At 43.4% G+C, this 57671-nt stretch carries 47 protein-coding genes, 1 pseudogene and 3 riboswitches (1 of these 51 running past the window's edge); of the genes and pseudogenes, 10 read left to right on the top strand and 38 right to left on the bottom strand.

The genetic code is table 11. The annotated features are described in order from the left end of the window. From BM210_RS29470 to BM210_RS29420, 11 genes are all read right to left on the bottom strand, one after another. Positions 1 to 104 carry the 5' portion of a carbohydrate ABC transporter permease gene (locus tag BM210_RS29470; protein ID WP_091176083.1) on the bottom strand. It extends 769 nt beyond the left edge of the window, so the window shows 104 of its 873 coding nt (coding positions 1-104); its start codon is at positions 102 to 104; its stop codon lies beyond the left edge, outside the window. Then, positions 101 to 1414 (bottom strand): ABC transporter substrate-binding protein, encoded by a 1314-nt coding sequence (locus BM210_RS29465; RefSeq protein WP_091176081.1) that lies wholly within the window; start codon positions 1412 to 1414, stop codon positions 101 to 103. Before BM210_RS29465 ends, BM210_RS29470 begins: the two co-directional genes overlap by 4 nt. Before the next feature lie 129 nt (positions 1415 to 1543). Next, positions 1544 to 3169, bottom strand: a complete 1626-nt coding sequence (locus tag BM210_RS29460; protein ID WP_091176079.1) for a response regulator transcription factor — start codon at positions 3167 to 3169, stop codon at positions 1544 to 1546. A 4-nt stretch (positions 3170 to 3173) separates the two neighbouring features. Continuing rightward, positions 3174 to 4829, bottom strand: coding sequence for a sensor histidine kinase (locus BM210_RS29455; protein WP_091176078.1), 1656 nt, complete (start codon positions 4827 to 4829; stop codon positions 3174 to 3176). Between the two features lie 168 nt (positions 4830 to 4997). Next, positions 4998 to 7331 (bottom strand): helix-turn-helix domain-containing protein, encoded by a 2334-nt coding sequence (locus BM210_RS29450; protein ID WP_091176076.1) that lies wholly within the window; start codon positions 7329 to 7331, stop codon positions 4998 to 5000. An 80-nt stretch (positions 7332 to 7411) separates the two neighbouring features. Then, the gene (locus BM210_RS29445; RefSeq protein WP_091176075.1) at positions 7412 to 8941 is read right to left on the bottom strand and encodes an extracellular solute-binding protein; all 1530 of its coding nucleotides are present in this window, start codon (positions 8939 to 8941) and stop codon (positions 7412 to 7414) included. A 63-nt stretch (positions 8942 to 9004) separates the two neighbouring features. After that, positions 9005 to 11116: a beta-galactosidase gene (locus tag BM210_RS29440; protein ID WP_091176073.1), complete on the bottom strand. Its 2112-nt coding sequence runs from the start codon at positions 11114 to 11116 to the stop codon at positions 9005 to 9007. A 51-nt stretch (positions 11117 to 11167) separates the two neighbouring features. Further along, complete coding sequence (locus tag BM210_RS29435) at positions 11168 to 12046, bottom strand: carbohydrate ABC transporter permease (RefSeq protein ID WP_091176072.1); 879 nt, start codon at positions 12044 to 12046, stop codon at positions 11168 to 11170. Between the two features lie 29 nt (positions 12047 to 12075). Continuing rightward, positions 12076 to 13035, bottom strand: a complete 960-nt coding sequence (locus tag BM210_RS29430; RefSeq protein ID WP_091176070.1) for an ABC transporter permease — start codon at positions 13033 to 13035, stop codon at positions 12076 to 12078. A 59-nt stretch (positions 13036 to 13094) separates the two neighbouring features. Continuing rightward, positions 13095 to 13538: a Rieske (2Fe-2S) protein gene (locus BM210_RS29425; protein WP_091176069.1), complete on the bottom strand. Its 444-nt coding sequence runs from the start codon at positions 13536 to 13538 to the stop codon at positions 13095 to 13097. A gap of 13 nt (positions 13539 to 13551) precedes the next feature. After that, entirely contained in the window at positions 13552 to 14619 is a 1068-nt protein-coding gene (locus BM210_RS29420) for an amidohydrolase family protein (protein ID WP_091176067.1), read from the bottom strand. Positions 14620 to 15330: 711 nt separating this feature from the next. Between BM210_RS29420 and BM210_RS29415 the strand changes: the two genes are divergently transcribed. Further along, on the top strand, positions 15331 to 15975 hold the full coding sequence (locus BM210_RS29415; protein WP_091176066.1) for a hypothetical protein: 645 nt from the start codon (positions 15331 to 15333) through the stop codon (positions 15973 to 15975). A 661-nt stretch (positions 15976 to 16636) separates the two neighbouring features. Here the strand turns inward: BM210_RS29415 and melA are convergent. The 15 genes from melA to BM210_RS29340 all read right to left on the bottom strand — a co-directional run bounded on the left by melA (position 16637) and on the right by BM210_RS29340 (position 37805). Continuing rightward, on the bottom strand, positions 16637 to 17959 hold the full coding sequence (gene melA, locus BM210_RS29410; protein WP_091176064.1) for an alpha-galactosidase: 1323 nt from the start codon (positions 17957 to 17959) through the stop codon (positions 16637 to 16639). A 55-nt stretch (positions 17960 to 18014) separates the two neighbouring features. Beyond that, positions 18015 to 18797: an SDR family NAD(P)-dependent oxidoreductase gene (locus BM210_RS29405; protein ID WP_177238071.1), complete on the bottom strand. Its 783-nt coding sequence runs from the start codon at positions 18795 to 18797 to the stop codon at positions 18015 to 18017. Continuing rightward, positions 18790 to 19593: an SDR family NAD(P)-dependent oxidoreductase gene (locus tag BM210_RS29400; RefSeq protein ID WP_091176061.1), complete on the bottom strand. Its 804-nt coding sequence runs from the start codon at positions 19591 to 19593 to the stop codon at positions 18790 to 18792. The genes BM210_RS29405 and BM210_RS29400 overlap by 8 nt, the downstream gene beginning before the upstream one ends. A gap of 17 nt (positions 19594 to 19610) precedes the next feature. Further along, the gene (locus BM210_RS29395; RefSeq protein WP_218184987.1) at positions 19611 to 20642 is read right to left on the bottom strand and encodes a sugar phosphate isomerase/epimerase family protein; all 1032 of its coding nucleotides are present in this window, start codon (positions 20640 to 20642) and stop codon (positions 19611 to 19613) included. Further along, positions 20627 to 21394, bottom strand: coding sequence for an SDR family NAD(P)-dependent oxidoreductase (locus tag BM210_RS29390; protein WP_091176059.1), 768 nt, complete (start codon positions 21392 to 21394; stop codon positions 20627 to 20629). Before BM210_RS29390 ends, BM210_RS29395 begins: the two co-directional genes overlap by 16 nt. Before the next feature lie 46 nt (positions 21395 to 21440). Then, positions 21441 to 22943, bottom strand: coding sequence for a response regulator (locus BM210_RS29385; protein ID WP_256224139.1), 1503 nt, complete (start codon positions 22941 to 22943; stop codon positions 21441 to 21443). Positions 22944 to 22945: 2 nt separating this feature from the next. Further along, a complete protein-coding gene (locus BM210_RS29380; RefSeq protein ID WP_091176055.1) occupies positions 22946 to 24679 on the bottom strand; it encodes a cache domain-containing sensor histidine kinase in 1734 nt (577 codons plus the stop codon). Between the two features lie 62 nt (positions 24680 to 24741). Continuing rightward, positions 24742 to 25557 carry a carbohydrate ABC transporter permease gene (locus BM210_RS29375; RefSeq protein WP_091176053.1) on the bottom strand — a complete coding sequence of 272 codons (816 nt, stop codon included), beginning with the start codon at positions 25555 to 25557 and terminating at the stop codon, positions 24742 to 24744. Continuing rightward, on the bottom strand, positions 25554 to 26477 hold the full coding sequence (locus BM210_RS29370; RefSeq protein WP_091176108.1) for a carbohydrate ABC transporter permease: 924 nt from the start codon (positions 26475 to 26477) through the stop codon (positions 25554 to 25556). Before BM210_RS29370 ends, BM210_RS29375 begins: the two co-directional genes overlap by 4 nt. 82 nt (positions 26478 to 26559) lie before the next feature. After that, complete coding sequence (locus BM210_RS29365) at positions 26560 to 27882, bottom strand: ABC transporter substrate-binding protein (protein WP_091176052.1); 1323 nt, start codon at positions 27880 to 27882, stop codon at positions 26560 to 26562. Positions 27883 to 28308: 426 nt separating this feature from the next. Beyond that, a complete protein-coding gene (locus tag BM210_RS29360) occupies positions 28309 to 29037 on the bottom strand; it encodes an ECF transporter S component (protein ID WP_091176050.1) in 729 nt (242 codons plus the stop codon). Continuing rightward, positions 29019 to 30698, bottom strand: a complete 1680-nt coding sequence (locus tag BM210_RS29355; protein WP_091176048.1) for an ABC transporter ATP-binding protein — start codon at positions 30696 to 30698, stop codon at positions 29019 to 29021. Before BM210_RS29355 ends, BM210_RS29360 begins: the two co-directional genes overlap by 19 nt. Beyond that, a complete protein-coding gene (locus BM210_RS29350) occupies positions 30671 to 31561 on the bottom strand; it encodes an energy-coupling factor transporter transmembrane component T (RefSeq protein ID WP_091176046.1) in 891 nt (296 codons plus the stop codon). The genes BM210_RS29355 and BM210_RS29350 overlap by 28 nt, the downstream gene beginning before the upstream one ends. Continuing rightward, positions 31561 to 32532: a DUF4430 domain-containing protein gene (locus BM210_RS29345; RefSeq protein WP_091176045.1), complete on the bottom strand. Its 972-nt coding sequence runs from the start codon at positions 32530 to 32532 to the stop codon at positions 31561 to 31563. The genes BM210_RS29350 and BM210_RS29345 overlap by 1 nt, the downstream gene beginning before the upstream one ends. A 101-nt stretch (positions 32533 to 32633) precedes the next feature. Next, positions 32634 to 37805: an S-layer homology domain-containing protein gene (locus BM210_RS29340; protein WP_256224133.1), complete on the bottom strand. Its 5172-nt coding sequence runs from the start codon at positions 37803 to 37805 to the stop codon at positions 32634 to 32636. Positions 37806 to 38111: 306 nt separating this feature from the next. Then, a riboswitch (cobalamin riboswitch) is annotated at positions 38112 to 38312 on the bottom strand. Positions 38313 to 38567: 255 nt separating this feature from the next. Next, a riboswitch (cobalamin riboswitch) is annotated at positions 38568 to 38771 on the top strand. A gap of 139 nt (positions 38772 to 38910) precedes the next feature. On the opposite strand from BM210_RS29340, the gene BM210_RS35080 reads away from it, so the two are divergent. Beyond that, positions 38911 to 39087 (top strand): hypothetical protein, encoded by a 177-nt coding sequence (locus BM210_RS35080; protein WP_177238070.1) that lies wholly within the window; start codon positions 38911 to 38913, stop codon positions 39085 to 39087. A gap of 156 nt (positions 39088 to 39243) precedes the next feature. Here BM210_RS35080 and BM210_RS29335 read toward each other — a convergent pair whose 3' ends face one another. The 5 genes and pseudogenes from BM210_RS29335 to BM210_RS35895 form a co-directional block, all read right to left on the bottom strand. Continuing rightward, positions 39244 to 39747, bottom strand: a complete 504-nt coding sequence (locus BM210_RS29335) for an NUDIX domain-containing protein (RefSeq protein ID WP_177238069.1) — start codon at positions 39745 to 39747, stop codon at positions 39244 to 39246. Beyond that, the gene (gene pabB, locus BM210_RS29330; protein WP_091176041.1) at positions 39737 to 40867 is read right to left on the bottom strand and encodes an aminodeoxychorismate synthase component I; all 1131 of its coding nucleotides are present in this window, start codon (positions 40865 to 40867) and stop codon (positions 39737 to 39739) included. The genes BM210_RS29335 and pabB overlap by 11 nt, the downstream gene beginning before the upstream one ends. A gap of 40 nt (positions 40868 to 40907) precedes the next feature. Continuing rightward, the gene (locus BM210_RS29325) at positions 40908 to 42248 is read right to left on the bottom strand and encodes a bifunctional folylpolyglutamate synthase/dihydrofolate synthase (RefSeq protein WP_091176039.1); all 1341 of its coding nucleotides are present in this window, start codon (positions 42246 to 42248) and stop codon (positions 40908 to 40910) included. Between the two features lie 47 nt (positions 42249 to 42295). Further along, positions 42296 to 42375: riboswitch (ZMP/ZTP riboswitch) on the bottom strand. Positions 42376 to 42393: 18 nt separating this feature from the next. Continuing rightward, on the bottom strand, positions 42394 to 43641 hold the full coding sequence (glyA, locus tag BM210_RS29320; protein WP_091176038.1) for a serine hydroxymethyltransferase: 1248 nt from the start codon (positions 43639 to 43641) through the stop codon (positions 42394 to 42396). Positions 43642 to 43830: 189 nt separating this feature from the next. Next, positions 43831 to 44167 (bottom strand): annotated as a pseudogene (locus BM210_RS35895) (hypothetical protein); the annotation flags it as partial. Positions 44168 to 44383: 216 nt separating this feature from the next. Between BM210_RS35895 and BM210_RS29310 the strand changes: the two are divergent. Both BM210_RS29310 and BM210_RS29305 read left to right on the top strand, forming a co-directional pair. Beyond that, the gene (locus BM210_RS29310) at positions 44384 to 44920 is read left to right on the top strand and encodes an MFS transporter (RefSeq protein ID WP_143101120.1); all 537 of its coding nucleotides are present in this window, start codon (positions 44384 to 44386) and stop codon (positions 44918 to 44920) included. Next, positions 44917 to 45132 carry a hypothetical protein gene (locus BM210_RS29305; RefSeq protein WP_091176034.1) on the top strand — a complete coding sequence of 72 codons (216 nt, stop codon included), beginning with the start codon at positions 44917 to 44919 and terminating at the stop codon, positions 45130 to 45132. Before BM210_RS29310 ends, BM210_RS29305 begins: the two co-directional genes overlap by 4 nt. 335 nt (positions 45133 to 45467) lie before the next feature. On the opposite strand, the gene BM210_RS29300 is transcribed toward BM210_RS29305, so the two are convergent. Beyond that, the gene (locus tag BM210_RS29300; RefSeq protein ID WP_091176032.1) at positions 45468 to 46358 is read right to left on the bottom strand and encodes an AraC family transcriptional regulator; all 891 of its coding nucleotides are present in this window, start codon (positions 46356 to 46358) and stop codon (positions 45468 to 45470) included. Positions 46359 to 46509: 151 nt separating this feature from the next. On the opposite strand from BM210_RS29300, the gene BM210_RS29295 reads away from it, so the two are divergent. Continuing rightward, on the top strand, positions 46510 to 47394 hold the full coding sequence (locus BM210_RS29295; RefSeq protein ID WP_091176030.1) for a DMT family transporter: 885 nt from the start codon (positions 46510 to 46512) through the stop codon (positions 47392 to 47394). Between the two features lie 287 nt (positions 47395 to 47681). On the opposite strand, the gene BM210_RS29290 is transcribed toward BM210_RS29295, so the two are convergent. After that, entirely contained in the window at positions 47682 to 48074 is a 393-nt protein-coding gene (locus tag BM210_RS29290) for a hypothetical protein (RefSeq protein ID WP_143101119.1), read from the bottom strand. Between the two features lie 425 nt (positions 48075 to 48499). Next, the gene (locus BM210_RS29285; RefSeq protein ID WP_091176026.1) at positions 48500 to 48841 is read right to left on the bottom strand and encodes a cupin domain-containing protein; all 342 of its coding nucleotides are present in this window, start codon (positions 48839 to 48841) and stop codon (positions 48500 to 48502) included. A 474-nt stretch (positions 48842 to 49315) separates the two neighbouring features. Here BM210_RS29285 and BM210_RS29280 point away from each other — a divergent pair, with 474 nt between their 5' ends. Next, entirely contained in the window at positions 49316 to 50104 is a 789-nt protein-coding gene (locus BM210_RS29280) for a class I SAM-dependent methyltransferase (RefSeq protein ID WP_177238068.1), read from the top strand. Between the two features lie 161 nt (positions 50105 to 50265). Here BM210_RS29280 and BM210_RS29275 read toward each other — a convergent pair whose 3' ends face one another. Then, complete coding sequence (locus BM210_RS29275) at positions 50266 to 50685, bottom strand: HIT family protein (RefSeq protein WP_256224131.1); 420 nt, start codon at positions 50683 to 50685, stop codon at positions 50266 to 50268. A 376-nt stretch (positions 50686 to 51061) separates the two neighbouring features. On the opposite strand from BM210_RS29275, the gene BM210_RS29270 reads away from it, so the two are divergent. The 3 genes from BM210_RS29270 (at position 51062) to BM210_RS29260 (ending at position 54977) form a co-directional block, all read left to right on the top strand. Continuing rightward, a complete protein-coding gene (locus BM210_RS29270) occupies positions 51062 to 52420 on the top strand; it encodes a cytochrome ubiquinol oxidase subunit I (protein ID WP_091176023.1) in 1359 nt (452 codons plus the stop codon). Beyond that, on the top strand, positions 52413 to 53438 hold the full coding sequence (locus BM210_RS29265; RefSeq protein WP_091176021.1) for a cytochrome d ubiquinol oxidase subunit II: 1026 nt from the start codon (positions 52413 to 52415) through the stop codon (positions 53436 to 53438). Before BM210_RS29270 ends, BM210_RS29265 begins: the two co-directional genes overlap by 8 nt. Positions 53439 to 53867: 429 nt before the next feature. Then, positions 53868 to 54977 carry a PRK06851 family protein gene (locus tag BM210_RS29260; protein ID WP_091176020.1) on the top strand — a complete coding sequence of 370 codons (1110 nt, stop codon included), beginning with the start codon at positions 53868 to 53870 and terminating at the stop codon, positions 54975 to 54977. A 329-nt stretch (positions 54978 to 55306) separates the two neighbouring features. Here BM210_RS29260 and BM210_RS35890 read toward each other — a convergent pair whose 3' ends face one another. Both BM210_RS35890 and BM210_RS29255 read right to left on the bottom strand, forming a co-directional pair. Further along, positions 55307 to 55504 carry a hypothetical protein gene (locus tag BM210_RS35890; RefSeq protein ID WP_256224137.1) on the bottom strand — a complete coding sequence of 66 codons (198 nt, stop codon included), beginning with the start codon at positions 55502 to 55504 and terminating at the stop codon, positions 55307 to 55309. 476 nt (positions 55505 to 55980) lie between these two features. Further along, the gene (locus BM210_RS29255) at positions 55981 to 56532 is read right to left on the bottom strand and encodes a hypothetical protein (RefSeq protein WP_091176019.1); all 552 of its coding nucleotides are present in this window, start codon (positions 56530 to 56532) and stop codon (positions 55981 to 55983) included. Between the two features lie 341 nt (positions 56533 to 56873). Here BM210_RS29255 and BM210_RS29250 point away from each other — a divergent pair, with 341 nt between their 5' ends. Continuing rightward, entirely contained in the window at positions 56874 to 57368 is a 495-nt protein-coding gene (locus BM210_RS29250; protein WP_371263565.1) for a GNAT family N-acetyltransferase, read from the top strand. Between the two features lie 29 nt (positions 57369 to 57397). On the opposite strand, the gene BM210_RS29245 is transcribed toward BM210_RS29250, so the two are convergent. After that, positions 57398 to 57671 (bottom strand): transposase (locus tag BM210_RS29245; RefSeq protein WP_143101109.1); only part of this gene is annotated, 274 nt, incomplete at its 5' end.

Raw genomic sequence — 57671 nt, 5'->3', positions numbered from 1 at the left:
CTGTAGTAAAACGCCCCGATAAGCGGGGCGATGACCAGAACAAGGTAAAGGATAATCGCCGGCAGCGACAACGAAGTATATTGGAGATTTTCCCGCAGCTTCATTCTTTACCAAAATTTTCGACAAAGGATGGATTGGCCTTCATTAGCCGTTGATGCTGCTCTTCCCATTGATTGATCACGCTGTCAAGCGGTTCTCCCAAGAACCACTTTTGTGTAACTTCTTTCATAATATCTTTAATCCCGGGAATCCAGACAAGATCTGCATGGGGTGATTTTTTATTTCCATTTAGCCAAGGCAGCATCGTCTTTAAGGAATCGTCATAAACATCGGTAACCCCAACTACGGTTGAAAGCTGCTTCGCTTCCTTGGAATAAACATTACCCATCGCTGGCGTCAAGGCGAACTGGATAAATTTCTTGGCCTCTTCCGGGTATTTACTGCTGCTTGAAATATGAAGTCCGGTCGTAACTCCCACATTAAGAATACGGTCTTCTGTTTTATCCTGCAAAGCGGATGGTACCATCGTAAGCTTCGTATCCGGTCCATAACGGCGAATCGTTGGCAGAAGGCTGTTTAAATTCATCAGCATCGCCCCGTCACCTTTAATAAGGCGTTTAACAGCTTCGTCGGCATCGACACCCAACGCATCAGGAGATACATATTCCTTCAGCATGCCATAACGTTCAAACATCGTGCGGATCACAGGGCTATTGAAGTGCAACTCGCCCTTAAGCATTTTTTTGTAATAATCAGGATCATTAGGCACTACAACCGTTGCCAAATACTGAAAGTCAAATTGCGACACATGGCCAACATCTTTTCCAGCGACGATCATCGGATATTTGATGCCTTTTTCCCGCAGCACTTTATTTACGTTCAAAAACTCACCAAAATTTTCCGGAGCCTTAAGCCCGTATTTATCAAAAATTTCCTGGTTCATATAAATCCCAGTAGCTTGTGCATTCAATGGTGCCGCGTAAACCTTGCCCTTGTAAGTGACCAGCTTCAGGTCATCCTTCTTAATATTCGCCAAAAGCGGCGTGTCTGTAATATCCAACAACAGCCCCGCATTCGCAAACTCCGCAGTTCTTGCTCCTACCTGAAACGTATACAGATCGGGAGCGTCCCCGGAGGAATATTTAGCTTTTAAAGCCGTAATGAAGGTATCGGTGCCAGGAACCGCATTCACTTCAAACTTGACTGTCGGATTCGTCTTTTGAAACTCTTCGATGATCTTGTTGAACGCCGGGACATCATCGGCCGAGTTTAGCATTAATTTCAATGTTGCATTAGCTGCAGTTGCAGGGCTGCTTGTCTTGCCTGGCTCTGCGCTGCTGCCAGTCGTTGATGGTGAAGAGCAAGCGGTTACCATCAGCAGCATGCAAAGTAAAATCGGAACTAACTTTCTCATGAGATCGTCTCCTCTTTGTATTAGGATTGCGAAAGCGCTATCATCCTGTAAGTACCTCTAAATCTTAATAGGAAACGTCTTTGCTGGGTACCTCATTATTAATCAGTGTTCTAACACCATATTAATTTATTACTGCTTATCCCGATATTCGGATGGAGTAAGGCCGTATTCTTTGCGAAACAGCTTATTAAAGTAGCTGAAATTGTCGTAGCCGACCATCAAAGCTACGTCGGAAATCCGATATTGCCGGTCCATTAGCAAAACCAGCGATTTTCGCAAACGGATACCATGCAAGTACTGGTGAACGGTCATCGTAAATTTACTTTTAAAGCGGTTGGCCAAATATTCCTTGCTAATATAAAACTGGTGCGCCAAACTGTTCAACGACAAAGGTTCCGCATAATGAACGTCGATATAAGCTTTAACGAGCCCGATTCGGTCACCTGACGCGTCCAGCTCCCCTTTATGCTGAATATTAATCTTTTCCACGATCAAATGAATAAAATAGCTGCGGATTGACTCCACATTAAATTTCATCTTAAGCCCAAAATTAAACGAATCAATAGGGCTATTATCCGATAAATCGCCTTCCGGGGAAATGTTGGCTATGGAGGAGTATGCCAGAAATAGAAAATGGCACGTCAGGGCACCTTGGTTCTCCCATCTCTCAAACAATTCTCCGACAATATTTTCAACCCGATTTTTCTGGGCGTGCTTAACTATATAGTTGATTTTGCGTGTCAGTTCACTTATTTGTGATATTAACAGCTCAGGAGTGGGCTTACTTTCTTTACATATTACAGTTTTATGATCGATGTTAAGATAATTCAAGTGAGTATGTACGATAACCTCTTCCAATTTGTGAATGCTGCTGGACACCCGATCTCCACGAACAGGCTCTACCTTGTTTAAAAAGAAGCAGTCCACCTTCAAAACTTTTTTAATCGATGAGACCAATTCCATCAATACCCGCTGACCCGCCTCCGGCGATACCAGAATCCAATAAACGAGATGCTGATAGGTGGAGGAAGAGCCTATCACATAAGAATACCCGTAGGAATCCAACATTTCTCCGAAAAATTTACAAACAATATAAGAGAACAGCTCTCTGTCCCCGTGGTACCGATCTGATACACTAGCATAATAATTTTGAACCACCACAATATGGACTTGCCAGAGGTTTTTTTCTGAAAAAGCGGGAAGCTCCAGCTTTTCCTCGGTTGTTAAAGCTTTGCCTTCATAAATCTTTTGTTTAATCAAATCCTGGCGGCGCAGCAGGCTCTCCTTTTTATTGCGAGTAAGTGTGCTCTCCATAGCCATCATCGTTTTCTGCAGATTCATCCGCTCGACAGTTTTCTTCATAGCGCACTCTACATCCTCCAAGTCGAAAGGCTTGAGTATATAATCGATCACATTAAAGCTGATAGCCTGCTTGGCATAGTTGAAATCATCAAAGCCGCTGACAATAATGATGTGCTTGTAGACTTGCTTTCTTTGCAGATGGGCGAGTACCTCCAAGCCATCCATAACTGGCATGACGATATCGAGAAAAATTAAATCAGGCTCCAGATCCTCCATGAGCTTCAGACCTTGGATACCGGTTTCGGCCTCGCCAATAATGTCTACCCCGTAGTCGGACAAGTTGAGAAGTGTATGCAGCGCTTTACGTACTTTGGGTTCGTCATCAATGATCAGCACTTTAATCAGCGGTCTGCTATTAGGTGCATAATCAGATATGTCCACAGGTTTATTCATCGCTTTAATCTACCCTCCAAATGACAGAAACCTCTGTCCCTTCACCAAATTGACTTTGCAATTGTATGCCTGTTGAATTCTTGAAAAAATGCTGTACTCTTTGCTGGACGTTGCTTAGCCCGATATGATTGTCATCTCTGGCATCGACATTCAGGCCAAGCTGCAGGGCTATAAGCCTTTCGGGTAAAATACCACAGCCCGTGTCGGTTATTATAATCATGATTTGACCATCTTCCTTTTTGCCAGTAATGGTTAAGGTTCCGCAGCCTTTTCTCGTAATCCCATGCAAAATCGCATTCTCAACGATAGGCTGCAGCGAAAGCTTCACACAAGACACATCCATTAAGGATTCATCGATTGCGATGTGAAAGCTCAGCTTTTCCTCAAACCGATATTTCTGAATTTGCAAATAATGACGGACATGCTCAATCTCCCGCGATAAAGGCACAAGGTCATGCTCGGATTCAATCGTATAGCGAAAAATCGATGACAATGATTTGATCATCGAACAAATCGAAGCAGCTCCGGCGTCCAGCGCCTCCGAATACATGGAGGTTAAGGTATTGTACAAAAAATGCGGATTGATTTGTGCTTGCAGCGCCTTTACCCGTGAATACGATTCCTGTAATTTGAGCTCATACTCATTCTGGATCATTGCCTCCAGCTTCGTCACCATCACATGGAATTGCCGCGACAAGAACCCGATTTCATCTGGTCTGTCATTGATAGGATCTGAGATATCGAGCTTAAAATTACCGTTCCCTACATTTTTCATGGTCTGTGCCAAGCTGACAATCGGGCGGTAAAATTGCTGGGCAAACAGCAACCACAGCACAATTCCGACAATTAGGACGCCGACTCCGAGATAGATCGTAAATTTAATCGAATTCCAAGCGGTCTGCTTCACGATGGATTGAGGAATATACTTCACCACAAACCAGCCGTACTTATTTTCTTCGCTCTTAATTACATAGACTAGGTCTTTCTGTAAATCTAGCTTTCGGGTTTCATAAATCACGTTCCCTTTGGAATCATTGACCTGAATGTAATCGTTTGCATAATCTTCGCCGAATAGATCTACAAAAAACTTCTTGTTAAGGCCTAAACCAAGAACCCCTACCTTCTTTTTTTGAATGACATCGGATATGGCTCTCCCGATGAATACTTCATTCACATCCTCTGAAGAAGAAGTATGGATAGTCATCGCACCGCCGCCCTGCTCAACCTCATTCAACCAAATTCTATCCTTGTAGGTGAAGCTGTTTAATAGACCTAAATTCAGGTAGTCCACTCTGTAAAGATACTGCTTGGCATCCAAATACAGATAAACGCTGCTGAAGCCTTTCATCGACAAGGTCAGTACCTTCAGTAGTGTTTCCATTCTCTGCTGTCTTTCCGGGGAAATCGTGTTATTATTCGTCAAATTGATTAAATAATCATACACATCAGACGTTTCATAAATACTCATAAGCTTGTTATCTAGCTCGTTAACCGAATATTGGATATTACGGTTTAGCTGGTTCATCAATTGCAGATGCGAGGTAATAATCTCTTCTCTGTATTGCTTTTGAATTTCATTATAAGTAAACAGCAGGCTGGCCAGAAGCGGAAATGCCATAAAAAGGACGGACATCAGCAAATATTTATGCTTTAGCTTCACTTGCTCATCTCCAAATACTCGAATTTAAAACTAGTCCTATTATCAGTAGACAGAAAACCTGCCCACATGAATGAATTTCATGGGCAGGTATTTTCTACTATGCCGATCAGGGCTCCAACTGCTTGGAACGGAACTTGAGGAGCCATAGTCCGTCACTTTATCATTTATTTAACGGTTGCTTGCTCGGAATTGACCGGGAGATTGCTTCATATAACGTTGAAAAATACGATTTAAATTGCGCTCGGAATAGCCGATTGAAAGGGCAATGTCAAACACATTTCTTTCGGTGTCCAGCAGCATCCGCTTCGCTTCCTCCATCTTACAGATCATGACATACTCGACAAATGACATTTCCATCTCCTTCTTAAACAGCCTGCTCACGTAAGAAGGGCTCATTCCTATAAGCTCCGAGCACAAGGTCAGCGAAATATCCGTTTGAATATGATCATGGATATATTGGCAGACTCGATTAATTTCCATTTTTGCGGAATCCCCTGGATGTTGATCAATGAGTCTTCTATATAAAGGAAAGCAGACGTCGACAAACCAATCATACATTTCCAACTGCGTTTGTCTTCCTTTCAGTTGATCAAACAAGTTGTTTTCCAAAATGTCGAGAATACTAACTCCGCACTGCTCGACCGATTCAATTATAGAGGAAAGCAGAACGTGGTAGGCTTGATAAATAAAATTGTATGTCTCGGAATCGCGAAGCGCGTCTGCAAAGCCTTTAAGCGCTCGCTGCGCTTCTTCAAAATCCCCCTTGGACAACGATGCCAAAATAGCCTTTTCTTCCGCACGGGGGTAATAGACGGCCGTTTTTTTTCTCGGGACTTCTAAATCTTCGATATAAAGGACCGGGTTTGTATCACGGTGCATGCGGTATTGCAGCGCTGTCAGCGCCTCCCTGTAAGAAACCGGAATATCCGCAGCATGGGAGTACACTTTTCCGATGCCTACAGACACTTTAAGTTTTAAATATTGCTGCAAAGCATCGCAAACGGTAGCTGCGTATTGCTTGGTTTCCTGTACAAATTGATCATAGTTGGTTTTACTGCAATCGTTTAATATGGCGATTCCCCGGCTCTGATTAAAATTCACGACATATCCATTCAAAGACTTGTATTCGTTCAATAGCTCATCCATCACGTTGGCTATGGCAAAGCTGACAATTGGCTTATCCTCGGGCATAAACCGTGTCTCCCGGTAATAATGCTCAACATCGACAACAATCACTATATAGCTGCCCGTCAAGGCAATGCCGAAACGGTGACAATCCTCATTGAGCGTAATGGGCAGCCCGTATTCGTTATCCAGCAGTTTATGAAAAAAACGTTCCCGCAGTCCGGGCTCCAAGCTGCTTAAATAGCCGGATAGCTGCTCCGACTCCTTGCTCAAAAAGTTAAGACACTCCCGAATATAATTGAGCTCATTATGGTCTCTGCTTGCAATCTGGCCCCTGCTCAGGCTTTTTCCGTATTTGAACAGATGCTCGATGGGATTGTAAACTCTTCGAGAATTTACATAACTGATCAATACACCGATTGCGAGCAGCATCAGCACCGTGAACATGGTAACCCAACGCACCCAGCTCATGCGGCTGTCTATTTCTTTTTTAGGAACGGTGGAAATATATGTCCGACCCATAGAGGACTTAACGAAGGTATACAAAGTTTGCTCTCCTGCAGGATTACCTGAGAAGAAGTTTCCCGATTTATCAACCGAGGCAAGAATGCTTTGTACTGCCTGATCATCGTCTATCTTCGTCCTCAAGAGCTCCTTCTTTTTCGAATGGAGCATAATCTTGTTTTGGGTATCCAGCACAATTACTCCTTGGCCCGGTATAAATGAGATGGAATCCAATAAATTGCTGCTAAGCTCATTTTCTTTTACTTGAAAAATGACAGCCCCGTTTATTTGGTCCAGCGAAATAATAGGCAGCTGCCTGATAAACGATACATAGCCGTTTTTACCTGACTCAGGCAAAATGACCCACTCCGATTGTTTGTTGGATGCGACAGCAGCATCAAGATCGGAGCGGAATTTATAATCCTGATACGAAATATGCCCGTATTCATTGGATAAAATCAATTCGGATCCGACACTGTACAGAATGATTTCGCTGACTGCTTCAGAGGCGTTTTTTTTGCGCAGCATGCTATCCAAAATTAGCTTTTGGTAAATGTATTGCTTTTTAAAATCAGGAGTGAAAAAAGTTTCTGTTACAATAGGTTCCATGGATAGGTTAAGCGATTCCTGTTCGACCCGCTCTAAGATGCGCTCCATCCGATCATTAACCAAAGTCAACGATACCTGGCTTTCATCTCTAATTTGCTTGTACATTTGGTTCATGGAGGTCTGGTAGTAAATAGTTCCTCCTATAATTACCGGAATGCATGCAGAAATACAGCCGAGCCAGATCATACGGTGCAGAAATACGCCATTATAATCGTGAGATGGAGAAAATACGGATTTCCACACACGCTGCCACACGTTAACCATGGAAGCCCCTCCAGTTCAAAGTTTCATCAACATAAACAGGTGAGGCCAGAGCCTCACCCTATGCCTAACATGTTCGATTATTACTTATTAAATTCCTTCTCTGCTTCGGCAAATTCTTGAAACGCTTTCTTCAATTCAGGCGTCTTGCGCAGCTTCTCTACGTAGGTCTTAAATTCATCCACAGAAATTTGACCTACTATGGCTTTAGTTTGCATCGTTTTAAATTCACTATCATATTTAGGCCACACGGATGTCCATGTCGCGGAAGTAAGCCAGCTGAACGGATTTTTCGCGCCAATTTTCTCGTAGACTTCAACCTCCTTTTTCTTGGCATCGTTATAAGCTTTAGGAGCGGACGGATTATTCACCTTCACCCACTTATCAAAGGATAACGCCAACGGCTGCAAGCTGGTCACATTGACCTCTTTGGTTCCCTGCTCAGTCAGCATCGGCTGTCCGTCAACCATCTTATAGTGAACATCCAGAATTCCCTGATAAGCAAACGCCATAACCTCAGGCGAAGCTGTTGTTTCAAAATATTTTAATAACTGTTTGACCTTCTCTTCCGGCACCTTTTTGGAAATATAGAATGCGGCATTAATCGGTACGCCTAATAATATGTTCGGACCTTTAGGTCCCTGCAACTGCAGACTGACGACTTCAGCACCCTTTTGCACTTTTTTAATTTCCTGCTCCATACTCCAGTCGCGCCATGTATTGCGTCCGTAAGATACAGCACGGCCTGTATTGTATAATTCCTCAGCCTGCGTCTTTTTCATAACCGAAAATTCCTGGGCCAATACGCCGTCCTTATACAGCTTGCTGAACCACTCGATCATGTCCACGTATTGAGGGGTGAGCGTGTGGTAGATTAAGCCCTTCTCCTCATCGTAAGTAGGGGTAAATCCGCCGAAAGCCGCTTCAAAGGGACCTGTCGCATCATCCACAATACCGCCGTGACCGATGAGCCCAAGTGTATCTTTTTTGCCGTTGCCGTCAGGATCACTTTCAATAATTTTCTTCATTACGGTGGCATATTCATCCAATGTTTTCGGGAGTGGTAGGCCCAATTTATCGGACCAATCCTTGCGGAATTTCAGACTCAAATCGATCTCGGAGCGCATGCGGGGGATACCCCATATTTTCCCGTCAATCCTCGCTAGCTTAAATACTCCTAAATCCGCATTTTTTTTAAGATTCGGATAATCCTTGAAATCGCCTAGCAGCGGCGTCAAATCCCAGAAAGCTCCCTGTTTGATAGCGGTTGCAAGCGTTGGACGGCTAATATTATTGCCGACAATGACCTCAGGGATATCACCGGAGGCGAGCACCAAATCAAATTTGGTATCGTAATCACCTGAAGGCGCCCATTGAATATCGAGCTTGGAATGGGTCATTTTTTGCAGCTCGGTCCAATATTGGTTTTTCATATCAGGTACTTCTTCATATAGCGGGGCCAGCATTTTGATGCTAATAGGCTCTTTGGACTCGCCCTTGGCGGGGTCTGCCGCCTTCGGCTCCCCTCCGCTGCATCCTGCCGCTGTGCTAGCCATCATTGACACAACAGCCCATAAAGCGATTGTTTTTTGTATGTTCCATTGTTTTTTCATTGGAGATCCTCCTCTTCTACGTTAAAATTTTTTTTAGTGCGCTGATGCGTCTCGTTCCTTCATCTATAGCTCTAAAATAATCACATCCTTGGCAGGCACCGTAATGTCGAGCCGACCGTCTGTCACACTGCCGCTATATTCCCCCCACAACACGTTCTTAACAGCTGCAGGACCAACTGCATCGGATAATTCAATAACCGAACTGACCGGTTCATGATACGGATTAATAATCCATGCATACTTGCCGGCGTCACCGCTTTGCAATCTTACCTGCAGGTGCGGGGAAGCTACCGTAACCTGCGGCTTTATTCCTGCCCATGCAAGCACATTCCGGAAAAAGCTGCGAGTACCCGGATCTTCGGTACGCTGATACGCTTCGGAAGGAAATGTACCGATTAGCAAAACTTTTCCATCCCCGTATGTATGCTCAATTACAGCCGCACTCCCGTCTGAGTAGGTTCCGCACACTTTGCCGGTAAGCGGCTTGTAGGATTGACGGAATAAGCCGCCACCAATTTCCCTGCCACCCCAATCAAACGTCAAAGTATGGGCAATATCCGGCATAAATTCGACTTCGTGCTGAATGGCGCCGAAAACTTGGTCTAGACCATAGTTAGGCTGGATGACTCCCACAGTTCCGCGGTCTCCAAAATAGGCTGGGCAGCCCTCCGAAATCAAGATTCCTCCGCGTTTTACCCAATCGGATAATTGCTCGGCTTGCTCAGCTTTCAGCATAATAGGGTACGGCAGGTATAAGGTTGAATATTCATCAATATGATCGATATGCACCCAATCCGCCTGGATATGGTTGTCAAAAAATCCACGGTAAGCTCCCTGCATACATTTGGTGTAAAACTTGCCTTCTCCTGCTTGCTGAATCAGATGATTAAATACCTGCGTTTCAGGAACGACTACAATGCCGATGTCGCCTTGAATCGGTTGGGCGCTCATCAGACCTGCTTGTTCCGGTTCATTGGTCCATCGGGCAATCGAGCTTGCCGTCTCTGAACGCGGATTCGGCAGCCCGTTCGTGTCATATAGGCCAAACGCACCGAACAGTGGACCGTCCAGCAGCGATCTCCAGCGCAAGTATAAAACACCGCGCGCTCCTCCGGCCAATGAGGTCATGTTCCATAGGCGGATATCTTCTGGCGTCGCTACCCGTCCGTCCTCCTTGGCACGGCCGATTACTTGAGGCTGCAGCCATAACGGTCCTCCCTGCATCTCGGCATGCCAGAAAGGCTTGCCTCTTGACGATGCCCTCAGCATATCAATGGCATGCGCCTGCTTCCACGGCTCGCTGCCTTTGCGTGCCGTTACCCAGGTCATGCCGTAGCTCTCGACCTTTGAGGCGGCGAGCCAATCGTCCGAGCCACCTGAGGCCATCGATTCGAAGCTCGCGGCAATCCCGTGAGCGGTGATCAGATTATCCTTGTCCAAGCTGCGGATCAAATCGATACGCCACTGCATGTGGCTATGGAAATTCTCTTTCTTGAACTGCAGCCAATCCATACATTCGGGAAATTGCGCGATTTGCTTCGGCGCCTGCACATCCTCCCAAGAAGCATAGGTAAACCGGTTCCATGCCTGATTCAGCTTCTTCAAGCTACCATACTTCAGCTCCAGCCACTCTCTGAATTTCGCTTGCGTCGCTGTAGAGTAACCGAGGCCGGGGCTGTAATTGCATTCGTTCCATACATCATACCCGTACATACCAGGGTGATCCTTATACCGGGTTACCAGCTCTCTTAAAAACCGTCCCGCATGCTCCTTAGCCTCTGCAAAGTCAAGACATAAGGCTCCTCCTGAGCCACCTGACGATCCACCAGTAGCGCTGCTGCCGTTCATCTCTCCGTATACCTTACTGCCGTCGGCATGTTCCTCCAGCAGATGGCTGTGAGTGCGGTACATCCATTGCGGAATGAACGTAATCATCTCAGCAATAATCGTCCGGAGCCCGTATTGAGCAGCCAGCTCCATATGCCGGTCATAATCCTCCCAGTCGTAGACGCCAGGAGCGGTTTCTATATTGCCCCACATGAACCAATGCCGGAATATGTTCATCCCGTCCTTGGCCGCTTGAGCGTAATCGCGTTCCCAGTCCTGTCTAGGGGGATTTGATTTGCGGAAATATACCGCTCCGTAAGCCACTTGCGGTTTGGATTGTCCTGCCATAATAGTATAACCTCCATTTTATCGGTTTCCTGTGTTTACAGGCTTTATTGCTTATCCCTTTACAGAGCCTAACAAAACCCCTTGCGCGAAATACTTTTGTAAAAACGGATAAACGATCAAAATCGGCGCCATCGACAGCATAATAGCCGCCATACGGATCGTTTCCTGCGGGACGATCCCCTGCTCGCTTGCTCCCGATGCCCCTACACCGTTGGAGTCGGAGTCAATGACAAGCGTTTTGACAAGAACCTGCAGCGTCCATTTTTTGGCATCGGACAAATAAATCAACGCGTTAAAATAAGTATTCCAATGGGCTACCGCGAAAAACATTGTAAAAGCGGCAATCGCAGGCATGGACAGCGGAATGACGATTCGGAGAAACACGCCCAAATCTGTACAGCCGTCGATTCGTGCCGAATCCTCCAGCTCCTTTGGCAGCGAATCCATAAAGCTTTTGACGACAATCAAGCTCCATGCGTTCGTCAAGCCCGGCCAAATGAGTGACCAATACGAATTCAACAATCCCAATTGCTTGACCAGCAAATAGCTGGGAACCAGACCTGCGCTGAATACAAGCGTAAACACAACAGCCCCCAGCATGACAGAACGTCCGGGAAGCCCCGTTTTGGTCAATCCGTAGGCCATGGTAAAGGTAAAGACCAAATTCAGGATCGTTCCTGCGACTGTAACGAATATCGTACTGTTCATAGCGTTAATAAAGCTGTTTGTAGATAAAATATACTTATAGGACGCCAGTGACCATTTTTCTGGAAATACATAGAACTGAAGTGGAATATATACCTTCGGATCGGTAAAAGACACGCTGAACACGTAGAAAAAGGGAAAGATGCAAATCAACGAAACCAACAGCAGCAGGAAATAATTCACGCAATCGCCAGACGTTAAACCTTTCCTTTGAACAAAACTCATTCTCTACCCTCCTCTCACTTATCCCTTGTTTAATAAATGCCTTCATGGCCCATTTTCTTAATGATAAAGTTGGAGCTCATCACCAGCACCAAACCAACCAGACCTTTAAACATGCCCACGGCTACCCCGACGCTGATTTGCCCGCGGACGATACCTTGATTAAACGCGTAGGTGTCAAAAACTTCGGCTACCGGTAAAACAAGTGAATTTTGCATAAGCAGCAGCTGCTCGAACCCGACATCTGCTATATGGCCCAGCCGTAATATGAGCAGAATGATAATGGTCGGCCGGATCGCTGGCAGCGTAATATGCCAGATCTGCCTCAACCGCGATGCACCGTCCACGACTGCAGCTTCATAACGTTGGGGATCGACGCCCGCCATGGCCGCGAGAAAAATGATCGTGCCCCAGCCCGCGTCCTTCCAAATGCCCTGCGCAGTAATTAATCCCCAGAAATAGTTTGGATTTGATAAGAAGGACACCGGCTTCATGCCGAACCCCATCATGATCTTATTGATGATGCCCACATCCGTCGAAAGCATAAAGAATGTCATGCTGGCTACTACTACCCAAGACAAAAAATGAGGCAAATAAATAATCGTCTGATTGATTCGTTTAAATGCTTCGTGCCGGATTTCATTCAGCATGAGTGCGAGCAAGATTGGCAGCGGAAAGGAAAACACCAGCCCAAAAATGTTGATTAGAAATGTATTGCGGGCCATGATATAAAAATATTCGCTGACAAACAACTCGCGGAAATGCTTAAAACCCACCCATTCACTGCCCCAAAACCCTTGAAACGGATTATAATCTTGAAATGATATGAGCAACCCCCACATGGGGCCAAATTTGAACAGGATAAAGTACAACATACCAGGCAGCGTCAGCAAATAAATGTATCGATATTTTATCAATTGCTGCCACAGTCCGAAGCCTCGGGGGGCACGGCTGTGAGCTATTGTTTTTTGATGAGGCAATGCTTCATGCATACCCGTCTCACTTCCTTACCGTCCTAATTGTTAGAGGTGTTTGATAGGAATCCTAGGTCTTACAAGTGAATAATGACCAAGTCGTCCTCCACAGTCACCGGATAGGTATCGATCATCGTTTCCTGTTCGGTCTGCATGCTAGCTGCAACCCTCCTAGGCTGCGACATAGCTTGATGCTCTACAATGACCTCATAGGTTTTCACCAAACATTTTTGAGGGTCGTATATGGACTTGCCATTTGTCAGATCGAACTCCCATCCATGCCAGGGGCAGGTTATGATTTCGCCTTCACGGCCATAGTTGTAATCTCCCGGCATGGTATGCATAGCCAACCCTGTTAATCGGCCTTGGCAGAGCGGAGCCCCTTGATGCGGACAGTTGTTGCGGATTGCATAATAAGTTCCTTTAACATTAAAGACACCGATTGAACGACTCTCCACTTGAACAATCTTTCTTGCGCCAGGGGGAATCTCACTCGTCGTACCCGCTATATGATTTGTCATTCGTTGTGCCTCCTCACAGCCCATAAAGCTCTCTGGCATTGTCTGTAAAAATTCGGTTGTAAAGTTCGACGGGTAGCTTAGGAAACGCCCTTGTCGGTGAGTCGAAGTCCCAATGCGGATAATCACTGGAAAACATCAGGATATTTTTGGCATCCATCATCTCCAATATTTGCAGCAAATACTGGTCATTATCCGGACGTTCGATTGGCTGCGATGTCACTCGAAGGTGGTCGCGCAAATATTCAGACGGCTTTTTGGTTAGCCATGGCACCTCGAATCGCAGTCCTTTGTATTCCGCATCCAAGCGCCATAAAAGTGTTGGTACCCAAGATACGCCACCTTCTACAAGCACAACCTTGAACTTGGGGAATTTCTCGAACACGCCTTCAGTAAGAAAGCTAACGAGATGCGCTTGAAAGCTTAATGACAAACAAGTATGCCATTCGATGTAGTGAGTTGGATAACCAGGTGACGGCTGTTCATTGATACCCATACCGTCCGTCCCAGGATGAATCGCAAAAGGAAACCCGTTGCGTTCGCACGCTTCATAGATGGGATAATATTGACGCTGTCCGAACGGCGCACGCGCCCCGGAATCCGTCATAACCTGCACGAAATGAGGGTGCCCGGCCCAACGGTCGATTTCTTTGGCAGCGGCCGCGGGATCTTGATGGGCAATGGTGATGGAACCCTTGAACACGCCGTCCTTGTTGTATTTCCCAAGCCATGTATCAGCCAGCCAGTCATTATAGGCCGCCGCTATAGCTGAAGCGTAATCGGGATCAGGCTGCATGTTACAGAAGGCCCGAGGCAGCAGGATTGCATGATCGATCCCATATTCATCAATGAGCTGCTTCCGTAAAAAGTCAGGATCTGTTCCTGTGCCTCCCCCTCCAGGCGGTTTTGCGTCCAAGCGTGATCCATGACCCGGGTTTTCGTAAAAGCCTCTGCCGCCCGGCTTGTAACGGTCTTTCCATGGCTGCGGCATATATTGTTTCAGCTCTTCTACATTTTTGGGATAAACATGAACATCACAATCGATAATCCCATGTTTTCGTTGCCCTTCATCAGTTTGGTTCATAGGTTGTTCCTCCCTTCAAATTGACTATCCGCTTGCAAACTTTAAGCTAGCATCATCTACAGCGGCATGCTATAGACACTTTTTGCACTTGGAAATAAGGCGAATTAAGACGGATCGATTAGAAAACGAAATAATTTGCACCTGTGACATAAAATGTCCTGATTAAATTATTAAGCCCGCAGATGCTATAAAGTGCACCCTTAAAAAGACATTGAAATAAACCCAAGACCTTTGGTAAGATTATCGAGCATTTAGGGATTGCAGACAGGCATCGATTAAAGGTGTAGCTCAGAATATACAAATAATTAGGGAGTTCGGCCTTCAGGATCAGCGTGGGCGCCGTGAAGAAACATCGATCAAGATCGTTATGTGGAAGATTAAAGCGGGAGAACATCCTGTAAAAAAGTATTAAAGAATCTGGATACAGGAGGTGCGAAGGGGAGATGCGAAGCGATTGCGAACGAGTCAGAGGGTACAATGTAACCGAATTGTGAAAGCAAGATCATGAAGTATTGATGATTCACAAAAGAGCAAGATACTTCAGTTGAATCCACCGTTCTAACTCTATCACCTCTATTAATTGTGCTAACGTTATTGCTCCAAAGTCCATGCGCTACCCAATAATTTCCATATGATATTAATAGATTAGTTCTTGGACATTTTAGTAAGTTTGAGACTAATCATAATATAAAATAAAAGGTGGAAATATTAATGAGCGACGATGATTGCAAGAAGAAATACAAAAAGTACAAAAAGAAATATGAGGATATCCTTAACAAACAGAAACAACAGCATCTTCAAGAACAAGCCCAAGAGCAAGTACAAGGTCTGATTGACACTGATACTATTTCCAATGTAGGTAATCCTATCATTAATATGAATGTGTCCGCTGGTGGAGCAAGAACTGCGACACCTTCAGCCTTTAGAGCTTTCAATTTCATCCAAAGCATACCTGTTACTACAGGCCCTGAAGTACAAGTATTATTCCCCGAAAAGGAATTTGATTTGAACAATGAATATGATCCAGCACTTGATGCATTTATTCCAAAATCTGACGGTATATACTCCATTATTGCAAGTATTTTCTTTGTTCCAAATGATTTTAATGTAGATCACTACCTAGGTATAAATATCATTGTGAACGATTTGGATACGCTCGGAGGTGATGATAATTTTCATGGTGGTGGATTCAATTTTGTAGGTAATGTGGTAAGTTGTTCAATTATTACTAAATTAAAAGCGGGAGATCGTATTACTGTTCGCGCTGGGGCTTCTGTTTCTGGAAATATCGAAGGCCCAAATATTTCTGAATTTTCCAGAAAAGATACCAGTTTTTCAGCAGCTAGATTGGCATAACTCGAAATAGTGGTTTCCCTGAGAGTTCATTTTATATCACAAAATTGGTCGGGGCGACTCGCAGTTGATGAAATTTTCCTACTGTTCACTTCACGTATAAGCGTGGACTTGCTGATCTCTGTCTTGGCGGACACTTACGTTACACGATTGACCTTATAACAGCCTTACAGCATGGTACACCTGCGTTTCTATGTAAGTCCTCGGCCTATCCTTTTTGAAACGAATCGAAGCAAAATAACCTCGTAATAATATCGCTTCCATTGAGACTGCTGCCTTTTCTGGAAAATTCAAAAGCACATCTTGTTAATCGTAAAGCATCCCAGCTCCTCCTCCCTTGGTTTTATTTTATACTCACATTTAAAAATTTTTCATGAAGTTCAATCCAATGAGAATGTTTGTTTTCATTAAACAGCGAGTTAGCTTAATCCTATCTTATCAATAAAATGAATGCCCCCACAACATTTTTTCTGTAATGGAGGCATCCGTTCTATGTCACGGTCTTGGCTTATTTACTTTTCTGCGAGGTCTATAAGTTTTAGTGGTACTAAGCTGAATAAAGCATCGTCAGACACATGTATTTGAGTAACAATTAGATGCTGCCTTTCCCCGATCTTTCCGAAAAATGCCGCTGGATATCGTTTAATCATTTGATGCCCAAGCATCAAGAAGAATGCTTAAATTGCGGAAGCCAATCCCTGTTAACGGCAAACATTTCGTCAACCATAGATTTAATCTCAGCCAAGCTAAGCACAGCAGACGTAAGCGGATCGAAACAAATGGCATGAAATATTTTACGTGGATCCCCGGTAAGAGCTCCTTCGACGGCCAACTCTTCGCATCTTGCGCTGATATTTACGAGCAAAGCCAACTGATCCGGCAGCGGGCCGATATGAATGGGACTGAATCCTTGTCTGGAAGCCAACACAGGCACCTCCACACATGCGCCTGACGGAACGTTGTCAATTAATCCTACGTTTCGAACGTTACCATTAAATTGAAATAAAGTGCCATCCCCAAAAACTGCATTAAAGATGTAGGACGCGTATTCATTACCCCGACTTAGATCGATCGGGCTATCGCGCCATTCGATCAACCTATTTTTCCAATCACTCCGCCTCTTCTCCACGTTCTTGATGGGAAGCGCATGTTCGCCCGGGTTCCAGCCTGTGCCATGGGTACAGTATTTCTCGATCAGATCGGGACGCTTGCGGAACCAGGCATTATACTCAGAATTGTGCCCGCTCGATTCAGTTACATAATAGTCCAAATGAAGAAACATTTCATTTCTGACCTGTTCCTCGTTATATATTTCCGGTTTATTAGAAATCGCTTCGCGAATTAAGGGTATGGCGTCTTTGCCATTCCACTTATATTCCAAATAGAAGGCCTGATGATTGATTCCAGCGCATTTATAAGTAATCTCCCCCATAGGGGCTCCGATCCATTTGGCCAGCATGGCGGCAGTCCCTTGTACGCTGTGGCATAAGCCAGTGACATTGACTTTCGTTTCACCTTGCATCGCCCTGCACAGCATAGCCATCGGATTGCTGTAGTTCAGAAATACGGCATCTGGACAATAGCGTTCGATATCCCGGCAAATATCCAGCATAACGGGAACTGTGCGCAGAAACCGGAAAATACCCGCTGGCCCCCGCGTATCGCCAATGTTAATGTCGACCCCATATTTTTTAGGAATCTCCATATCGGTCCTCCAGACAGGCAAATCGGCAACAAGAATCGTGCAGACAACACCGTTTGCATCGGTTAACGCCTGTGCTCTGTCCATTGTCGCTTCTACCTTGGCAGGGTAACTGCCTGCTGCAATAATGTTTTCCACTGCCTGCTTTGCATAGCCAAGACGTTCTTCATCAACGTCCATTAAAGTGATAGTACAATCCTCAAAAGCCGGGAACGTAAGCAGGTCCCGCACCAAATTTTTGGTGAACACAAGACTGCCCGCGCCTATAAAAGTAATTTTCGACATAAGAACAATCATCCTCCTTATACGATACGTATCCCTAAATCTGGATTATATAAGCTTATAAAGGCCGCCTTATGCTTAGTCCTCCATCTACCGCAAGCATCTGGCCTGTGATTTGATCAGCAAGATCGGAGGCTAGAAATACCGCGGTATTGGCTATATCCGTTCCGGTCTGCATTCTGCCGAGTGGAATCGATCGGATCGATGCCTGCATGTTCTCAATGCTTGTTCCAAGCGTTTCCCAACGAGCTGTCTCACCCTCCGATGCTACCCACCCTGGATGAATACAGTTTACCCGGATACGATGCTTGGATAGGGCATGAGCCAAGTTGCGAGTCAACGTGATCAAGCCCCCCTTGGAGACGGCATACGCCAGTGTATTATCTTCTCCTTTGGAGGAATGCAGCGATCCGATGTTAATAATAATTCCTTTTTCCCGTGCGATCATAAGTGGAGCGACAGCTTGACACATCAGATAAACACCCTTTAGGTTAATCCCTATCACAAGGTCCCACAAGGCTTCATCGGTACTTTGCAGGTCCCCTCTGGGGAAAATCCCCGCATTATTTACGAGCACATCGACACTGCCAAAATCTTCTTTAACAGACTGAATCATTCGCTTGATATCATCTGCTTTTGCAACATCGCATATATAATGCCTTACCTCATGCCCGTCTTTTCTCCATTGCTCTGCCATCGCTTCTCCTTGAATATCCACGTCAGCGATGGCAACCTTGGCGCCAAACGTCACAAATCTTGCTGCGATGGAGGCGCCTATGCCTTTGGAGCCGCCTGTAACGATTACCGTATTATTATATAATCCGGAGAATGGTTCATTCATTCGATATCGCCTCCGATTTTTCATAAGCGACTTGCGGCATTTGGATTGCCAGCTTGCCCCCGCTCACATCAATCATGGTTCCGGTTATGTAGTCCGCATAGTCAGAGGCTAGAAAACATATCAAATGTGCGACGTGATCCTTGGAGCCCCATCTTCTGAGAGTGAGCATATCCAATAATCGTTCCTGGTCTTCACCCGATCTTTCAGCGAAGTGATTCATATCTGTGGGAATCATGCCCGGAGCGTAGCAATTTACGGTAATATTCCATGGCCCCAGTTCGCCGGCCAACACTCTTGTGAACTGGCGTACCCCGGCTTTCGAAGCAGCATAGGCTGCACCGCCGTAACTCGGGATAATCGCTGCGAATGAAGCTGCGTTAATAATGCGTCCCGATTTTTGCTTTTTCATAACGGGACTTACTGCTTTGCACATCAAATAGGTTCCTTTCAAATTAATATCCATGTTGAGGTCCCACAGCTCTTCCTGCAAATCAACAACCGGTCCGCCTCCTGCAACGCCGGCATTATTAACCAATATATCCAAACGTCCATAGGTTTGAACTACCGATTCAACGACTTCCTGTATTCTTGTAAAGTCACGGACATCGCAAAGATATTGCGACCCTTGAAGTCCCAACTCATTAAACTCTTCTCTAATAGCTTCAATTGCAGCTCCATTAATATCCGTGATTACTGTAATTACGCCTTCTGAAGCCAACATGAGCGCAATTTCCCGACCGATGCCGCGACCGGCTCCTGTGACCAGAGCCACCTTACCTTTTAAATCAATGTGCATGAAAGCAACCCCTTTGATTAAAAGATTGTTATTACTTTAGCCTTATAATTTCGAATTAGTCCTTGCATATAGGCAATGCTGGCTAATAATTGATGATTTTCGTAAGCAATGATCAGATTCTCCGGTTCGTTCTTCTCATGCGGAGTTCGCCAATCCGCTGACGGTTTAGCATTCGCTTGAACAAACCGCAGCGTTGCTGCGAGCTGTGATGCAGGGCGTGTCGGATACTCGGGCCAGAAGTCGTCAGCCAACACCCGTGTATGGCGCGCTTCATGCGCTCCTACCTCGATAGATAGGGTCATATCTGGACAGCTTTGGGAGAACAGCTCCATCAGAGCGGGGAAATCTACCACCCCTTGACCTATGGGACATCTAACAAGACGATAACCCTCCTCAGACAGATATATCCAATAATCTTTCAAATGAACATGCTTCAGGTGGGGAAGTATTCTTTTCGCGAAATCAACGGGCTCCTCCGCTGTGGCAAGAGGATTTCCGGTGTCCAGTGTAATTCCGAAATGGGGAGAGTCGATTTGTTCGCACAGCCAGAGCAGTTCCTCCGATGCCACATCTTGATGGTTTTCCAGCGCCAGCGTGAGACCTCTTTGCTCGGCAGCAACCGTTGCTTTCGCTAAGCCTGACAGAACGTCCTGCATGAAGGATTGCCACCGCCCAACCATCGGTCGACGATCACCGCCATAACCTGCGCCTCCTACTACTGTACGAACGGTAGCTGCCCCCAGTCTTTCAGCCATATCCATAGCCATCTTCAGCTTATCGGGATCATAACCGCCAGACGCAACCGTGATGTAAAGCTGATGACTCGCTGCATATTGTGCAAGCGACGGAATATCTTCTCCTTCCAATACCGCCAGCGGCATCTCCACTCCTTCCAGGCCAGCTTCAACAGCATACGACATCAGTCGTTTAGCTGTTATTATTGGCTGTCCCGATTTAGGATGGATGCCCATCATATAGGTCGTACCGAATACAGAAAGCCCCACTTTCATCTGGATCATCCTTTCCTGAGATCTTATTTTGCTGTCCATCCTCCATCTATAAACATGGAGGCACCGGTCATAAAGCTGGAGGCGCCCGAAGCCATATAAATGACTGCTCCTGCTATTTCTTCGGGATTACCCCAACGGCCCAATGCGATGTTATCCAAGAAGAATTTGTTAACCTCCGTATTGTTCATGACAACAGCATTTAACTCCGTTGCCATCGGTCCGGGACAGAGGGCATTCACCGTTATGTTATAAGGAGCAAATTCCAGTGCAAGCACTTTAGTCAACTGCAGAAGCCCTCCTTTACTGGAGCAATAGGCGCTTCGCTCCGGGAGCGCAACACTTCCAAGCATAGAGGAAACGTTGATGACGCGCCCGTATCTCTGTTGTTTCATCTGTTTTGCTGCAGCTCTCGTACATAGGAACGGTGCCTTTAAATTCGTGTTTTGAACCTTATCCCACTCATCGTCCGCAAATTCCTCTATCGGTTTCCTAATATTAATTCCCGCGTTATTAATCAGTACATCGATACGTCCAAATTCATCGATTACCGATTGAACCATCGCATTGACTTGAACGGTATCCGTAACGTCCGCCATTAAGCCTAATGCCTTGTGTCCGCTGTATTCGGCGATTGCCTCTGCAGCTTCCAGCGCCTTGTTTCGATTACGGCTCGATACCGCTAATGTGGCGCCAGCCCCCGCGAGAGCTTTGGCCATCACCATTCCCAGCCCTTGCGCTCCTCCAGTGATCAGTGCTACTTGACCATCCAACTTGAATATATCCAAGCTCAAAGGATCACCCCTTCGTTCATTTTCATGGAATCCCTGTTAATTAAACTTAAGAATTGGACTGCAGCTGGTTTTTACGACAATCTGATGGGTAACTGCCAAATGCTTGTGTAAACACTTTAGTGAAATGCCTTGTGCTGTAATAACCGACCTGCTCCGCGACCTGCTTCACCTGAAGATTAGTGTTCATAAGCAGCTCTTTCGCCTTCATCATACGAATACGAGTCAAATATTTCACAAACATCATGCCGGTTTTCTTATGGAATAACGTGCTTAAATAATTTGCCGAGACGTTCAATTGCCCGGCAATTTGCCCGATACCAATATCGTCCATATAATGCTTTTCGATATATTGGATCACCTGTTTCACCAGATCAACCGAGGTTTCTTTTGAACACGTGCCCTGCAGCTTCTTTTCGCCATATTGCCTAAGCTCTCTAATCATTTCCACATCTGTTATTGCTTCCTGCAAAACGAGTCCCAGAGTACAACCCATAAATTTGCTTAATGAAGGTTGTTCTTTGTTCGCATTGAACCAATCCGACTTTTGCAGCAGAACTTCCAATTCATTAACTCCATTCTGATAGCTTAAATACATTCCGTCCTGGAGGTGATGTCCGATAGCGCATAACAATCGGGATGCTTCTACCTTATGAGGCGTTACAGCCTCTTTAATCAATTCCACATATTCAAGACTTTGACCGATACCACAAACAGATCGCAGATCTCCCCATTGCTGCAGCTGCTGGAGCCGTCTGTTCACCTCCTCAAACCCTTGGCATTCACCGGTTCGCAGTACGGATATCAGCATCTCCTCACTTCTGTAGCTATCATTTATAATTTGTTCCATTTCGCTGAAACAATCGTATATAGGCTGTTTCCCAGAGTGACCATTGCTCGTGTCCCAGGCGCCTACAGCAGCTAATTCCCCATTCGGCAGTGCCAACAAAGCCAAGTTCATACCATAAACAAGGTGCTTCTCCATACATGCATGAAGCTCCGTATAAAATTCTCGTTGGACATCAGCAACCCAACTGGCAGGCTGAGCAGTGTCTAAATAAAACGTCCAGCCTATAAACCTTCCTTGATAATATAAACTGTCCCGCGCTTCGTGTTTGAGTGAGGTGAGTCCATTGCATAAGGCAAATAAGCTGTTTTCAAATTGTTGATTCAGCAAGCAAATGTATTCTTTATTATCTTTATATACAAGCTGCAGTGTCTTTTCCAATTCGATAGGATCAACAGGCTTTAATAAATACTCAGAAACGCCCAGTTTCATTGCCTGCTGCGCATAAGCAAAGTCGGAATAGCCGCTTAATATTACCCATTTCGTCAGAGGGGAGATTATTTTGCCAAGTCGAATCGCATCTAACCCTTGCACCTTGGGCATGCGGATGTCTACGATAGCAATGTTGGGCTTATGCTCAGCAATTAATTCCAACAGTTCCTCACCGTTGGTCGCTTCACTGACAATTTGCCATGATGCCTCCATATCTTTTATCATACTGGATAAGCTGGCTCGTATTAGGCTTTCATCATCAGCAATGACCATCTTCACTTTCTGTTCACATCCTTCAATGGGAATTGAATTATAACGAGTGTACCCTGGCCTTTCGCAGCAGCTATGATGATCTTCGATCCTTCGTGAGCAACACGCAATCGCTCTCGAACGTTCGTTATTCCCACGCCTTCCTGCTCTGTCTCTGGATCGTAACCGACTCCATTGTCAGCTATTCGAATTTCCAACCATTCTCCGCTGACGTCCTGTAAGGTCACATTTGCCGCCTCTATCGTTAGCTGACAAACCTGTTCACTTGGTTCCACACCGTGTAAGATAGCGTTTTCAACGAATGGCTGCAGCAGCAATTTAGGAACTGGGATGTGGACTGTATCCGGGCCGTAATCAATTCTAACCTCCAACTTATCGGCAAATCGAATTTGCTGCAGCTCGCAATACTTGGTGACAAAATCCATTTCTTCTTTTAAAAGCACCCAATCATTATGATTCAACGTATAGCGCATCATCCCGCTTAATGACAAGATAGCTCTTTCCAGCAGAACACTTTGACCCGTACGATTCAATCCGATGAATCCATTTAAGGTGTTATATAAAAAATGCGGCTGTATTTGTGATTGCAGTGCCCGATATTCAGCATTCCGCTGCCCGAGCGCAGCACGAAATTCACGATCTATCAGCTCGCCAAGCTGAGATATCATAGTATTTAAGCTTTTACCCAACTGAGCGACCTCATCGTTGCCACGCACGGAATAAAAAGTATCCAGATTGCCGCGCTGAACCTTTTTCATCACTTTAATCATTTGCTTAAACGGCGTAAGCATCCAATGTGAAATAGTAAAATACAACAGCAGTGCAATGATCAGTCCGCAGGCCGCAAACAAAAAGCCTATCCAATAAATGGTTTGAAGCTGCTTTCTGATGACCGATTCGGGAAAAAGCACCGCTATCTTCCAGTTAGAACGGCTCACCGTTTCGATCACAACCGAATAGCTCTCGTTCGCGTCTGTTACGAAAGATGTATTGGTCGTCAATTGGCTCTGCAGATTGGCAGTTAAGGGTTGACTGGCGTAGATCAGTTTCCTTTTATCGTCGAGAATTACTGCAATGGATCCATTTTTAAGCCGTATCCCCCGCATCATTGTTTCCAATGCCGCTGTATCCGCATCAGCCATAATTACACCGAGCGGATGCTGCGAATCAGGATCCTTGATCAAACGGGCAACGGAGAATACCTCGGCACCCGCTCCTTCCAAATAATTTTGCACGTGAATACTGATGAATGCGACCTTACCATCTGCCTTTAGCGCCTGAATGTACCAATCTTGCTTCTCAAAGGGATACCCCTCAACGACCTTGTTCACATAACCGTTCGGAGACGTAATATAGATGGAGTTATCCATAGGAAGAAGGATTGTGCCCAGTATGTCTTTACGTGTATTTTTTAAAAACTTGGGCAAAGTGTTCGACAATGCTTGTTCTGCTTCATATTGCTCAAAAGGTGTTAAAAATTTCCGATTGGACGATTTCAACTTTAACGACATCATCACGTCATCATTCAGGTACGGCGTTATCGTCATACGATCTAAATCATCCAAATAGGTTTCAATACTATAAGTAAACGTGGTCAATGTATCTTCTATTTGAGTGGATTCTTGGCTGGTTAAAAGATTCTGGTAATAAGAGGGAATGGCGATGACTATGACGACGGCAGGAAAAACAATCGTTGTTAAAAATAGCAGGATCAGCTTAAACCGGATCGATTGCCGCATCTTGTCATAACCCTCCTCCCTAACACCACCTCATCCTTATTTTACCATTTAAATGAATTATTTCATCCTTTTATTGCTCCCGCGGAAAGTCCTGTTATAAAATAACGCTGAAGAAATAAATACACCAATACCATAGGCAGAGCGCCCATAAATGAGCCAGCAGCTACCCATCCGATTTTATTATTATCCTGCCCGAAGAAGCTTGAAAGAGCTACCGTAATGGTTCTTAATTCAGGCTTTTGCAGGAAAAACAAGGAAAACTGAAAATCATTCCACACCGATACGCCATGTAAAATAATCACTGTCGCCGTAATCGGCTTCAACAGCGGCAATAAGATCCGATAAAATAATTCAAACTGTCCAGCCCCATCAATCATACCCGCTTCATCCAATTCCCGCGGAATCGTGCTTATGAAGCCTGTGTATAAGAAAATCGTCATGGGTAAATGAAACGTTATATGGAGTAGGATGATCCCCCAATATTGGTTCATCCCGCCTAAATCAACCATAAATTTATAAAGCGGGACCAAGCTTGTGAGGGGAGGTACGATTAAGGCAGATATAAACAGCATATAGATGAACTTATTCCATTTGGTTTGCCGACGGGCCAAGGGATAGGCTGCAATCGAGCCTAGAATGACAATAAATGTGATAGAGACAACCGTAACGATAAGGTTATTTTGAAAAGCTGTTGCTAATTTTGCATTAAACCAGGCACTGATGAAATTGTCCAGATACAAATAGCCGGGAAATATCCATTTGGAACTAAAGTCATCCATCGCTTTGAACGAAGTCGTAATCAAGATATAGAAAGGCAAGATATGAAGCAAGCAGATTAGCATCGAAAAAAAGTTGAGCCACAACCTCTTGCTGCTCATGTGTTGACCTCCCTTCTTCTTAAGAAAATGAGTGAGGTCAGACTGACAATAGAGATCATGATAAACATGAGTATGCCGATAGCTGCCGCATAACCAGCATCCTCGCGGCCAAAGTAAAGCAAGTACATCAATGTGGACATGGAAGCGGAAGCATACCCGGGGCCGCTGTTGGTCAATGCCGCAATAACATCAAACAACTTTAATCCGCCAATTAAATTCAGAACCATACTGACAGTAAAGGCTGGTGCGAGCAAAGGCCAGGTCACATGCAAAAATCTCGACAATGCTCCAGCGCCGTCAATGGTCGCCGCTTCATAATAATCTTTGGGAATCGTCTGCAAGCCTGCCAAAAACAGCACCATTGCAATGCCAAGGTATTGATACGTATTCACAAAAGTAATAATCCATACGTTAATTTGCGGATCACCCAATAAATTTGCTGGCTTGTCTTGAAATAACAGTAAGATATCATTAATAGCGCCGCCTTGATACTGAAAGAAAAAGTACCAGATATAACCCATGATGAGCGAGCTTATAATGACCGGTAAGTAAATAACCGTTCTTACAAGCCCTCTTGATTGGATATTCATATTCAAATATAGGGCGTAAAGCAAGCCCATGATATTCTGAAATACGGAGCTTCCTACGCCATAAATCACTGTATTCTTAATAATTCTGGCAATATCGGGATCATTCCACATGCGACTATAATTTTGCAAACCAATCCACTTATATTCCTGATTGTAGCCATTCCAATTCGTGAATGAAATTTGAATGCCTTTAAAAAAAGGATAAACAATGAACATGGCAAACAAAATCAATGCCGGCAAATAAAGCAGATTAAGCATAGCGCCGCTGCGGACGAGTCGCTTGATAAACCTGCTTCGAGTTGACCGCGCTTGTGTGTCCGTTACGGACATCCTGCTAATCTCTGCCACAGTTCCACCCTCCTGTTGTTAGAGTAAGGGAACCGGAAGGATTGATGCCATTCCGGTTCAGTTATTATTTATTGCGCAGACGCTCGAATTCTTGCTTCATTTTTTCTGAGAATTGTGCTGGCGTTACACTTTCGGCGAGTAATGCGGTTCCGGTTTTACACATAACGTCCCACATGCCGTTTGGCAGGTAAACGCGGTCAAAATAAGGGAATACACGGGTATTGACATATTTATCGTAATACTCGGAAAACTCGTGTTGGGATTTAACGCCTTTCAGGCCCGCAGGCAGTTTGTTTACATTAGCAATCTTTGCCATATTGTCTGCCTTTGCATAGAAGGCGATTAGTTTCTTGGATTCGTTTAAGTGTTTACCATCCTTCCATGCTCCCATTGTATAACGTTCGCCGCCTGTAAAGGTTGGCTCATCACCAGACACCATAGAAGTTAACGGCATTAGACCAATTTTCACATTGGGATTAATCTTATGCACGTCGTCAGCGAAAGAAGGAGCACCTGTTAAGAAGGCAATTTTTCCTTGTGCAAAACGCTGAGGCACATCGCTTCTTTTGGCAGTGAGCACATCTACGTTGATATATCCTTTCGTTTTCATGTCAAGCAGCTTCTGCGCCAATGGCGTCCATTTGTTCCAATCAAACTTGCCATCGAGCAGCGCTTGCATATCGTTGACTTTGGGGCTGATAAGGAGTGCTGTGGCATATAGATCAAGGAATCCGCCAATCATACCATTGTCGATACCCGACATGAATAAGGGCGTTACTTCACCATTACTTTGCGTTTTAATTTTTTCAGATGCAGCCAGTAACTCTTCAAATGTTTTCGGAAGCTCAATGTTATATTTTTGAAGGAGGTCGACATTGTATGAGATCCCGTCCTTAGCTTCACTCATGACAAGAGCGTGGACTTTACCATCCTTATCGGTCACAACCGGCTTTATGGTATCGGTCTGCTGCGAAGCCCAGGGCTGGTCCTTCAGGTCAGCCAAATATTTGCCGTAGCGAATAATCGCCCAACCGTGCGTATCAAATACGTCCGGTAAATCATTTGCAGCCATTTTAACCTTAAGAATATTCTCATATTCAGTGCCCGGAAATTGGAATTCGACTTGTGTGTTGGGATTCTCTTTCATAAAGTCATTAGCGATCTCCTTCATGACATCTTGACTTGCTGTTGCGGTAATCGTGCTGTACACAGATAGCTTGATCTTCTCTCCGCCTCCGCTACTTGCCGTATTTCCAGCGGCATCCGGTTTCGCGGTTTTGCTGTCCGCAACCGTTTCTGTCGCACCGCTCGGACGTTGGGAGCAACCAAGTAACGCCACAGAAATTACCAAAAAGACGGCCACCATACTCAAAAAGGTTTTTCTCATTCTTCTTCTTCAATCCTCCCTTAATAAATTTTATTGTTTCTTGGTGTACAACCTAAATGTTACCACGAATGATAGCGTTTCCAAATGCATCAAATCTACGATGTAAGCGCTATATTCATTGGTTTAGGTCCCTGAAATGTCGAACTAAAGCGAGATGGTATAACCAACAATGAGTGGAGTCGAAAGAAAATCAGGGTATTAGGGCTTTTTTGGGGTAGCTGCGGTTACTCCGAAGATATGCTCAGCGCCTTAAGTTGTTGACAAATAAAAATAGCTGCCCCTGGGATCTTTGCGGGATCCTTCGGGACAGCCTTTGTTTAACCCATACTTACATCACGAACGTTAGATTGAATCACGCTGATTTGAGCTAACGTCTTTTTGCGAAAAGGTTTATTCTATTAATAATTCACATAGTAAAATATCGTGTTATGAATCCATAAGCCCATATTTAATTTTGATTCTCTCCAATTTCTCAATCATGGGACCCGAGACGATGAAAAGAAAGAACACGGTTGCAATCGAATGAACCATATCAAACCAGAAACCTGAAATATAGGTAGCAAGCAATCCTTCCCATGAGAAGTACGGGGTAACCATAAGAAGTGAGCCCAGATTAATGATGCCCCCGTAAATGATTAAAGTGGATATTCCACCAAAAACACATAACGAAAGCTTGGTTTTCTTAAGCAGACCTCTCTTAAACAAAATACCTGCCACAAAGCCAATAATTCCAAAACAGAACATTTGCCAAGGCGTCCACGGTCCTTGACCAAAGAAGAAATTAGACACGAATCCAGCCGTCGCTCCAACGAGAAAACCCGCTTCAGCACCAAAACATACCCCTGCAATAATAACAATCGCAACAACTGGTTTGAATTGCGGCAGCATGAAGAAAGCCCCTCGTCCTGCAACTGCAATAGCGGCTAATACGGCAATGACGATTAACTCCCTTGCTTGCGGCTTCCGTTTTTCAAAGACCATAGCAAATGGGATTATTGTATATAAAATGATCAGTAAGCTGATAAAATAATATTTGCGATCATCGAGTACGAAAATCCCCATGATCATCGTGGCCGGAATGACAATAAGTATAAGCAGGGCTGCTAGCAGCGTTCGCCGGCTCAAACGCTTGTTGGTTACATGCTTTTCTGGCATAGATCAATCACACCTTCTATCGTTACTGCCTCACTCCAAATGTGACGCGCCATACGATTCGCTGCTGTTGTATAGAAGCTGTTTCCTGAGAAAAATGTATGAGCTTCATTTGAAGTAATAATAGTTCCATCAAAAAACATTGCACACTCCTCTCCGTACTTAGCACAGAACTCAATATCATGCGAAACCATTACGATGGTAACCCCCTCAGCTTGAAGCTTTCTTAGGAAGTAACCAAGCTTTTCTTTAAAAAAACCATCCAGCCCTTTCGTTGGTTCGTCAAGCAGTAATATTTTGGGTTCAAGCAGGAGCACCTTGGCAAGCGCCGCCCTCTGCTGCTCACCTCCACTGAGGTCATAGGGATGCATAGTGAGTAAGGGTTCAAGCTCAGCGAATTGAACAACTGCCTCTACTTTACGCTTCTTCTCTTCTTTTGTTAACTGATTATCTGAGAGCATCTCGTACAAATCCAATTCCAAGGTTTTCTTGACGAATAACGTTGCTGGATTTTGAGGAAGAACTCCTAAGCGATTGACAAATAGATTCTTTGCATTCATTTTGTTAAGGTTATTGCCATGAATCAGCACTTTTCCCCGATAAGGCTTCAGGATACCGTTAATGAGTGACAAGGTTGTAGTTTTGCCTGTTCCGTTACCTCCCACAATGCAGTAAAATTGTCCCTCTCTAACTTCAAAGGATAGATCTTTGATCGTATCCGGCCCGTTATGGTCATGCCTAAACCAGACATCTTTAAACTGAATGGCTAAAGGACCCGGACTTACAAAGTCTCTTCTCTGAGTTTCTGCCATCCGTGCAACCGTTTTGTCTTCCAAATAGGCATTTAACCATTGCCGTCCTTCCTTAACAGTAACCGGGCAGGTCAGATGATTATGGACACCGGCACCCGCATAGATCTGCATCGGCGATGGCATAGAAGCAAACATCGGATGGTTCAGGGAGAGTAGTATTTCTCCTACCTTGGGTGGTGTATCATCTGCAATAACTCCCCCTTGATCCAGCACAATGAGCCGGTCAGAGATAGGCAAGACCTCTTCCAGCCGATGCTCAGTCATAATAACGGTTGTACCCAGTTCGCGATTAATCTTGCTCACTGTTGCTAGAAAATCGGTTGCAGCAATAGGATCCAACTGGGAGGTGGGCTCATCCAGAATTAACACTGAGGGATGCATGGCCATTATGGAAGCCAGATTCAATAGCTGCTTCTGTCCTCCGGAAAGCTCTGTCACACTCTTATGAAACCAAGTCTGAATACCGAAGAAGCTAGCCATCTCTGCTACTCGCAATCGAATGGTCGGTTGATCATAACCTAAGCTCTCAAGCCCGAAAGCCAGCTCATGCCATACCTTGTCCGTTACAATTTGATTATCTGGACTTTGGAGCACGAATCCAATCTCTGCTGCTTGGGTACGCGAGTCCACTTCTTCTAAAGATTTTCCGTTAAAATAAACAGCTCCGTCGCGCTTGCCATGCGGAGTGAGAACCGTCTTAAGCTGTCTAAGCAGAGTACTCTTGCCGCACCCTGATTTACCGCAGATGGTAACGAACTCACCACTACGAATTGTAAGATTAATAGCAGACAAAGCAGCGTGCTCTTTCATTGGAAACGCAAAGCTTAGATCCTTGATGTGATAAATCTCCATTTGATTTCCTCCACTATCTGAATGACCAAGGGCATCATGCACAAAAAGCCGTAAACGATATACACAGCCACGCTAAGTGGCGATTTCTCTGCAACATGAATCGAGGGAAAAAAGCGAATCGTGTTATACCCCTGCCATGCACCTACTCCCACAAATACAATGAACACCAGCATGATCAGGGAAACAACTTTATCCCGATTATCAAATCTGAAGGTAGAAAAGCTCGTACGTCCTGGCAATCCATACCCTCTCGACTTCATGGAGTCTGCTGTTTCGATCGCATTTTCCAATGCCCAGGTCGTCATGATCGAGAGGATTCGAATTCCGTTTCTAGACCTGTCTAAGATATTGCCTTGAGAAATATCCCTTCCAATACATTTCTGAGCATTGGAGATAACTTTGAGCTGGGCCAAATATCTCGGTACAAACCGAAGCACCATGGAGAGTATCAGCGACAGTGCAGGAAATATTTTTCCGAAAATATAAATAAACTTATCTGAGGTCATCACCGCATTATAGCAGGAAAACCACAAAATAACGGTTACGTACATACACGCGGCTGCTATTCCAAATAAAATTGATTCGAGGGTGATCGGATTTCCATTCTGTAAATAGAACAGAATCGTAACACCTGCATGATTAAAAATAGGGTTCATGACCGCCATAAGCACAAGTAGCGGAGTCATGTAAAGCAGATTGAATTTGGCAGCCTTCTTTCCTTTCAGCATTACGGAATACAGGGCGGAACTGATAAGCGCTATGGCTTGAAAAATCGGATGCATGAACACCATGCTGCATAGGAATACGGCAACGAAATAGACAAAATTAACAAGGGGGTGATAGGTAGAGAAGGAATCCCGCATTACCCTGCTCCTCCTGCCGCTTTGCCTCCGCCAACATCGCGCCCTAGATCACAAGTGTAGACCCAATCGATGACATCGCCTTCTTTCAGTATATAGCGACTGCTCCCATAATTAGGAAACCATCCATTCACCTTGTACATCCATCCGCTTAGCTCACCGCAGTCAAACTCATAGAGATTGTGGATACCCTCAATATAATTGCTATTATAAATGGGCGTCATAGTAAACTCCATATGAATTTTATTTTTCTGCATCTCTCTTAGCAGGACATTAAATACAGATTCCCCCTCGTAAAAGGTGACGGTTTGCGCCTTATAGATTACACCATCGGCTGGCAATACTTCAAGCTTATCCTTATTGAAAATGCTCATATTGTCCAAAATAGTTTTACTGGTGACGGATAATGTCGCTGTTAATGTTTTTTTCTTATTGATAGTTACATCCTGCCACTCGACAGGCTTTGGTTTCCCCTCTGGTACGGGGTCAGTTAAGTATTTATCCTTTTTCGGCTCTGAATCTTTCGAAGCTACAACTGGTTGTGTAGATGTATCCGGTTTAGATGGTTCAGCTGCTGGCTGATCATTTGTTTGCGGATTAATGGTTTTATCTGAAGCTCGGGATTCGGTATTTTCAGGTTTCTTATCAGTTTCAATCGAAGACGTGTCAGTCTTAGATAGGTTTTCTATAGGAGGCGTTACTGCTTCTTGTACTGGCTGTGTTCCCTGAGGAGCATCTGTTTGGTTGATAGTGTCCTTCTGATAAGGATCTTCTGTCGAAAGGGATATTGCCCCCTGTTTTTCTTCTTGCTGCCTATCTGGAATTGGTGTTGAAGTTACCATATGGATAGCTTGTGATTCTACGCTGCTTACTGCCGATTTGTTCGAACTCTTCGGGCTATTCCCGCCCCAAAAGAAAGCGAAGGTTAAGAGGCCGACAATTCCCAAAAAGACCAGCCATTTTTTCATCGACATTTCAATATTCACACCCTTATTGAATAAGCAAGGGCAAGCTTTTGCCCCTGCTTATCACTTCATATTTACCATTCTATTTGTTCTTCTATCCACTTAACCATCTATTTGACATCTGACATATCATACAAACGGGTTTGTCCTTTTAGAAATCTATTATAAGCAACTAGCGCATACATCGCCTGGTCTGTGGCCATTAGATCAACTTCACCTGGTTTGGCGCCACCATTGTCTACTCCGTCCGGTTTTATATGGTAGAAGCCTCCATTTTTAGCGGCAAAGCTAAGCAAAGCGTCAATAGCCGAGCTGCCATTCTTGATGAATCTTGAGTCCGTATCCGGATTAATCCCTAGGCCAGTCAGAGCGACAATAACCTGAGCAATGCTTTCGGAGTTCGTAGATTCCCAACTGGCATAACCTCCGTCTGTAGTCTGAGCTTTAGATAACCAGGCAAGTGCGCGATCTACTGCAACCTGTACGTTCTTGTTCGTTTTGTAATAAGGAGTGAGTCCTTGGATGGCCATTGCCGTAATATCCGGGTCCGAAACAGCCGCTTTCTCGCCTAATGCCCATCCTCCTCCTGTGATTTCTCTTTTCAAGATGAAGTCGATTAACAAATCTCTTGTTGTCTGTGTCTTAACGTTATTAACTGTTGGAATTTCAAACGATCTACTATCCAATGCGATAAGCGCAAAGATAGGACCATTAATACCTTGTTTAATTAACGTATCGTAATCGGCGAGCCATTCTCTTAAGTTATAGCCTGCAACTTGGTCAATGTTTCTACCGATTGAAGTTAGGCCCAATATAACCCTGTCATACTCCGTATACTTTACAGCGTGCAGCTTGCCCGATTTTTCTTTTAATATTTTTTCTACATTCGCATAATATTTGGCGTAATAAGCATCCGGAACTGGAATGCCGGAACGTGCTAGACCTAATATGGTCCAATCTCCACCAATCGAAGCTACCACCGGATCGGTTACGGTTTGCTGCATGAATGCTGCCGTCTGGTTAATTTGCTTCTCAATGGCAGCCTTCTTTACTAGATCCGGCTGATTCGTTTGCTGATGATCATCCTTTTTATACTGATAGGCTCTCATGGCAACAACGGCTGCCATTTCTCTGGTCACCGCATCATTTGGCTGGAATCTATTATCCCAACCTGACATGAGCTCATGTGCAACAATCGTCTGCACAGCTTCTTTGGCCCAAGACGAAACATCCTCTATATCTTCAATAGATGGAGTCTGCGCAATTGCTTTAATGCCAAGAGCATTGACAATGATGACCGCCATTTGCTCACGTGTGAGTTTGTCATCCGGATAAAATTGATCGTTGTATCCTGAAATGAACCCTTCTTTATAAGCTGCGTTCACGTAAGGATAGAACCAATCCTCCTGAGAAATATCATTGAAATTTATGGCCTTATCTGTATTCACATCTAACCCAAGTATGCCTACGAGGATTTTGGTAAACTCAGCTCTGGTGATTGTAGTCTTGGGATGGAAGGCACCGTAGCTCCCGCTCACAAAACTTTTTTGAGATGCTTCTCTGATCGCGTCAATCGCCCAAGCTGAAATTAAATTGGCATCGGTATACAATTTATTCAAATCAAGTTGCTGTACCTCGCCAGACTCCTTGTGATCTTGCTCAACATTTATAGGAACATTATCCTCAGGATTGATGATAGATGATTGGCCTGATGATGATGGTCTTGTTGGTAGATCCGCAGGTAGATCCGTAGGTTTTTCCGTAGGTTTATCCCAAGGACTGTTGTCTTGTCCCAAATCTAATCCCAGGTTTGTCGTATAACGCCATTGGACACTATCACCATTCTTAAGGACGTATAAACTTGCTCCATAGTTCGGATAGGTTCCATTCACATTATACATCCATCCGCTTCCGCTGCCATGATCGAACTCACCATCGCCTGCTATCGACTGAACGTAAACACTGCCATATTCACTGCTCCATGTATAATCGAAAGCGATGCTATTGGCATTAAGCTCTCTTTGCAGCACACTCCACGCTGTATCTCCAGTCTGTAGTTCCACACTCTTAGGACTTATCACATATCCTTTGTTAATTGTCGTTTTATCAATGGATAAGGTTGCTTTCTGAGTAGGTTGAGGAGCCACTCCTCCTCCGCCCGGCGTCTGGTCTGTACTTGATCCAAAAGCGACAAAATCGGTAAAATGCTTGGTTTTGACGATGAGATCATTTTCACTGTCATAGGCATATTCATTTTTTCCGCTAGCGCCTCCTACGGAGTCGCTACTAAACTTTTGAATGGCAATTGCCGTTCCATTTTGAATATACGCAGCATCCTTCCCCTTCATGCCGGAGAAGGTCAAGGTGATGAATTGGTCAAATACCACACCAGCACTACCACCCATGGTGATCGCTTTTTCAATAGAATTGAGTTTGCTTCCCGCAGGAACGATTCCGCTCACTTTTTCTTGAAGAGAAGTAACCGTCCCGTCCATGTTCGTAATCCATTCAAGAGACGATGTGTCTCCACTTACAACTCTTGCTCCCTTAGGTATGGTGACAGATACATCGTCTTTTTTAGCAACGATTTCTGGTAGACTTTCGTTTGCTGGCAATTGCAAAAAGACCTTCGAACTCATATCCCTAGGGATTGTTACCGATATTGCCTTACCAGAATCGGCTGTGCTGACTGCAATGAGATAGTCTTGTTTATCATTAGGGATAACTACTTTCGGCTTTTCACCATCAGGTAAAGAAATCACTTGCTGAGGTGACTCTTTCGAATAATTGACAGTAAAAGTTTGCTGAGCCAAATTGCCGGCAGCATCTGATGCGGTTACTGTTATTGTATTATTTCCAGTAGTCAGACTAACAGTGTATTCACCGTTAATCCCTGCTACATTGACTCCGTTAAGCTTAACGTTCGGGACAATACCTTGACTGACATTGTCTGTCACAGTTACTTTGAAGCTCAATTGTTGGCTGGTTACCTTCTGCTGATCGGTTAACCCTTGTATGGTTAATACCGGTTTCACCGTATCCGGCGCACCTGGCACATCTGGCGCATCTGGCACATTTGGTGCATCCGTCATATCATAGAGACGGTTTTTACCGTTTACCATACGATCGTATGCCACAAGGGCATAAGCGCCTTGATCGGTTGCCATGCCATCGACTTTGCCTGTCGAGATATGCTTAAAGCCACCGTCAGGCAAGGCAAACTTAAGTAAGGCGCCTAATGCTGAATTGCCATTCTTAATAAATCTAGAGTCTGTCGCCGCGTCGATACCCAAGCTGGATAACGCGGTAACAACCTGCGCAAGACTCTCACTGCTTGTACTCCCGAAGCTAGTATAGCTTCCCGAAGTGTTCTGGGTTTTCGAAAGCCAATTGACCGCGCGATCTACCGCAGCTTTTACAGTGTCTTGCGTCTGATAATAAGGAGCAAGCGCCTGCATCGCCATTGAGGTAATATCGACATCAGCGGTTGTGTTTCCCAATCCCCATCCGCCTGAATCCACAGTACCTTTTTTGACTTCATTGTTGACTATGTAATTAATCAAATTGTCTCTCGTGGCTTGCGTCTTTCCTGTTGTTACCGTAGGGAAATCGTAACGCTTCGTATCCATCGCAATAAGAGCATAGATGGGACCATTCATGCCCTGCTTGAGCACGTAATCATAGTCGGCGAGTGCCTTGGTTATATCATAGCCCGCAACATTTCGAGCATCCTTGCCGATGGAGGAGAGACCCAGTATCAATCTCGAATGTTCTGTGCTTTTGGTTGTATGCAGAACACCATTATTCTCTGACATTAACGTCTTCACACTGTTCACGACGTTGTTGTAGTAAATATCGTAATAGCCGCTTGGCACTGTATACGTAGCACGAGCCAAGGATAGAACGGACCAATCCCCGCTACCCGTGCCGAATTTCGGATTGTCCACTGTCTTGACAATATAGGCTAGATTTTTATCCAGCTGCGCTTTGGCTGTGGGCGTATAATTGACGGAAAAAGTTTGCTGAGCCAAATTGCCGGCAGCATCTGATGCCATTACTGTTATTAAATTATCTCCCATAGTCAGACTAACGTTGTATTCACCGTTAATCCCTGTTACATTGACTCCGTTAAGCTTAACGTTCGGGACAATGCCTTGACTGACATTGTCTGTCACGGTTACTTTGAAGCTCAATTGTTGGCTAGTTACCTTCTGCTGATCGGTTAACCCTTGTATGGTTAATACCGGTTTCACGGTATCCGGAGTTTCCGTCATATCGTAGAGACGGTTCTTCCCGTTTACCATACGATCGTATGCCACAAGGGCATAAGTGCCTTGATCGGTTGCCATGCCATCGACTTTGCCTGTCGAGATATGCTTAAAGCCACCGTCAGGCAAAGCAAACGTCAATAAAGCACCTAATGCTGAATTGCCGTTCTTAATAAATCTAGAGTCTGTCGCCGCGTCGATACCCAAGCTGGATAACGCGGTAACAACCTGCGCAAGACTCTCACTGCTTGTACTCCCGAAGCTAGTATAGCTTCCCGAAGTGTTTTGGGTTTTTGAAAGCCAATTGACCGCGCGATCTACCGCAGATTTTACAGTGTCTTGCGTCTGATAATAAGGAGCAAGCGCCTGCATCGCCATTGAGGTGATATCGACATCAGCGGTTGTGCTTCCCAACCCCCATCCGCCTGCATCCACAGTACCTTTTTTGACTTCATTGTTGACTATATAATTAATCAAATTGTCTCTGGTGGCTTGCGTCTTTCCTGTTGTTACCGTAGGGAAATCGTAACGCTTCGTATCCATCGCAATAAGAGCGAAAATGGGACCATTCATGCCCTGCTTGAGCACGTAATCATAGTCGGCGAGTGCCTTGGTTATATCATAGCCCGCAACATTTCGCGCATCCTTGCCGATTGAGGAGAGACCCAGTATCAATCTCGAATGTTCTGTGCTTTTGCTCGGATCCAGAACACCGTTATTCTTTGTCATTAATGTCGTCACACTGTTTACGACGTTGTTGTAGTAAATATCATAATAGCCGCTTGGCACCGTATACGTAGCACGCGCCACGGTTAAAACAGACCAATCCCCGCTACCCGTACCGTATTTGGGATTGTCCACTGTCTTGACAATATAGGCTAGGTTTTTATCCAGCTGTGTTTTGGCTGTGGTGGCATCTGATTGCTGAGCATATGTAATGAATGTGCTCGGTGCAAACATTGAAAAAATAAGACTAAGTACGAGCAGTACAGCTAATATATTTTTATTTCTCATAAACCTATCCCCTAGCATTCATTTTAATTTGCAAGCTAAATACTACGGACATAAAGACCTCTATCCGTATCTCTTGACATATCTTTTCATGGTGAAATTCCAGTCTTCTTTGTTCCCCAGCCTTTTTTGTGTCAACATCTTGATACTAACGCTCTAAACTGTTTGACTTACCACCCTACAATATGCTCAATAACGTAAAAAGCCCCCTTTGCTCAAAAAGGGGCTTGTACATACGAATGATACACAGCTTAAAACAGTACGAGCTGAAGATACTTTTGTTCCTAATTCCCACCCCCAAGGAATTAGAAACATACAATAAATAAAGGCAGGTCTCCTGGCTTATGCGTCATCGCTTCTCTTCGCCTTCCCAATCTTAAACACAAGACAGTGGCCATATGGAAGAGTTGCTCTACAATTACAGTGGTGGGACCGCGTCGGTTTCTACCGAACTTCCCTATTAAGCAAGCATCTAATTCGTATGCTTACACCTTTACTTAGTATAATATAAAATTATCAAAGCTTATCTTATATCCTATAGCAGATTTTGTCCACATATAAATATCAAAGCGAGATTTGATTCATGTATTCTAATTTTTATTAAGTTGCCAGCCCCCATTATGGACATTCAGTGTAAGGATAAAGCTTATGCTGAGCGTACTTTGATAACATGCTTTGCTGTCCCAACTGTAACAAGATAATTCTAATAGACTGCATCCTTGTATACCTCAGCAAGTTGGGATATTATGGGTATTAGACATTCACAAATGAATACTGGAAATAGGTGCTTACCTGCAGCAAGATCATACAGGTTAGCTTAATAGGGAAGTTCGGTGTAAAGCCGACGCGGTCCCGCCACTGTCATGGTCGAGTCACAGCAAGATGCCACTGGTTGAGTTTCAATCGGGAAGGCTGTTGGTGACGATGAAGCCTATAGCCAGGAGACCTGCCTGTTTCAACAGCACTGCTAAACCTACGGGAAATAGGGAGGTGTTAGACAATCCATCATTTGACAAAATGAAGGTGTCTTTCCCTATTTCTTACTCTGGGAAAGGCACCTTTTTAGGTTGGTAATGATTTGAAGCATTACGTGAAGGAGGACCAGGGAATGCGATACGAACTGATTCATTTTTTGTCCCATGTGGAAGACGAGCGAATCATGGTTTCTGTAATTCAAAACTTTACTCTTGAAGACTTCGAAACCCTCGTATGTCATCTCGAATATGCGGATCCTGCAACACGAGAGCGCTGGATGGAGATGTGCAGCAAGGTACTTCGCTTTTGAAAGGGAAGATACGTCCTCGACCTTTTATACCGCTGTATACAGTAGCATGAGTGTAAGGCCAGATGCCACTGGACGTATATATTGGAAGAAGGATATATGTTATGAACAAGGCTGCCTTTAGGTTGAGCGGTAGCCTTCTCTGATCAAGATAAGTAATTAGCAATGGGTAAAGCGATGACCTTTTACCCAATCGGAAACAATCAAATATACTTTGTCCTTCATTAAAGGACTAAATGTGGGATCATTCATTATCTCAAGCTGTTTTGGAATTACATCTAGCAGCCATACACCATTGGTTTCAAATCCATTGGTTTCAAATCCATTGGGTAACTCCCTAAGTATTCGAACTTTTGAAATATATATATTTTTCACAAATACAAGACGGGTCTTTTCATAAATTAAATATTGTCCAATCCTTTCAAACGAATCGAGTTCTCCTCCAGTCTCTTCATACATCTCCCTAATAACGGTTTGAATGATAGATTCACCTTCCTCCCTACTCCCTCCAGGTAATTCCCAACCGCGGCAATGATGTCTAGCCAAAACCAATTTACCTTGATAGAAGGCGAAAATCAGTACGCAATTTGCTTCCTCAATTAGACATTCCTTTGATAATAATATAGTTTGGTTGGGCAAGGCTCCAGAAAACTCATAATTCACTATTACCACCAACTTGCTCTTTGTCTTTGTTCCGATAAGTCAGCACTCTGGTTTTCGTCATCATCTCATTGTATTCGTCCTCAGCGGTTGAATCCCAGATAATCCCTCCTCCTACCCCATACACAGCCATCTGATTATGGGTATCCACAAGAACTGTGCGGATGGCCACGTTAAATGTGATCCCTTCACCCGGTACAGCGAGTCCAATAGCACCGCAATAGATGTTACGCGGCTCCTTCTCCAAGGATGATATGATCTGCATGGTAGAAATTTTCGGTGCCCCGGTTATGGAACCACAAGGGAACATAGCTTGGAATATATCGAGCAGAGTGACCCCCGGCTTTGTATTTGCTTCTACAGTTGAAGTCATCTGGTACACGGTTGGGTATTCCTCGATTTCAAATAATTGGGGAACCTTTACTGTGCCTGTCTTAGCAATCCGGCCTAAATCATTCCTAAGGAGATCCACAATCATCACATTCTCAGTCCGGTTCTTCTCGGATTCGAACAAAGCTCTTTTGCACTCTGTTTTGGGAAGGGTGCCTTTCATCGGCTTCGTACGTAAGACATCCCCATCCCAGTGAAAAAAAAGCTCGGGTGAAACAGACAGGATTCGGTAGCTCCCTATATTTAAATACGCGGAATAATTCGTTTGCTGGGCATCCCGCAAATCCTCGTAGTAAGCTAAGTCATCCCCGCTTAATTTTGCCTGCAGACGAGTCGAATAGTTGACCTGATAGGTCTCTCCTCGAGCAATGGCTGCATGAATACTTTCAATGTTCTTTTCGTACTCCACTCGGTCTGTACCTTCACTCCATTTTGAAACGGAGTAGACCCCTTTTTTCCTGATGGCATCATCTTCCATTGGTTTCTCATAAACACCGAACCATACTAATGGAAACTTTCCATCAGGATCACTAACACTGAGATGGTTCTCAAAAGCAGGCGCACACTCATAAGAGACATAACCGGCCACATAGAACTGCTCATTAATAGCCTTCTGTACCTTTTCGAATACATCTATAACGTCTTCCAAATAGTAGGTCTGCCACACATGTAGAGGCTTCTCAAATTTCAATCTTTTCTGATTAAAATCAAAGATGATAGGTTCATATTCCATATGCTCCACTCCACTTCTATTGCTTACATTTTATTTGGGATTACAAACCTTTATAAGAATCTGATTTGTATAAAATCCACGATCTTACATCTGAAATTAAGTAAAGTGTTCCAGAAACGACTGCCAGCTCATCCTTTTTTGTCATTTCAGAAAGAAACTGTAGCGCCTCCTTCCAGTCTGGCTTCAAGTGCACTCTAGCCTTCAAATCATTTTCTCGTACGATCTGTTGTGCCAACAGGTACAACTCAGCCGCAGGCATCTGGTTACGAAAGGCGGGCTCCGTAATAATTAATGTATCCACTAACGGTAACAGTGACTTGAAATATTCCGAATGCTCCTTCGTATTTAACATCCCTACCAATAGATTTAGTTTCTTGTACGTATAGATTTTTGTTAATGCATCAGCAAGTGTCTTAGCTCCCACCGGATTATGTGCCCCATCAAGAAGGATACGCGGTTCATCAGAAATCATTTCCAATCTGCCTGCCCATTCTGTATGTTCTAACCCTTTTCTAAGCCCATTTAATTGGACCTTATTATCTTTTCTGAGAATTTCCAAAGCCATGATCGCTACGGATGCGTTCTTGAATTGGTGCTGCCCATTAATTTTTAGACTCAAGTGCTCATGGTTACCCAATTTGCTTTTAAAATTAAAAACTTGGTCATTAAGCTTGGAAGAAATGATTTCAAAATCAAAATCACGCTTCAGCAAAAAAAGTTGAGAACTGTTTTTCACAAAATGCTGCTGGATAACCTCAATAACTTCCTCCTGCTCAACTGCACTTATTACAGGGACACCATGTTTGATGATACCCGCCTTCTCATGAGCAATCTTCTCCAATGAATCTCCCAAAATAGCCATATGGTCATGCCCAATATTCGTTATTATTGAAACTAAAGGAGATATCAGGTTGGTTGAGTCCAATCTTCCTCCAAGTCCTACCTCCAGAACAACGAAATCCGGCTTTATTTGGGAAAAATAGACCAACGCCATACAGGTAGTCACCTCAAATGCCGTTGGATGTCCAAGATTCGATTGGCTTACGGTATCCACTATCGGTTTCAGGATATTCGTAATGGCAAGTACCTCTTGTTCCGGAATATCTATGCCATCATATCTGATCCGGTTAGTAAAGCGTTCTATACAGGGCGAGGTGAAGGTCGCTACTGAGTACCCACTTTGAAAAAGCACCTCCGTTAAAAAAGCACACGTTGAACCTTTGCCATTAGTGCCAGCAACATGAATATATTGGAGGCAAAGTTCTGGATTCCCTAACATTTCAAGCAGCTTACGCATTCTATCTAAACCTAGATTGATACCAAAGGGAGCGATACCCTCAATCCAATTCACTGCATCAGAAAAATCTTTGAAATCGTCCATACAAGCATCCCCCCTAAAAATAAAAAAGCATTCGATCCTAAGATCAAATACTTTGCCCAGGCGTACGGCGATTTAAATATGTGCTCCCTCATGGTTCTCCATGTTTACGCCAGTTACACACCAAATTTTATATAAAATACAACTGTTAGTAGCTCAAACCCGGATAAAGCGGGAATTGTGCGGTTAAATCCTTTACCATCCCGCGCACTTTTTCATGTACCGCTTCGTCAGATTGGTTTTTTAATGTCAAAGCGATGATTATAGCTATTACTTTCATAGCCTCTTGGTCCATGCCGCGGGCAGTAGCAGCAGGTGTACCAATCCGAACACCGCTTGTAACCATAGGCTTAGCAGGGTCAAAAGGGATCGCATTCTTGTTTACCGTTACGCCCACTTCATCTAACAAATGCTCTGCTGCTTTGCCGCTAATATTAAGGCTGCGAAGGTCGATCAACATCAAGTGGTTGTCTGTACCGCCAGATACAAGGTCAATACCTTCAGCCAATAAGGCTTCGGACAAGGTTTTAGCGTTATTGACAACATTTTGCGCGTAGGTTTTGAATTCCGGTTGAAGCGCTTCGCCAAAAGCAACTGCTTTAGCCGCAATAATATGCATCAATGGGCCACCTTGAGTACCCGGGAATACCCCTTTATCAATTGCAGCTGCCCATGATTTTCGGCATAAGATCATGCCTCCGCGAGGCCCACGAAGCGTTTTATGTGTAGTCGTAGTAACAAAATGTGCATGTGGAACCGGATTCGGATGCAAGCCTGCTGCAACTAGGCCCGCAATGTGAGCCATATCAACAAACAATAAGGCGCCTATATCATTGGCAATAGAAGCCAATGCTTCAAAATCAATGGTGCGTGAGTAAGCGCTGGCACCGGCTACAATCATGCGAGGCTTGTGCTTAAATGCTAATTTGCGGACCTCGTTATAATCGATATGTGCATCACTCTCTCTAACGCCATAAGCAACAAAGTTATAAAGAATACCGGATGCATTCACGGGACTTCCGTGAGTTAAGTGGCCGCCATGCGCCAGGTTCATACCAAGTACTGTGTCGCCTGGCTTTAGAGCTGCCAAATAAACAGCCATATTCGCTTGCGCACCGGAATGCGGTTGTACGTTCACGTGCTCAGCACCGAACAATTCTTTAGCACGGTCACGTGCAATATCCTCAACGATATCCACGTACTCACATCCGCCATAGTAGCGTTTACCAGGGTAACCTTCTGCATACTTATTGGTCAACACCGTTCCCATTGCTTGCATTACAGCCTCACTTACGAAGTTTTCAGAAGCGATTAATTCAATTTTGTCACGTTGACGGCCAATCTCCAAATTCATAGCCTCAACAATTTTCGGATCTTGTTTACGTAATTGTTCCATAATAAATCTCTCCTTAGAATGCTTGATTATGTTTGATTTTAATAGTACAAGAAAGATAGCTTCGTCCAGAAATCTCGAATGTATATAAATAAAAAAGCTTCATAAAGACCACTGAACAGATGGCACGTCCACAGCCGATCAGCTTGAACATGCCATCTATTCCGATGTATGGCCATCGGCAGCGGCCACAATTGTCGGCACTCGGGATAGCGGACTGTGGATATCGTATACACCAAGACCGATGCCCAGCTTGTAAGTGTTCAATTCAAAGCTATGACGCGAACTTCAGGTTCGTCGACTGTATCATCCCGATACCCGCCTGTTCTAGAGCCTCAACTTCCTGTCTAAGCGCATACGCCAATTGGTAGGCAATTTGCTCGCGAGGGATATCTTCGCGGACGAACGACCAGTTCATGATGGTAATCGGTCCGGTCAACATTCCTTTAACAGGCTGTCCAGTCCGTGACTGGGCGTATTTCGTTTCTTCGACGGTCATTTCCCCTGTGAACGCTACATCACCTACTAATTGTTAAATTAAAAATATCACAATTTAGCAGATACAATATAATCGGAATAAACTATATTTAGTTATAGCTTTTGGCTATATCAAAAACCGCTTAACTTAAAAAGCCGACTATACTCCTCAGAGAATAATCGGCTTCCATATTTTTATAAGTAGTCCGACCAACTTTTTCACCACACAAAGCTGGTAAGCTGGATGTTGGTGCCCCTTACGTAACTAGTGCCAATTCCCTTTCTCATACCAGCCTATTTGTTAGCAGGCATGCTGCCTGCGGTAATAGGTCCTATAGTGGCTTTAACTTTATGGGATTGGGGCGGGATGAACGCATTCTCGGCAACAATCATCGTTATTGCCCTTACCACGGGTATCATTGGCTATACGGCACCGCTGCCTTCCGGTTCGCAAGGACATCAGGACCAGCCGCAACAAGAAATGTCCATGCTTTCTCAGTTACGCCAGCTGTGGACTCATCGTGCATTTCTCGTATGCAGTACGGCTATGCTTATTGCTTCTGTCGCCTTCGGCGCCGTTACAACGTTCATTGCGCTATATACCAAACAAAGTGGTGTCGGTCACGCTGGTATATACTTGATGCTCCAAGCTGTCGTGATGGTTTTTTGCAGATTCGCATTACGCAAACGAGTTCCTTCAGATGGCCAGTGGCATCCCCGTTTTGTCGTCGGCTTGCTGACGAGTATGGCTATTGGTTTGAAGCTATTGGCATTAGCCGTTTATGGCGGAGCTTCGTTCATTTGACCTTTGTGTTGCCGATGTCATCCCGGAATACGTTAATCGGCCTATTCATTGCTGTATCCGATCTCGGACTTGTACTTGGCAACATGGTGATGGGAACTATTGCTGATCATTTGTCCTATTCCTATATGTATAGCATATGCGCATGCTTATTGCTGACCTCAGTTGCGATTATACTCATAAGCGGTCGCCGTTTAGCGATCCGTTCTGAATAATGGAAGAAACTTTACCAGTAAAAGGTTCCATCATCGAATCTCCTTCCTTAATAAGCCACACAACGGCAAATCAGGGCACTACTGAAGTGCCCTGAAATTGACAATTATTTTCCTAAGTATATCTTTGCAATTTTCACCAAATCCTCCTTTGACAAATTTCCGTTTATTTCTAAATATATGACTTTCCGGTCAGCCGTTTTATTTTTAATAACAAAACGTAAATATCTTCCTCTGAAAATGCCGAACAATATGTTCAAATGCATCCGGGTCAACGTGAAGAACCTGATCGATGAGTTTCTTCATCTCCATGATTGCAAACCTCCTATCAAATTGGGCTACATCCTCTCATTCTTGTCTTTACGGTATTCGTTAGGTGTTTTACTGAGATGTTTTTTAAAGGACTGTATAAAATGATTTACATTATTGAAACCAACTCTACCGGCTATTTCAGTAATTGAGCACCCGGTAACATTTAATAACTCAGCACTTTTTTTAATTCGATATTTTATTAGATAGTCATAAGGCGTCATATGAAGTGTTCTTTTAAAACTACGATTGCACTCAGAGATGCTTAAATGTGCTGCCTCGGCAATTTCTTGAAGTATGATATTATTTGAATAGTTTTGATGAATATAACTAATCATTAACTGAATTCGTTCTTGCTGCTGTTTTGTATTTTTAGGTGATTCCATGGAAGTCAGAGAAACATTTTTTATCATGGTCAACCATAACTGTACAGTCTTAATGGAAACCTCGTATTCCCAGCCCCAGTTCTTGTTTGCTATGAACATGTCTTTTAACACCCACAATGTCTCTAACATGATACTTTGCCATTCAACATCGGATTTGATAATTAGAGATAAGAATAAAGAGTTGGTAAAGGGTAGAACATAATTTTTTTCCATATAGCTATCTGAATAAAATGCGAGTAATTTGTCAGGGAAATTAAAGCTTACATATTCACTATTTTGAATAACCTGCTTGGTTTCATGTAGTACTCCCTTATTTATAAAAATGGCCTCCCCAGCTGCTAACTCATGATTTACACCATTGACTTGGATAATTATTTTCCCTTCAGTTACTAGAGTAAACTGAAGTTCTTCATGCCAATGTAATTCATTAAAACCTCTTCCCTCATGAGTACAGCTTAAGGAAGTGATGGTATACATTGCGTAAGGAAATGAAGCATCGGGATAATGATTGATCTCGTGCAATTTATTAGCCATACACTGCCTTTCTCCTCGAATGAAGATATATCTATATTATATGAGGATATTTTTATATTTTTCCGTTTAAAATGATGATATTATTATATCCCGTTGGTTCTCTTTTTGAAACAAGCGTGTCATAAATCTGAACTTAAAATGGGGGGTATCCATGAAACTAAATAAACCAAAACTAGTTGTCAATCCGTTTATTTTGCTTTTTATCAGTATTCTTGCAGTTGCTATATCTTCAATCTTGATCAAGTCATCAAATACTCCTCCCTCCGTTGCAGGAATGTATAGGTTATATATAACCGTTTTGATTTTGCTGCCATTTGTGTCTTGGAAAAAGCTCAACTTCACACAACTAACCAAAAAAGACTGGAGCATTATTTTTTTAGCGGGATTTTTCCTCGGACTGCATTTTTTATTTTGGATGGAATCTTTATCGTACACATCCGTAGCCAGTTCGATGGTTATCTTGACTCTTCAACCTTTATTCGTAATGATCGGCTCTTATTTTATTTTTAAAGAAAGAGTTAGTAAACTAAAAGCATTATGCATGGTAACTGCAGTATTCGGTTCTTTAATTATAGCTTGGGGAGATATTGGGGTCTCTAGAGGGGCGATAATAGGAGATGTACTATCGTTATTAGGGACGATCTCGATTTCTGTATATATGCTGGCAGGGCAAAAAGTGAGTCAAAACATATCAGCTAATGTATACAGTATTATTGTTTTTTTCCTTGGTGGTAGCGTAATGTTAATTTACAGCCTGGTCAACAATTTTAATCTGACAGATTATCGTTCCTCTGACTGGATATACTTCTTTGTACTTGCTGTTATTCCAACTATATTTGGTCATTTAATATTTAATCTATTGTTAAAATCAATGGGCGCAACAACTGTGTCTGTCGGTGTAATTGGTGAGCCCGTACTTGCAATAATACTTGCGTTTTTTCTCTTAGGGGAAGCAGTTACTTCTTCTCAAATCACTGGAGGGTTATTTACAATAGTCAGTATGGGAGTCTATTTTTACTTGAAAAGTAACAAATGAAATTTCCTAAAGATATCGACGATATAATTCGCTCCTACACTCACCGCGCGTTTGTCAACTTCATACAGCATTCATAAATCCTTCAATGGCATAATAAAAACCCTCTCTAATATAAGTTATCTCTAGTTTTGCTAGAATTGGGGAGGGTTTAATCTGTATTACTTATTATTGTGCTATCGTTTCCCGTCAGAGCTTAATGGAACGACTGTATTCGTGGAACAACGACCATTGACCCAAGGGTTAACTAAAAGTGTTAGCATAGTTGCAACCGACATCGAAAATCACTATTATCCTTCAACCAATTGATAAAATCTAATGTCTCCTCTATCTGTTTCAGCTATTAGTATGTCATTTCGCTCTTTAACACGAAAGATCTTTGATCCAATTGCCAGTTTATTTGCTGTTCCGTTAATAAAAGCTTTACCATTTTTACTTTGGTGAGTAATTTCAGTTATTTGTATGTCTTTGGTTAATGTCAACTCGTTTACCCAAGGAATTCCTGCATTATAAATAATATCTTTATACAAAAAAATTTTAGCATTCGGATCCATTGTTAAAACTTTTTCTGCAGTTGGATTTCCAATTGTTTTAGTCTGTTTTGAAGAATTTAAGATTTCATCTTTCGTGCACCCTGTTGTAATGAAACACATAAACAAAAGAAAGAACACAACGATCCGCACATACTTCCCTCCTTTAATTAAAATAACTATATAAGATGAACTAAACATCATGACAGCAAAGAGTCGCTGCGAAAGCAGACCCCCCTCTTCCAGTCGCTGTTGCAGCCAGATTCTTTCGATTCTTATCCCCATAGGGGTAAGAATCCGTCTGCAAAGGCGAACACTTCGTTTCTCCAGAAGGGTCCACTTTCTCCGCTCGAGCTGTGTTTTTTTAGTTCATCTTATATAGTTAATTCCTATACATTAGAACGCCAATATTTATTCAAATGTTGCATTTATCTGACTGTTAACGTAATGAAACTGCCGATCACGTTGGATGTATTGTCTGAACTAAATCTGCCAATAAAAAACTGTACCTCCAATTGTTAGATTATGTCTAACAATTGGGGTGCAGTTCAGATGTTAGCTGGTTTTTATTTAAAGACTTACTCGACTAATATACGATCGCCCTTACTTATAGGTTGAGAAATAACCAAAAATTCAATTTCATCGTTTGATTTATTGTACATTTGGTGAGGTACCAAAGGAGAAACCTCGACTCCCTCTTGTGGATTTAGGACAACTTCTTTACCTTCAATTTCGATGGTTGCAGTACCCGACAAGCCAAAGAAAAATTGACGTGATTGTTGATGATAATGCTTTACTTCTGAAGTATTTGCTGGCATTCTTTCATGTATTACGCTTAAATTGCTATTTTTAACTAAATGCCAACCATCACAATTATCTCCCCAAATATAATGTTCAGCACTATGTTTACTTATTTTCATCTCAGTAGGCTCCCGCTCAGCTGTATTTAATCCTCATGGAAAACATTTTGCTTAATTTGTATTATTATACGTAATTATGAATATAAATTCAATATTAATTCTGCCCTTTCAATCATCAGGCCACGGATACTGAGATGATGTTTATCCTCCTAATCCATCCGCATCGATCAGTTGGGAATGAGATTATGTTCTGGTCAAAATCGGAAATGGGATAAATTTCTTGTCAGACTACTTTAGCTTAAATACCTGTAGTAATTTATGAGATTTTTTCAAGAAAATCTAGCGTAGTATTTTGCTTTTTTTAAATAATTTAAGAACCGGTACAATGAACTACATGCTACTCGCATAGCCCAATCGAAGGCGGGGAGCGCTCTTTTTGTTGAATGAACAATAGAGTTAAAAAAGGTTGACAATTTATTCATAAATGGTAATATATACCTTCCGCGGTGAAAAATTAATCTGGGAGGTATGTGTATGCAAGATAAACTGGCATTTGCGAACAAGGTTGCGTGGGAAACCAAAGCGTATCAGGCTTGGGTTCAAAAGTATGGAACACCTGATGAACTTGCGAGCGAGCTAAAAATCAAACACAAGCATCATCTTCGGTATTGGTTAAAGTATATTGGTGATCCAACTGGCAAGAGAGTTATTAACCTCCTAGGCTCGCACGGTCGAAAGGCAATTTCTCTAGCAATGCTTGGTGCTGATGTTACCGTAGTGGACATATCTGAAGAAAATCGGTTGTACGCAATACAGACTGCCGCTGCCGTTGGTGTTGAACTCAACTATATCTGTTCTGACGTCTTGAATATCCCGAACGAAGAGACATTAGGTAAATTTGATATCGTATTGATGGAATTTGGTATTTTGCATTACTTTACAGACCTCAACGCTATTTTTTCTGTTGTTCGTCGCAGATTAGGGAAAAATGGTCGGCTTATCTTGACAGATTTTCATCCTTTCGCACGTGCATGGATGAACACAAATAACTTAAAACAACCAACTGGGAATTACTTTGACGATAATGTTAGAGAAGGAGAAGTGGCTTTCGCTAAATTATTGCCCGAAGAAGAACGCTATGAATTGGGGAAAGTATTAGTGAGAAGTTGGACAGTTGGTGACATTATAACTGCAATTGGGACAGTAGGGTTGTTTATACGAACCTTTGAAGAAATACCAAGCTCCACAGATCAGCGGTTTCCAGAGTTTTATACTCTTATCGCTGATAAAATTGATATTGAATTATCCCCATTACTTCCATAACTTTGGAAAGCCCCATTTTTAAGCTAACGCTCCAGCGAACACTGTTCTTCACACCGGAAACAAGACCGTACGTACTCATACTTAGCACCATAATAATCCATTTTTAGAGGAGCTGCTGCATAGCGTGCTCCTCAACTACCGTTCGCCGTTAGCGGAATAACTCAACTTTCATTCTGTCTAACCCGTTGGTTAGATGGTTGTTTTAAGAAGTGCCTAATACCCTTTCCTGCTAAGGGCTCATCTTTAAATCTAGGGATAACATGCATATGTGCATGAAATATTTCCTGTCCTCCAACATGACCGCAATTCCAGCCAACATTGTAAGCTTGAGGCTGATATTCTTTATCAATTAGTCCCTTAACCTGTTGTAAAAGTTCAAAAGTTGCTTGCCATTCTTGGGGAGTTAAATCAAATATAGTTTCCCTATGTGATTTAGGAATAATTAAGCCTGAACCCAATAAGACAGGTTGAGGTTTTTGAACGAATAAACAACTTTCGTTACTAAGAACGATACTTTGTTCTTTATCTTTTTCTGGAAAGCAGAATGGACAATACATATTTATTCCCTCCGTTCTTTTCATCTCCCTATTTTCTCCAACATATTTCCATTATCCTACGCGTTAATCTGATTCCAACCATCACGGTGCATCACGGTGCATCACAGAATGTCTCACCTATATATTTTCAGAGACACAGCCTTTTTTAAAAATCATTCGGCTAGGTCTAGTTTAACCTCAAATACCTCAAACCCTTGCTTCGTCAGCCTAACCGTTAACGTACCCTGCCAGCTACTGCTTTTTGAATCGAGTTCTTTGCCCAATGACCAGTAATATCGCTGAGCGCTAAAAAGGTATGGGTAAATCAATCCGTCTAAATCGATGCATATTCAGGATCTATCTGGATCATATTACCATAAGAACAAATTGCTGCATGAATGAACCAAAAGGGAGTGTAGATTTGGAAACAGTAGTCTTGGCGCGTGCTTTATTCGGTTCATCCATGGCCTTTCATATTATTTTTGCGACTTTGGGTGTGGGTATTCCCTTCATGGTTGTATTTGCAGAAATATTATTTCAGATCACCAAACATCATCATTACTCTATACTTGCCAAAAGATGGACCAGAGGCTTCGCGATCATACTGGGTGTAGCAATCCCTTCAGGAACCCTCGTGGGTGTCATGCTTTCCTTGCTGTTCCCAGGCTTTATGGAAATCGTCGGTAAGGTCATTGCTGTCCCTTTTCAGGTAGAAATATGGGCTTTTATGCTGGAAGCTTTATTTATGTCTATCTATGTTTATGCAGCCGACCGATTGTCGCCGACGATGCGTATTATCAGTGTTTTTTTTGTTGCATTGGGTGCAACAATGTCAGCTGTATTAATTACAGATGCCCATGCATGGATGAATACACCTACCGGATTCAAAATGGTCAACGGTGAAGTAACCGATGTCAATCCCGTCGCAGCTATATTCAGCCCCAGCTTGTTTACTACAGCTACGCATGTGGTGGCATCGGCTTATATGACAGGGGCTTTTATCATCGTATCGCTTGCTGCTTATAAATTGTTGCAGCGAGGCAAGCACAAAGAGGAGAACGATTACCACCATAAAAGTATGTTATTAAGCCTTTTTGTCGGTGCAAGCATGTCATTCGTGACGTCTATCACTGGACATGGAACCGCTCAAATGCTGCACGAATACCAGCCGGAGAAGCTGGCAGCTGCAGAAGGGCTATTTCAGACCACGGATCATGCACCATTAGTCGTGTTTGGCAGCGTGAGTGAGCAGGCTCAGGAAGTTATGGGAGGCATACATATTCCATGGGCACTGAGCTTCTTAGCTGGAAATCGATTCGATACGGTGGTAAAGGGCTTAAACGAATATCCGCGGGAACTATGGCCTCCGTTATATATCCATACTTTATTTAATGTTATGGTTGTTATCGGCGTTTTTTTAATAGCGGTGTCGTTTCTTGCCCTGGCTTATCGTTATTTATTTCGCAGGCCTTATCCACGTTGGCTGCTTATGATTATGGTAAGCTCAGGGGCCTTATCCCTGATAGGTATTGAGTCAGGCTGGATATTCAGCTGCTCCGGTCGTCAACCTTGGACGATCTACCACATTCAGCTTACGGCCGAAGCGGCAACCAAGACAGGTAACCTCGGCTTCTTATTTATGATGTTTCTGAGCACTTATGCCGTACTGCTCGTGCTTACCATCCTGATGCTGATCTTTTACTTTAAACGTCACCCCGTCTCCAAGGAGTTAACAACCTCTGTACCTATATCGCAGGAGGGAGTGGGAACGAATGGATGAGTCGACGCTCGCGATTGTGCTTGTCTGGTTCATGGTGTTTATTTATTCCATTCTGGGTTCTATTGACTTTGGAGCGGGCTTCTGGGGGATGGTGTATGGTCGCAATGAAGCGACGAATGCTGGTGCATTGGCCAATCGTTTCCTGTCTCCAACATGGGAGGTTACCAATACTTTTTTGGTATTGGTTGTAGTCGCTTTAGTCGGTTTCTTCCCTACTGCCATTGCTTTGTTGGGTACAGCCTTGCTACTCCCGGTCAGCTTGGTGCTTTTCCTGCTGTTGATCCGCAGCAGCTTTATGGTATATGCCTATTCGTCCCAGAAATACGGAAGGATGCTGCGCGTTGTATCTGGAATAACAGGTTTATTAATTCCAGCGCTGCTTCTTAGTATTCTTCCTATCACATTAGGGGGCTTTATTGACATAGTTGATGAGGTTCCTTACCTGTATTTCGGAAGGTTGCTAGCCAATCCGACCGAATGGGCCCACCTGGGCTTCGGGATTTCAACCGAATTGTTCTTGTCTTCCCTGTTTCTGGCTGACTATTCCAATGAATCCAAGGACGATTCGTCTTATCGACTTTATCGAAAAGCTGCCATCTGGCTGGGCCCTTTCACACTCTTTTTTGCTGTGATTACAACCTATACGATGGTGCCCAGTGCACAATGGATTGTCAATGGTATCCTGGGACAAGGGCTATGGTATACACTATCGTTCCTAACCTTTATCGTCGGCTACAGCGCATTGTGGTGGAAGACCGAGCCAGATAAGGTGGGGATTCCACGGTTGGCTTTTACCGCGATTATTATTCAATATGCATTCGCGAGCATCGGATATGGCATTGCCCATATGCCCTACTTGATTTATCCTTATTTAACCGTAGCAGAGGGCTTTACAAATACGGCTACCTTTCATGCTTTACTGATTTCTTATGTAATAGGCTTGATGATACTGGGGCCGGCTTTTTATTTGTTCTGGAAGCTCTTCTTAAAAGACAAACGTTATTTACGTAATGAGTAATGTGGCAGTTGTAAAAGGGGATATCCCCTTTGCTATATTAATGGCTAAAGAGACCTCTGTATCTCAGGTAACATGATTATTTTTGATCATATCATCCACTGTGCCCACACGTTCGACTATCGGGCGTTGTCTGCTTCCCGCTTTTCTTCTTCGGTAGTTGCAGGCATCAGAGTATCTGTGGGGTCAGGATATATGACATTCACCTATTCATACCCCATACGCCTTTGGCATCCGGCTGGTTGCCCATATCCTTCAATGATTGATATATAAGGGAAACATTTTCAAAAATAGAGGGCAATGAAACACCACTATGCATTACCCTGAATATACAGAAGCATAGGTATTTATCCCACATATACTTATTCTGACCAAATTCGCGGAGCCTGTAAATTTTGCGAATGGAGAATAGGTACAAAGGAGTGTTTCAGTTTGATCGAAAAATCATCCCACTACTTTGCCCGCGGCAACACCGCGCGCGGAGCCCATTTCTTGTATAATTCCGCCTTTCAAGAGCTAAATCAGATATTCGTCCTTACAGGTCCCCAAGCTACGGGGAAATCGACGGTTATTCGCAGCTTGGCGGATAGCCTGCTGGAAAAAGGACAGCACGTACAATGCTTCCACTCCCCGCTTCATCCCGAAGAACTGGATGGCATCATCGCAACAGAATTGAAGGTTGGTGTTGTTGATGGAAGAGTCTGCGAGGGGATCCCGGAGAACGAGTCGGGTGAAATCATCTTTATCAATTTCGGGGAAGCACTTGATAACAGCCGTATTTTTCCAGAGCATTTAGGAACGATCGAAGACCTTAGTGGTAAGCTTATTGATACCTATACACAAGCATATGAAACATTCTTAACCGCATTGCGGATTCATGACGAATGGGAAAAATATTATATCGAGAACATGGATTTCATGAAGGCAGACCAAATTACACAGGAATTGATTCAACAATTGTACGCTGGTCATGAAAATGACACGCCAACAATCGGTCGTCACTTGTTTTTCGGAGCTGCAACTCCGAAGGGTGCATTCGATTTTATTCAAAGCTTAACCGCTCAGTTGGAGAGGCGAATTTTCATCAAAGGAAGACCAGGGTCCGGAAAATCGACACTGCTAAAAAAGCTTGCTGCCGCTGCCGAAACGAATGGAATTGAAGTTCAAGTGTTTCATTGCGGCTTTGATCCAAACAGCCTTGATATGTTGATTTTCCCACAGCTCAGCACAGCCATCTTCGACAGTACCGCCCCTCATGAATACTTTCCTGATCGAGACGGGGATGAAATATTGGATATGTATACGCTCACTATGACGCCCGGCACCGATGAAGCACATGCAGCCGAAATAGCCTCTATTAAAGAACGTTATACAGCGAAAATGAAAGAAGCCACCTCCCATTTGGCGGGAGCCGCAGCTATCGATTCTCAAATTAAGGCCTTCTATGTAGCAGCCACGGATTTTTCGATTGTAGAGGAACTCCGACTGCAACTACAGTCACAATTGAATGAACTGCTCGGACCTATAGCTGCTTATAAATAAAGGTTTCTCTTACTTTTCATGCTGGGCCTAGTTTTCTCTTTATAGCTTTTAATCCTTTTCAGCCCCACCAATTGGAGGGGCTTTTCTCTGTCATCACCTGGTAGAAGCGCGTCTCATGGTTACCGTAAATAAAAAATGCTTCTTATTCCCAAAACGGTGTGCCTGAAAACAAAAAGCTTTCCCCATTTGCATACGCGCCAAATTCACGGGTGGAACTCTTTTGTATATCCTCAGGCAACCAGTTAAATACATCAGGTAGGCCGAGATAATGTATCATTGATGAAAGTCTTGTGCCTATAAAGAATCCTTCTAATTGGACTACATAATCATCAAGGTAGAGGAAAGTGAGTTCCATACCAATCGATATATTGTCGTCTGGATTGGGGGCTAACAAAACAAAATGTAGAGGCTAAATCATTGAGAAAAAAACCATATCCACATGCACCAAAATCTATGGGACTTGCGATTCCGTCGACATACACGATATTGCTCGGAAGTAAATCCATATGTAATACTCCCCAAGTCATATTATTTTTTGGGAGTGTATCAAACATAGCTATCTCTCTTTCTCCAGCGGTATTTAGGATCTGAACAGGATGCTCATCTAATAGACCCTCCCGCACTTTCTGCGCGAGCTAGTCCAATGAATGGCGGACACGGACGCTATCGTGTGTAGGCCGCACAAAAGATGCCGGTGGCTGCCACTCACTCGCTTGACGATGCAATGCAGCGGACATCTCTGCTGTGGATTTCAATCGTATTGTGCGAGCGCCTCTCTCGCAACGTTTTCGATATTCATTCTATTCCTCCAATACAAATAAAACAGTTATAATTACCATTTTATGGTACTGTGACCACGAGATAATGTACAGGTAATTAATAATTATACAGAACCTTACTAACCGTTACTTTAATAAAATAAGCAACATCTGCTTGTGTGCGGCCCTCTTTCAACGCTTCTAATTCCCCATGAGTAATCCCGACCAATTCAATAAAGTCACACTTACTTACTCCAAAACTCAACATCACCGGTTTCATACAATATCTTACCTTCTTTATTTGTTGCTCGAATGGTAATTGGATATTCTAATGGTTTATCGATCAAAGCGTACCATATACGGTTTCCTTCATTAATTATATGTGCGGCTTTATTCCCTTCACTTATAAGAATAACTTGAGTTATTTCTGGATCTTGTACAACTCCATAAAGCAAATGAATATTCAACTTTTGTATTACAGATCCATGCCAACTAATTCCTTGATCCGTATATATTAGACTTTTATCTATATAGTCTTTCACTTTATATCCACGAAACTTCTCCTGTAGTAGAACGATGCCTAATTCTGTCTTGTTTGTCATGTAGAACGCCATTGTCCTTTCTCTATCCACATGAACATGCATTAATTGACTATAATCCGAATCAGCTTCTAATACTGCTTTATTAATTTGGTCATATAAAGATTTATTTGGCTGAAGCCACCAAAATAACAAAACAAAAATGATGCAAAATAATACGGTAAGAATCGATGGGATAAGGATCTTTTTGATTTTCATTTCTCCTCTTTTATTACGAATTTAGATTGTAATCTTCATTAACCAGTTGATTGAAATTTGGTAGTAATCTTTATCCTTCTTAATTAAATAAAAACCAAAAAATAAAAATAAAATGAATGATTATCCAATACATAACAAATAAATAATAACCTCGCTTAACTAAATGCTTCAGTACAAAATAATGTACAATAGATATCGGTAACGTGAGGATGATTGTATAGACAGCCGATATATAATCACCCAAATATGCTATCCTGCCTGTTGCTTTAATAGTAATACAATCGGTAAAAGGTGTATAATTATATGAAAATAATTAGCTATGAGGAAAGGTAGGTTTAGTTATGATAATGGACTTAGTATTTCTAAAAATAGAGACAGAGGATGAAGTCACGCGCTTAGCTCAATTGGCATTAGAAATTTGGAATGAATATTTTGTAAGTATTATATCAAAAGAACAAATCGAATATATGGTGGAAAAATTTCAATCCGTTCATGCTCTTACTGAACAAATTAAAAATCAGGGTTATGAATATTATTTTATGAATGTGAATGGCAAAAACATCGGTTATATGGGTATAAAGCAAGGAGAAGGCAAGCTGTTACTAAGCAAATTTTATATACATAAAGAGCACCGAGGAAAAGGTTATGCAAGCCATGCCATCGAATATTTAGTGAAAATATCCAAGTTTAGAAGGTTAGGGATCATATGGCTGACGGTGAATCGATATAATGATGCCACAATTGCTGTCTATGAGAAAAAAGGATTTAGAACCGTACGTACTCAGGTGGCGGATATAGGGAAGGGTCTGTCAAATCTTTTGTGTAAACTCATTTAAAAGACTTCTCCCCCAGGGGAGAAAAATTTTCATCGCAGATGCTGGCCGATGCGATCTGGATAGAAAACAGATAGCTGGAGCAGCATTTGCCCCCAGTTTTGGACGCGGCCTGTCCACTTTCGAGTGACATCCATGGTGGCCAAATAGAGCATTTTTAAGAGAGCTTCATCCGATGGGAAGATGCTTTTTCCTTTGGTCACCTTTCGAAGCTGACGATGGTAGCTTTCAATAATGTTGGTCGTGTAAATGAGTTTGCGAATCTCTGGCGGATACTTAAAAAAGGTAGCCAGCTCGTCCCAGTTA

The sequence above is a fragment of the Paenibacillus sp. 1_12 genome (assembly GCF_900114475.1).
In the GTDB taxonomy this organism is placed as follows: Bacteria; Bacillota; Bacilli; order Paenibacillales; family NBRC-103111; genus Paenibacillus_S.
This window is presented reverse-complemented; position numbering and strand designations above follow the sequence as displayed.

Excerpts from the sequence above, each read along its gene's own strand:
- BM210_RS29400 (WP_091176061.1), bottom strand. The coding sequence starts at position 19,593 with ATGCACATTGATTTAAAAGGTAAGGTGGCTCTGGTCACAGGAGCCGGT.
- BM210_RS29325 (WP_091176039.1), bottom strand. The coding sequence starts at position 42,248 with ATGGACGATTTCAAAGATTTTTCTGATGCAGTGAATTGGATTGAGGGT.
- BM210_RS29265 (WP_091176021.1), top strand. The coding sequence starts at position 52,413 with ATGGATGAGTCGACGCTCGCGATTGTGCTTGTCTGGTTCATGGTGTTT.
- BM210_RS29370 (WP_091176108.1), bottom strand. The coding sequence starts at position 26,477 with ATGTCCGTAACGGACACACAAGCGCGGTCAACTCGAAGCAGGTTTATC.
- BM210_RS29435 (WP_091176072.1), bottom strand. The coding sequence starts at position 12,046 with ATGAGTTTTGTTCAAAGGAAAGGTTTAACGTCTGGCGATTGCGTGAAT.
- BM210_RS29355 (WP_091176048.1), bottom strand. The coding sequence starts at position 30,698 with ATGGAGATTTATCACATCAAGGATCTAAGCTTTGCGTTTCCAATGAAA.
- BM210_RS29385 (WP_256224139.1), bottom strand. The coding sequence starts at position 22,943 with ATGGTCATTGCTGATGATGAAAGCCTAATACGAGCCAGCTTATCCAGT.
- BM210_RS29275 (WP_256224131.1), bottom strand. The coding sequence starts at position 50,685 with ATGAAAAGAACGGAGGGAATAAATATGTATTGTCCATTCTGCTTTCCA.
- BM210_RS35890 (WP_256224137.1), bottom strand. The coding sequence starts at position 55,504 with ATGACTTGGGGAGTATTACATATGGATTTACTTCCGAGCAATATCGTG.
- BM210_RS29420 (WP_091176067.1), bottom strand. The coding sequence starts at position 14,619 with ATGAACCAAACTGATGAAGGGCAACGAAAACATGGGATTATCGATTGT.
- BM210_RS29360 (WP_091176050.1), bottom strand. The coding sequence starts at position 29,037 with ATGCCAGAAAAGCATGTAACCAACAAGCGTTTGAGCCGGCGAACGCTG.
- BM210_RS29415 (WP_091176066.1), top strand. The coding sequence starts at position 15,331 with ATGAGCGACGATGATTGCAAGAAGAAATACAAAAAGTACAAAAAGAAA.
- BM210_RS29425 (WP_091176069.1), bottom strand. The coding sequence starts at position 13,538 with ATGACAAATCATATAGCGGGTACGACGAGTGAGATTCCCCCTGGCGCA.
- BM210_RS29395 (WP_218184987.1), bottom strand. The coding sequence starts at position 20,642 with ATGGACAGCAAAATAAGATCTCAGGAAAGGATGATCCAGATGAAAGTG.
- BM210_RS29295 (WP_091176030.1), top strand. The coding sequence starts at position 46,510 with ATGAAACTAAATAAACCAAAACTAGTTGTCAATCCGTTTATTTTGCTT.
- BM210_RS29255 (WP_091176019.1), bottom strand. The coding sequence starts at position 56,532 with ATGAAAATCAAAAAGATCCTTATCCCATCGATTCTTACCGTATTATTT.
- BM210_RS29375 (WP_091176053.1), bottom strand. The coding sequence starts at position 25,557 with ATGAGCAGCAAGAGGTTGTGGCTCAACTTTTTTTCGATGCTAATCTGC.
- BM210_RS29250 (WP_371263565.1), top strand. The coding sequence starts at position 56,874 with ATGATAATGGACTTAGTATTTCTAAAAATAGAGACAGAGGATGAAGTC.
- pabB (WP_091176041.1), bottom strand. The coding sequence starts at position 40,867 with ATGGAATATGAACCTATCATCTTTGATTTTAATCAGAAAAGATTGAAA.
- BM210_RS29440 (WP_091176073.1), bottom strand. The coding sequence starts at position 11,116 with ATGGCAGGACAATCCAAACCGCAAGTGGCTTACGGAGCGGTATATTTC.
- BM210_RS29445 (WP_091176075.1), bottom strand. The coding sequence starts at position 8,941 with ATGAAAAAACAATGGAACATACAAAAAACAATCGCTTTATGGGCTGTT.
- BM210_RS29460 (WP_091176079.1), bottom strand. The coding sequence starts at position 3,169 with ATGAATAAACCTGTGGACATATCTGATTATGCACCTAATAGCAGACCG.
- BM210_RS29380 (WP_091176055.1), bottom strand. The coding sequence starts at position 24,679 with ATGCGGCAATCGATCCGGTTTAAGCTGATCCTGCTATTTTTAACAACG.
- BM210_RS29365 (WP_091176052.1), bottom strand. The coding sequence starts at position 27,882 with ATGAGAAAAACCTTTTTGAGTATGGTGGCCGTCTTTTTGGTAATTTCT.
- BM210_RS29450 (WP_091176076.1), bottom strand. The coding sequence starts at position 7,331 with ATGGTTAACGTGTGGCAGCGTGTGTGGAAATCCGTATTTTCTCCATCT.
- BM210_RS29340 (WP_256224133.1), bottom strand. The coding sequence starts at position 37,805 with ATGAGAAATAAAAATATATTAGCTGTACTGCTCGTACTTAGTCTTATT.
- melA (WP_091176064.1), bottom strand. The coding sequence starts at position 17,959 with ATGTCGAAAATTACTTTTATAGGCGCGGGCAGTCTTGTGTTCACCAAA.
- BM210_RS29280 (WP_177238068.1), top strand. The coding sequence starts at position 49,316 with ATGCAAGATAAACTGGCATTTGCGAACAAGGTTGCGTGGGAAACCAAA.
- BM210_RS29430 (WP_091176070.1), bottom strand. The coding sequence starts at position 13,035 with ATGCATGAAGCATTGCCTCATCAAAAAACAATAGCTCACAGCCGTGCC.
- BM210_RS29465 (WP_091176081.1), bottom strand. The coding sequence starts at position 1,414 with ATGAGAAAGTTAGTTCCGATTTTACTTTGCATGCTGCTGATGGTAACC.
- glyA (WP_091176038.1), bottom strand. The coding sequence starts at position 43,641 with ATGGAACAATTACGTAAACAAGATCCGAAAATTGTTGAGGCTATGAAT.
- BM210_RS35080 (WP_177238070.1), top strand. The coding sequence starts at position 38,911 with ATGCGATACGAACTGATTCATTTTTTGTCCCATGTGGAAGACGAGCGA.
- BM210_RS29405 (WP_177238071.1), bottom strand. The coding sequence starts at position 18,797 with ATGAATGAACCATTCTCCGGATTATATAATAATACGGTAATCGTTACA.
- BM210_RS29350 (WP_091176046.1), bottom strand. The coding sequence starts at position 31,561 with ATGCGGGATTCCTTCTCTACCTATCACCCCCTTGTTAATTTTGTCTAT.
- BM210_RS29300 (WP_091176032.1), bottom strand. The coding sequence starts at position 46,358 with ATGGCTAATAAATTGCACGAGATCAATCATTATCCCGATGCTTCATTT.
- BM210_RS29285 (WP_091176026.1), bottom strand. The coding sequence starts at position 48,841 with ATGAAAATAAGTAAACATAGTGCTGAACATTATATTTGGGGAGATAAT.
- BM210_RS29345 (WP_091176045.1), bottom strand. The coding sequence starts at position 32,532 with ATGTCGATGAAAAAATGGCTGGTCTTTTTGGGAATTGTCGGCCTCTTA.